The sequence below is a fragment of the Streptomyces sp. NBC_01445 genome (assembly GCF_035918235.1).
In the GTDB taxonomy this organism is placed as follows: Bacteria; Actinomycetota; Actinomycetes; order Streptomycetales; family Streptomycetaceae; genus Streptomyces.
On sequence record NZ_CP109485.1, the window covers coordinates 7194323 to 7250404 of the forward strand.

The 56082-nt window shown below is 71.0% G+C and carries 57 protein-coding genes and 2 riboswitches (2 of these 59 only partly in view); of the genes, 35 read left to right on the forward strand and 22 right to left on the reverse strand.

All coding sequences use genetic code 11. The annotated features are described in order from the left end of the window. Positions 1 to 370, reverse strand: partial view of a hypothetical protein gene (locus tag OG574_RS32685; protein ID WP_100592160.1) — the 5' portion only. Its footprint begins 32 nt before the window's first position; 370 of the gene's 402 nt are visible here — the first part of the coding sequence; its start codon is at positions 368 to 370; its stop codon lies beyond the left edge, outside the window. A 187-nt stretch (positions 371 to 557) separates the two neighbouring features. Between OG574_RS32685 and ctaE the strand changes: the two genes are divergently transcribed. The 6 genes from ctaE (at position 558) to OG574_RS32715 (ending at position 7709) form a co-directional block, all read left to right on the forward strand. Beyond that, the gene (gene ctaE, locus OG574_RS32690) at positions 558 to 1178 is read left to right on the forward strand and encodes an aa3-type cytochrome oxidase subunit III (RefSeq protein WP_100592161.1); all 621 of its coding nucleotides are present in this window, start codon (positions 558 to 560) and stop codon (positions 1176 to 1178) included. 73 nt (positions 1179 to 1251) lie between these two features. Beyond that, positions 1252 to 2061: a cytochrome bc1 complex diheme cytochrome c subunit gene (qcrC, locus tag OG574_RS32695; protein ID WP_100592162.1), complete on the forward strand. Its 810-nt coding sequence runs from the start codon at positions 1252 to 1254 to the stop codon at positions 2059 to 2061. Beyond that, on the forward strand, positions 2058 to 3113 hold the full coding sequence (gene qcrA / locus OG574_RS32700; RefSeq protein ID WP_326776137.1) for a cytochrome bc1 complex Rieske iron-sulfur subunit: 1056 nt from the start codon (positions 2058 to 2060) through the stop codon (positions 3111 to 3113). The genes qcrC and qcrA overlap by 4 nt, the downstream gene beginning before the upstream one ends. Then, a complete protein-coding gene (gene qcrB, locus OG574_RS32705; protein ID WP_326776138.1) occupies positions 3110 to 4747 on the forward strand; it encodes a cytochrome bc1 complex cytochrome b subunit in 1638 nt (545 codons plus the stop codon). Before qcrA ends, qcrB begins: the two co-directional genes overlap by 4 nt. 128 nt (positions 4748 to 4875) lie before the next feature. After that, on the forward strand, positions 4876 to 5940 hold the full coding sequence (gene trpD / locus OG574_RS32710; RefSeq protein WP_326776139.1) for an anthranilate phosphoribosyltransferase: 1065 nt from the start codon (positions 4876 to 4878) through the stop codon (positions 5938 to 5940). A gap of 113 nt (positions 5941 to 6053) precedes the next feature. Next, a riboswitch (SAM riboswitch) is annotated at positions 6054 to 6170 on the forward strand. A gap of 165 nt (positions 6171 to 6335) precedes the next feature. Further along, entirely contained in the window at positions 6336 to 7709 is a 1374-nt protein-coding gene (locus tag OG574_RS32715) for an aminotransferase class V-fold PLP-dependent enzyme (RefSeq protein ID WP_326776140.1), read from the forward strand. A gap of 69 nt (positions 7710 to 7778) precedes the next feature. Here the strand turns inward: OG574_RS32715 and OG574_RS32720 are convergent, their stop codons facing one another. Together OG574_RS32720 and OG574_RS32725 are read right to left on the reverse strand one after the other, a co-directional pair. Continuing rightward, positions 7779 to 8060 (reverse strand): Lrp/AsnC family transcriptional regulator, encoded by a 282-nt coding sequence (locus OG574_RS32720; protein ID WP_100592167.1) that lies wholly within the window; start codon positions 8058 to 8060, stop codon positions 7779 to 7781. A 40-nt stretch (positions 8061 to 8100) separates the two neighbouring features. After that, entirely contained in the window at positions 8101 to 8856 is a 756-nt protein-coding gene (locus tag OG574_RS32725; protein WP_326776141.1) for a rhomboid family intramembrane serine protease, read from the reverse strand. A gap of 156 nt (positions 8857 to 9012) precedes the next feature. Here OG574_RS32725 and OG574_RS32730 point away from each other — a divergent pair, with 156 nt between their 5' ends. The 5 genes from OG574_RS32730 to OG574_RS32750 all read left to right on the forward strand — a co-directional run bounded on the left by OG574_RS32730 (position 9013) and on the right by OG574_RS32750 (position 14721). After that, positions 9013 to 9252, forward strand: a complete 240-nt coding sequence (locus OG574_RS32730) for a hypothetical protein (protein WP_100592168.1) — start codon at positions 9013 to 9015, stop codon at positions 9250 to 9252. Positions 9253 to 9295: 43 nt separating this feature from the next. Beyond that, positions 9296 to 10645: an NYN domain-containing protein gene (locus OG574_RS32735; protein ID WP_100592169.1), complete on the forward strand. Its 1350-nt coding sequence runs from the start codon at positions 9296 to 9298 to the stop codon at positions 10643 to 10645. Positions 10646 to 10961: 316 nt separating this feature from the next. Next, on the forward strand, positions 10962 to 11993 hold the full coding sequence (locus OG574_RS32740) for a C40 family peptidase (RefSeq protein WP_100592584.1): 1032 nt from the start codon (positions 10962 to 10964) through the stop codon (positions 11991 to 11993). Between the two features lie 424 nt (positions 11994 to 12417). Continuing rightward, entirely contained in the window at positions 12418 to 13461 is a 1044-nt protein-coding gene (locus OG574_RS32745) for a C40 family peptidase (protein WP_326776142.1), read from the forward strand. Positions 13462 to 13512: 51 nt separating this feature from the next. Further along, the gene (locus OG574_RS32750) at positions 13513 to 14721 is read left to right on the forward strand and encodes a hypothetical protein (protein WP_326776143.1); all 1209 of its coding nucleotides are present in this window, start codon (positions 13513 to 13515) and stop codon (positions 14719 to 14721) included. Positions 14722 to 14734: 13 nt separating this feature from the next. Here the strand turns inward: OG574_RS32750 and OG574_RS32755 are convergent, their stop codons facing one another. Further along, positions 14735 to 15973 carry a glycosyltransferase family 87 protein gene (locus OG574_RS32755; protein WP_326776144.1) on the reverse strand — a complete coding sequence of 413 codons (1239 nt, stop codon included), beginning with the start codon at positions 15971 to 15973 and terminating at the stop codon, positions 14735 to 14737. Between the two features lie 78 nt (positions 15974 to 16051). Here OG574_RS32755 and OG574_RS32760 point away from each other — a divergent pair, with 78 nt between their 5' ends. After that, complete coding sequence (locus tag OG574_RS32760; RefSeq protein WP_326776145.1) at positions 16052 to 17194, forward strand: glycosyltransferase family 4 protein; 1143 nt, start codon at positions 16052 to 16054, stop codon at positions 17192 to 17194. Positions 17195 to 17287: 93 nt separating this feature from the next. Here the strand turns inward: OG574_RS32760 and OG574_RS32765 are convergent, their stop codons facing one another. After that, positions 17288 to 19084, reverse strand: coding sequence for an AMP-dependent synthetase/ligase (locus OG574_RS32765; protein WP_326776146.1), 1797 nt, complete (start codon positions 19082 to 19084; stop codon positions 17288 to 17290). A gap of 309 nt (positions 19085 to 19393) precedes the next feature. On the opposite strand from OG574_RS32765, the gene OG574_RS32770 reads away from it, so the two are divergent. The 6 genes from OG574_RS32770 (at position 19394) to OG574_RS32795 (ending at position 24343) form a co-directional block, all read left to right on the forward strand. Further along, positions 19394 to 20155 (forward strand): metallophosphoesterase family protein, encoded by a 762-nt coding sequence (locus OG574_RS32770; protein ID WP_326776147.1) that lies wholly within the window; start codon positions 19394 to 19396, stop codon positions 20153 to 20155. A gap of 80 nt (positions 20156 to 20235) precedes the next feature. Next, positions 20236 to 20670, forward strand: coding sequence for an SRPBCC family protein (locus OG574_RS32775; protein WP_100592176.1), 435 nt, complete (start codon positions 20236 to 20238; stop codon positions 20668 to 20670). Between the two features lie 85 nt (positions 20671 to 20755). Then, the gene (locus tag OG574_RS32780; RefSeq protein WP_326776148.1) at positions 20756 to 21922 is read left to right on the forward strand and encodes an ArsA family ATPase; all 1167 of its coding nucleotides are present in this window, start codon (positions 20756 to 20758) and stop codon (positions 21920 to 21922) included. Positions 21923 to 22010: 88 nt separating this feature from the next. Beyond that, positions 22011 to 22502, forward strand: a complete 492-nt coding sequence (locus tag OG574_RS32785; RefSeq protein ID WP_326776149.1) for a DUF5304 domain-containing protein — start codon at positions 22011 to 22013, stop codon at positions 22500 to 22502. A gap of 53 nt (positions 22503 to 22555) precedes the next feature. Continuing rightward, positions 22556 to 23509, forward strand: coding sequence for an ROK family glucokinase (locus OG574_RS32790; protein ID WP_100592179.1), 954 nt, complete (start codon positions 22556 to 22558; stop codon positions 23507 to 23509). 75 nt (positions 23510 to 23584) lie between these two features. Beyond that, positions 23585 to 24343 carry an endonuclease/exonuclease/phosphatase family protein gene (locus OG574_RS32795; protein WP_326776150.1) on the forward strand — a complete coding sequence of 253 codons (759 nt, stop codon included), beginning with the start codon at positions 23585 to 23587 and terminating at the stop codon, positions 24341 to 24343. Positions 24344 to 24349: 6 nt separating this feature from the next. Here OG574_RS32795 and OG574_RS32800 read toward each other — a convergent pair whose 3' ends face one another. Both OG574_RS32800 and OG574_RS32805 read right to left on the reverse strand, forming a co-directional pair. After that, entirely contained in the window at positions 24350 to 25042 is a 693-nt protein-coding gene (locus tag OG574_RS32800; RefSeq protein WP_398374380.1) for a hypothetical protein, read from the reverse strand. Beyond that, positions 25035 to 25814, reverse strand: coding sequence for an alpha/beta hydrolase (locus OG574_RS32805; protein ID WP_100592181.1), 780 nt, complete (start codon positions 25812 to 25814; stop codon positions 25035 to 25037). Before OG574_RS32805 ends, OG574_RS32800 begins: the two co-directional genes overlap by 8 nt. 164 nt (positions 25815 to 25978) lie before the next feature. On the opposite strand from OG574_RS32805, the gene OG574_RS32810 reads away from it, so the two are divergent. From OG574_RS32810 to OG574_RS32830, 5 genes are all read left to right on the forward strand, one after another. Further along, the gene (locus tag OG574_RS32810) at positions 25979 to 26755 is read left to right on the forward strand and encodes a lysophospholipid acyltransferase family protein (RefSeq protein WP_326778708.1); all 777 of its coding nucleotides are present in this window, start codon (positions 25979 to 25981) and stop codon (positions 26753 to 26755) included. 57 nt (positions 26756 to 26812) lie between these two features. Beyond that, complete coding sequence (gene macS / locus OG574_RS32815; protein ID WP_100592183.1) at positions 26813 to 28042, forward strand: MacS family sensor histidine kinase; 1230 nt, start codon at positions 26813 to 26815, stop codon at positions 28040 to 28042. Then, on the forward strand, positions 28039 to 28734 hold the full coding sequence (locus OG574_RS32820; protein ID WP_100592184.1) for a response regulator: 696 nt from the start codon (positions 28039 to 28041) through the stop codon (positions 28732 to 28734). The genes macS and OG574_RS32820 overlap by 4 nt, the downstream gene beginning before the upstream one ends. 151 nt (positions 28735 to 28885) lie before the next feature. Further along, positions 28886 to 29914 (forward strand): 6-phosphofructokinase, encoded by a 1029-nt coding sequence (locus OG574_RS32825; protein ID WP_326776151.1) that lies wholly within the window; start codon positions 28886 to 28888, stop codon positions 29912 to 29914. A 146-nt stretch (positions 29915 to 30060) separates the two neighbouring features. Next, positions 30061 to 31065 (forward strand): 2-hydroxyacid dehydrogenase, encoded by a 1005-nt coding sequence (locus OG574_RS32830; RefSeq protein ID WP_100592186.1) that lies wholly within the window; start codon positions 30061 to 30063, stop codon positions 31063 to 31065. On the opposite strand, the gene OG574_RS32835 is transcribed toward OG574_RS32830, so the two are convergent. Further along, complete coding sequence (locus OG574_RS32835) at positions 31008 to 32924, reverse strand: anthranilate synthase family protein (RefSeq protein ID WP_326776152.1); 1917 nt, start codon at positions 32922 to 32924, stop codon at positions 31008 to 31010. The two genes, OG574_RS32830 and OG574_RS32835, sit on opposite strands and share 58 nt — an antisense overlap. A 105-nt stretch (positions 32925 to 33029) precedes the next feature. After that, positions 33030 to 33116, reverse strand: a complete 87-nt coding sequence (locus tag OG574_RS52785; protein ID WP_100592188.1) for a trp operon leader peptide — start codon at positions 33114 to 33116, stop codon at positions 33030 to 33032. A 70-nt stretch (positions 33117 to 33186) separates the two neighbouring features. Between OG574_RS52785 and OG574_RS32840 the strand changes: the two genes are divergently transcribed. Beyond that, complete coding sequence (locus tag OG574_RS32840; RefSeq protein ID WP_326776153.1) at positions 33187 to 34539, forward strand: class II 3-deoxy-7-phosphoheptulonate synthase; 1353 nt, start codon at positions 33187 to 33189, stop codon at positions 34537 to 34539. 142 nt (positions 34540 to 34681) lie between these two features. Beyond that, entirely contained in the window at positions 34682 to 34936 is a 255-nt protein-coding gene (locus OG574_RS32845) for a (2Fe-2S)-binding protein (RefSeq protein WP_326776154.1), read from the forward strand. Positions 34937 to 34961: 25 nt separating this feature from the next. On the opposite strand, the gene bfr is transcribed toward OG574_RS32845, so the two are convergent. Then, positions 34962 to 35441 (reverse strand): bacterioferritin, encoded by a 480-nt coding sequence (bfr, locus tag OG574_RS32850; RefSeq protein ID WP_100592191.1) that lies wholly within the window; start codon positions 35439 to 35441, stop codon positions 34962 to 34964. 164 nt (positions 35442 to 35605) lie between these two features. Between bfr and OG574_RS32855 the strand changes: the two genes are divergently transcribed. Next, complete coding sequence (locus OG574_RS32855) at positions 35606 to 36238, forward strand: sulfite oxidase-like oxidoreductase (RefSeq protein WP_326776155.1); 633 nt, start codon at positions 35606 to 35608, stop codon at positions 36236 to 36238. 44 nt (positions 36239 to 36282) lie between these two features. Here OG574_RS32855 and OG574_RS32860 read toward each other — a convergent pair whose 3' ends face one another. From OG574_RS32860 to thiO, 6 genes are all read right to left on the reverse strand, one after another. Further along, on the reverse strand, positions 36283 to 36783 hold the full coding sequence (locus OG574_RS32860; protein ID WP_326776156.1) for a DUF4396 domain-containing protein: 501 nt from the start codon (positions 36781 to 36783) through the stop codon (positions 36283 to 36285). A 92-nt stretch (positions 36784 to 36875) separates the two neighbouring features. Further along, positions 36876 to 37751 carry a deoxyribonuclease IV gene (locus OG574_RS32865; protein ID WP_326776157.1) on the reverse strand — a complete coding sequence of 292 codons (876 nt, stop codon included), beginning with the start codon at positions 37749 to 37751 and terminating at the stop codon, positions 36876 to 36878. 34 nt (positions 37752 to 37785) lie between these two features. Beyond that, positions 37786 to 39723 (reverse strand): Stk1 family PASTA domain-containing Ser/Thr kinase, encoded by a 1938-nt coding sequence (gene pknB, locus OG574_RS32870; RefSeq protein WP_326776158.1) that lies wholly within the window; start codon positions 39721 to 39723, stop codon positions 37786 to 37788. A 94-nt stretch (positions 39724 to 39817) separates the two neighbouring features. Then, on the reverse strand, positions 39818 to 40612 hold the full coding sequence (locus tag OG574_RS32875; protein WP_100592196.1) for a thiazole synthase: 795 nt from the start codon (positions 40610 to 40612) through the stop codon (positions 39818 to 39820). Positions 40613 to 40616: 4 nt separating this feature from the next. Next, positions 40617 to 40832 (reverse strand): sulfur carrier protein ThiS, encoded by a 216-nt coding sequence (thiS, locus tag OG574_RS32880; RefSeq protein ID WP_326776159.1) that lies wholly within the window; start codon positions 40830 to 40832, stop codon positions 40617 to 40619. Continuing rightward, positions 40829 to 42013 (reverse strand): glycine oxidase ThiO, encoded by a 1185-nt coding sequence (gene thiO, locus OG574_RS32885; protein WP_326776160.1) that lies wholly within the window; start codon positions 42011 to 42013, stop codon positions 40829 to 40831. The genes thiS and thiO overlap by 4 nt, the downstream gene beginning before the upstream one ends. Beyond that, positions 42011 to 42124, reverse strand: a riboswitch (TPP riboswitch). (Overlaps the previous gene by 3 nt.) A gap of 52 nt (positions 42125 to 42176) precedes the next feature. On the opposite strand from thiO, the gene OG574_RS32890 reads away from it, so the two are divergent. From OG574_RS32890 to OG574_RS32915, 6 genes are all read left to right on the forward strand, one after another. After that, positions 42177 to 42521, forward strand: a complete 345-nt coding sequence (locus OG574_RS32890; protein WP_100592198.1) for a hypothetical protein — start codon at positions 42177 to 42179, stop codon at positions 42519 to 42521. Between the two features lie 116 nt (positions 42522 to 42637). Then, on the forward strand, positions 42638 to 43873 hold the full coding sequence (locus tag OG574_RS32895) for an NAD(P)/FAD-dependent oxidoreductase (protein WP_398374387.1): 1236 nt from the start codon (positions 42638 to 42640) through the stop codon (positions 43871 to 43873). Positions 43874 to 43948: 75 nt separating this feature from the next. Continuing rightward, a complete protein-coding gene (locus OG574_RS32900; RefSeq protein ID WP_100592200.1) occupies positions 43949 to 44314 on the forward strand; it encodes an Rv2175c family DNA-binding protein in 366 nt (121 codons plus the stop codon). A gap of 77 nt (positions 44315 to 44391) precedes the next feature. Then, positions 44392 to 45039 carry a thiamine phosphate synthase gene (thiE, locus tag OG574_RS32905; RefSeq protein ID WP_326778710.1) on the forward strand — a complete coding sequence of 216 codons (648 nt, stop codon included), beginning with the start codon at positions 44392 to 44394 and terminating at the stop codon, positions 45037 to 45039. Positions 45040 to 45125: 86 nt separating this feature from the next. Then, a complete protein-coding gene (gene metF, locus OG574_RS32910) occupies positions 45126 to 46046 on the forward strand; it encodes a methylenetetrahydrofolate reductase [NAD(P)H] (RefSeq protein WP_100592201.1) in 921 nt (306 codons plus the stop codon). A 47-nt stretch (positions 46047 to 46093) separates the two neighbouring features. After that, the gene (locus tag OG574_RS32915) at positions 46094 to 46921 is read left to right on the forward strand and encodes a hypothetical protein (protein WP_326776161.1); all 828 of its coding nucleotides are present in this window, start codon (positions 46094 to 46096) and stop codon (positions 46919 to 46921) included. A gap of 19 nt (positions 46922 to 46940) precedes the next feature. Here the strand turns inward: OG574_RS32915 and OG574_RS32920 are convergent, their stop codons facing one another. From OG574_RS32920 to OG574_RS32940, 5 genes are all read right to left on the reverse strand, one after another. Then, positions 46941 to 48440, reverse strand: a complete 1500-nt coding sequence (locus OG574_RS32920; protein ID WP_326776162.1) for a phytoene desaturase family protein — start codon at positions 48438 to 48440, stop codon at positions 46941 to 46943. A gap of 59 nt (positions 48441 to 48499) precedes the next feature. After that, a complete protein-coding gene (locus OG574_RS32925; RefSeq protein WP_326776163.1) occupies positions 48500 to 49114 on the reverse strand; it encodes a DUF4126 domain-containing protein in 615 nt (204 codons plus the stop codon). 370 nt (positions 49115 to 49484) lie between these two features. Then, complete coding sequence (locus OG574_RS32930; RefSeq protein ID WP_100592205.1) at positions 49485 to 50093, reverse strand: TetR/AcrR family transcriptional regulator; 609 nt, start codon at positions 50091 to 50093, stop codon at positions 49485 to 49487. A 35-nt stretch (positions 50094 to 50128) separates the two neighbouring features. Next, positions 50129 to 52213, reverse strand: a complete 2085-nt coding sequence (locus OG574_RS32935) for a YhgE/Pip domain-containing protein (protein ID WP_326776164.1) — start codon at positions 52211 to 52213, stop codon at positions 50129 to 50131. Further along, positions 52185 to 52967, reverse strand: a complete 783-nt coding sequence (locus OG574_RS32940) for an ATP-binding cassette domain-containing protein (protein ID WP_100592207.1) — start codon at positions 52965 to 52967, stop codon at positions 52185 to 52187. The genes OG574_RS32935 and OG574_RS32940 overlap by 29 nt, the downstream gene beginning before the upstream one ends. Positions 52968 to 53125: 158 nt before the next feature. Here OG574_RS32940 and OG574_RS32945 point away from each other — a divergent pair, with 158 nt between their 5' ends. The 3 genes from OG574_RS32945 to OG574_RS32955 all read left to right on the forward strand — a co-directional run bounded on the left by OG574_RS32945 (position 53126) and on the right by OG574_RS32955 (position 55264). Continuing rightward, positions 53126 to 53680: an SAV_6107 family HEPN domain-containing protein gene (locus OG574_RS32945; RefSeq protein ID WP_326776165.1), complete on the forward strand. Its 555-nt coding sequence runs from the start codon at positions 53126 to 53128 to the stop codon at positions 53678 to 53680. A 128-nt stretch (positions 53681 to 53808) separates the two neighbouring features. Beyond that, positions 53809 to 54579, forward strand: a complete 771-nt coding sequence (locus OG574_RS32950) for a methyltransferase (protein ID WP_100592209.1) — start codon at positions 53809 to 53811, stop codon at positions 54577 to 54579. 274 nt (positions 54580 to 54853) lie between these two features. Continuing rightward, positions 54854 to 55264 (forward strand): DUF3040 domain-containing protein, encoded by a 411-nt coding sequence (locus OG574_RS32955; protein WP_326776166.1) that lies wholly within the window; start codon positions 54854 to 54856, stop codon positions 55262 to 55264. Between the two features lie 149 nt (positions 55265 to 55413). On the opposite strand, the gene OG574_RS32960 is transcribed toward OG574_RS32955, so the two are convergent. Further along, positions 55414 to 56082, reverse strand: partial view of a transglutaminase TgpA family protein gene (locus tag OG574_RS32960; protein WP_326776167.1) — the 3' portion only. 1749 nt of this gene lie beyond the right edge of the window; only the last 669 of its 2418 coding nucleotides appear in the window; its start codon lies beyond the right edge, outside the window — the gene reads right to left on this strand; it ends in the stop codon at positions 55414 to 55416.

Sequence of the window (56082 nt, forward strand, 5' to 3'; positions counted from 1 at the left end):
GGGAGGCCAGTGCGCCCGCGAACTCCACCGGATCGACCGGCAGCGTCACGGCGGCCTCAGCGCGGCTCCAGGTGGCCAGCCAGGCGTCCTGCGGGCGCCCCATCAGGAGCAGCACCGGCGGGCAGTGGAAGATCTCGTCCTTGATCTGCCGGCAGACGCCCATGCCGCCCGCGGGAACGGCCTCGCCGTCCAGGACGCAGACGTCGATGCCGCCGCGGTCCAGCTCCTTGAGGACCGCCGGGAGCGTGGCGCACTCGACGAACTCGATCTCGGGGGCGTCGGCGGCGGGCCGGCGCCCGGTCGCGAGGCGGACCTGTTCGCGGGTGCTTGCGTTGTCGCTGTAGACCAGGACCGTCGCGGTCGACTGCATCGTTCCTCCGAGACTTCGGCGTCTTTGACTCATCAAGGTGGGGAAGCGTTGCGCGGAGCCTACTCCTCCCGACACCCCGTCAACACCGGTTCGGACACCGCCCCGATGGGCCATACGGGCTGGACACACCCCACAGACACTCCGAACGGCACCCCCCGGGGTGAGCGCGAGATAAGCGACCGACATAATGTCGGTCGTGGCGACAGCAACGACAGTAGAAACCGGGCACGCGCACCCGTCGGTCAATCGGCCGAACCTCACCAGCGTCGGAACCATCATCTGGCTGAGTTCCGAGCTGATGTTCTTCGCGGCCCTCTTCGCGATGTACTTCACCCTGCGATCGGTGACCGGGCCAGATCACTGGAAGGAAATGGCCGAGTCGCTGAACGTTCCGTTCTCAGCGACGAACACCACGATCCTGGTGCTCTCCTCACTGACCTGTCAGCTCGGCGTGTTCGCCGCCGAGCGCGGGGACGTGAAGAAGCTCAGGACATGGTTCATCGTCACCTTCATCATGGGTGCGATCTTCATCGGCGGTCAGATCTTCGAGTACACCGAGCTGGTCAAGAAGGACGGTCTCTCGCTGTCCTCCGACCCGTACGGTTCGGTGTTCTACCTGACGACTGGCTTCCATGGACTGCACGTGACAGGCGGCCTCATCGCCTTCCTGTTCGTCCTCGGCCGCACATACGCGGCCAGGAAGTTCACCCATGAGCAGGCGACCGCAGCCATCGTCGTGTCCTATTACTGGCACTTCGTCGATGTCGTCTGGATCGGCCTTTTCGCCACGATCTACTTGATCAAGTAGCCGGCACGTCGTCCCGACGTACCGACTCGTCCAGTAAGCACCGACGCAGAAGATCCTGACACCGGGGTAATCCGTGAAAAAGCTCTCCGCACGACGACGCCATCCGCTGGCGGCGGTCGTCGTCCTACTCCTCGCGCTGGCGGCCACCGGGGGGCTGTACGCCGCGTTCGCACCCGCGAGCAAGGCGCAGGCCGACGAAACCGCCCAGTCCCTCGCCATCGACGAGGGCAAGAAGCTCTACGCCGTTGGCTGCGCCAGCTGCCACGGCACCGGCGGTCAGGGATCCAGTGACGGTCCGCCGCTGACGGGCGTGGGCGCCGCGGCCGTCGACTTCCAGGTCGGCACCGGGCGCATGCCCGCGCAGCAGCCCGGCGCGCAGATCCCGAAGAAGAAGGTCATCTACTCGCAGGCCGAGATCGACCAGCTCGCGGCGTACGTCGCCTCGCTCGGTGCCGGTCCGACCGTCCCGACGAAGAACCAGGTCAGCCCGGAGGGTGCGGACATCGCCAACGGTGGCGAGCTGTTCCGTACCAACTGCGCGCAGTGCCACAACTTCACCGGTGAGGGCGGCGCGCTGACACACGGCAAGTTCGCGCCGAACCTGGAGGACGTGAGCCCGAAGCACATCTACGAGGCCATGCAGACGGGCCCGCAGAACATGCCGTCCTTCCCCGACACCACGATGCCGGAGAAGAGCAAGAAGGACATCATCGCGTACATCAACGCGGTCAACGGCAACGAGACCGAGAGCCCCGGCGGGCTGACGCTGGGCGGGCTCGGCCCGTTCACTGAAGGCCTGTTCGCCTGGGTCTTCGGTCTCGGCGCCCTGGTCGCCGTCGCCGTCTGGGTCGCCGCTCGGACCGCAAAGGCCAAGAAGTCATGAGTCAAGAGATTCCAGAAGAGAACCTGCCCAGCGCGCAGGACGCCGACCAGCCGCACGGCTCGGTCGCGGTGAAGGAAGACCCCTTCGCCAACCCGGGGCTGCCGCCCCACGAGCACCGGATCCAGGACATCGACGAGCGGGCCGCCAAGCGCTCCGAGCGCGTGGTCGCCTTCCTGTTCACGCTCTCGATGCTCTCCACGGTCGCCTTCATCGCCGCGTTCGTGACGATCAAGGCCGACAAGAGCGTCTTCATCTGGCCGATCGGGCACATCAGCGCGCTGAACTTCGCGCTCGGCATGACGCTCGGCCTGGCGCTGTTCTGCATCGGCGCGGGCGCGGTCCACTGGGCCCGCACCCTGATGTCCGACGTGGAGGTCGCCGACGACCGTCACGCGATCTCGGCCGAGCCCGAGGTCAAGGCGAAGGTCCTGGCGGACTTCAAGCAGGGCGCCAAGGAGTCGCAGTTCGGCCGGCGCAAGCTGATCCGCAACACGCTCTTCGGCGCGGTCGCGATGGTCCCGCTCTCCGGCATCGTCCTTCTCCGTGACCTCGGTCCGCTGCCGGAGGACAAGCTCCGGCACACCGCGTGGAAGAAGGGCAAGCTCCTCGTCAACATGAACACGAACGAGCCGCTGCGTCCTTCGGACATCGTGGTCGGCTCGCTCACCTTCGCCAAGCCCGAGGGCGTGGAGGAGCACGACGAGGACTTCCAGCAGGTCATGGGCAAGGCCGCCCTGATGCTGGTCCGGATCCAGCCGGACGAGATCAAGGACAAGCAAGAGCTCGCGTGGGGCCACGAGGGTGTCGTCGCGTACTCGAAGGTCTGCACCCACGTGGGCTGCCCGATCTCCCTGTACGAGCAGCAGACGCACCACGTGCTCTGCCCCTGTCACCAGTCCACCTTCGACCTCTCCGACGGCGCCCGCGTCATCTTCGGTCCCGCCGGCCACGCGCTCCCGCAGCTGCGTATCGGCGTGAACGACGAGGGTTACCTGCAGGCGCTCGGCGACTTCGCAGAGCCCGTCGGTCCTGCTTTCTGGGAGCGCGGATGAGCACTTCGACGACCAACGACGCGTCCTCGCGCGAGAAGGCGCCCGCCGGTGAGCGGGTGGCCGACTGGGCGGACGGCCGGCTCGGGATCTACTCCCTGGCCAAGGCCAACATGCGCAAGATCTTCCCGGACCACTGGTCCTTCATGCTCGGTGAGATCTGCCTGTACAGCTTCATCATCATCATCCTCACGGGTGTGTACCTGACGCTGTTCTTCCACCCGTCGATGAACGAGGTGGAGTACCACGGCAGCTACGTCCCGCTGCAGGGACAGCTGATGTCCGAGGCGTTCAACTCGACCATGCACATCTCCTTCGAGGTGCGCGGTGGTCTGCTGATCCGGCAGATCCACCACTGGGCGGCGCTGATCTTCCTCGCCGGCATGTTCGTGCACATGATGCGCGTGTTCTTCACGGGTGCTTTCCGCAAGCCGCGTGAGGTCAACTGGGTGTTCGGCTTCCTGCTGTTCGTCCTCGGCATGTTCACCGGCTTCACCGGTTACTCGCTCCCGGACGACCTGCTCTCCGGCACCGGTGTCCGCTTCATGGAGGGCGCGGTCCTGTCCGTGCCGATCGTCGGCACGTACCTGTCGTTCTTCCTCTTCGGCGGCGAGTTCCCGGGCGGCGACTTCGTCGCGCGGTTCTACTCGGTCCACATCCTGCTGCTGCCGGGCATCATGCTCGGTCTCGTGGTCGCTCACCTGATCCTGGTCTTCTACCACAAGCACACGCAGTTCGCGGGCCCCGGAAAGACGAACAAGAACGTCGTCGGCATGCCGCTGCTCCCGGTCTACATGGCCAAGGCGGGTGGCTTCTTCTTCCTGGTCTTCGGTGTCATCGCGGCCGTCGCCGCGATCGCGTCGGTCAACCCGATCTGGGCCATGGGCCCGTACCGGGTCGACCAGGTCTCCACCGGCGCGCAGCCCGACTGGTACATGGGCTTCTCCGAGGGACTGATCCGCTTCATGCCGGGCTGGGAGATCAACCTCTGGGGTCACACGCTCGTCCTGGGTGTGTTCATCCCGCTGATGATCTTCCCGCTGGTCCTGGTGGTGATCGCGGTCTACCCGTTCATCGAGTCCTGGATCACCGGCGACAAGCGCGAGCACCACATCCTGGACCGCCCGCGCAACGTCCCGACCCGGACCGCGTTCGGTGCCGCCTGGATCAGCTGGTACTTCGTCCTGCTTCTCGGTGGTGGTAACGACCTCTGGGCCACGCACTTCCACCTGTCGATCAACGCGATCACCTGGTTCGTGCGTATCGGGTTCTTCATCGTGCCCGTGCTGACCTTCCTCATCACCAAGCGGATCTGCCTCGGCCTCCAGCGCCGCGACAAGGACAAGGTGCTGCACGGACGCGAGTCCGGCCTCATCAAGCGCCTGCCGCACGGTGAGTTCATCGAGGTCCACGAGCCGCTCGGGCCCGACGCCCTGCACACCCTCACCGCGCACGAGCAGTACGCGCCGCTCGAGGTCGGCCCGACGGTCGACGAGAACGGTGTGGAGCGCAAGGTGTCCGGTACGGAGAAGCTGCGGGCCAGGCTCTCCGACGGGATGTACGGCGAGGAGAGCCAGATCCCCAAGCCGACTGTCGAGGAGTACAAGGAGATCACCAGCGGCCACGGCCACCACTGATCACCTGAACTGACCGCACGGTCGCCACGGTGAGAGCCCCGTCCAGGCACTGGACGGGGCTCTTTGCCGCTCTCCGGGCTGGATAGGGTGGCCTTGTTCCCATACACACTGAAAACCAGGAGCGGCAGATGAATGCTGTGACCCCCGCAGGAGGCAATACCGCGGCGGGCCGTTCCTGGCCCCAGCTCCTGAACGGCCTCCTCGAAGGGCGCGACCAGAGCGCCGACGACACCGCCTGGGCCATGGACCGCATCATGCGGGGCGAGGCCACGGACGTGCAGATCGCCGGGTTCGCGGTGGCCATGCGCGCCAAGGGCGAGACCGTGGAGGAGATCTCCGGCCTCGTACGGTCCATGTACGAGCACGCCAACGTGATCGAGGTCCCGGGCGACACGGTCGACATCGTCGGCACGGGCGGCGACGGCGCCAAGACGGTCAACATCTCCACGATGTCGGCGATCGTCATCGCGGGCACGGGCGCCAAGGTCGTCAAGCACGGCAACCGCGCCGCCTCGTCGGCGTCCGGCGCCTCGGACGTCCTGGAGAAGCTCGGCGTGAATCTGGAGCTGACGCCGAAGCGCGTGGCCGAGGTCGCGGACGAGGCCGGGATCACGTTCTGCTTCGCCGTGAAGTTCCACCCGGCGCTGCGGCACGTGGCGGCGGCGCGCGGCCAACTGGGCATCCGCACGACGTTCAACTTCCTCGGTCCGCTGACCAACCCTGCCAAGGTGCGGGCCCAGGCCGTCGGTGTCGCCGACGCGCGGATGGCGCCCATCGTGGCCGGTGTCTTCGCCGAGCGCGGCCACTCGTCCCTCGTCTTCCGCGGCGACGACGGCCTGGACGAGCTGACGACGACGGCGACCTCGCGGATCTGGGTGGTCCGGGACGGCACTGTGCGCGAGGAGGCCTTCGACCCGCGGGACGTCGGCATCGACCTGGTTCCGGTGTCCGCGCTGCGGGGCGCCGACGCGTCGTACAACGCGGAGGTGGCCCGCCGCCTGCTGGACGGTGAGAGGGGCCCGGTACGGGACGCGGTCCTCCTCAACTCGGCGGCGGCGCTCGTGGCTCTCACGCCCGGCGAGGGCCCCCTGACCGACCAGCTCCGGGCCGGCATGGCCCGCGCCGCGGAGTCGATCGACTCGGGCTCGGCGAAGCGGACGCTGGAGCGCTGGGTGGCGGCCAGCAACGCGTAAACGTGCAGGACAGAAGGGGTGGGGAGGTGCCGTCCGGTGCCTCCCCACCACGCTCCGTCCGGGATGCGGACACGCTGTTGCGACGAAGCGATCAGCTGGCATACTTCTCGGCAGGTCATGAGTGACAGCGATTAGGCCCCGGCTCGCTGTCCGGCAACCCTCCGTCCGTGGCGGGGTGCCCCGGGTGAAGACCAGGCAGTGCACAGCAAGGTGCTCTGCAAGCGCGGACCCCTGCACACCCTGGGGTCCTGGTCCTCAAGGGAGCAGTCTCGTGAGCAAGCGAATGCGATAGGGCATCTCCGCCCCACCTCCGCACACCTTTTCCCTTTTCAGCTGCGCCGTCGAGCCATCGGCTCCGGCGTGGTCAATTCGCTTGTCTCTCACGGGAGTTCGCCATGTCTGTCCCCACTGCTGCCGCCGACCAGTCGCTTTGTCATGAAATTCCCGGGGCTCTGCCGGTTCTGGGCCGGGATGTCACCGTTCCGCTCGTCACCGGGGGCGAGGTCAGCTACGCGGCCCTCGACTACGCGGCCAGCGCCCCGGCGCTCCAGCGGGTCTGGGACGACGTGGCGGCCTACGCGCCGTACTACGGCAGCGTGCACCGCGGCGCCGGGTACCTGTCGCAGCTGTCGACCGACCTCTTCGAGAACTCCCGCGTGACCGTCGCCGAGTTCCTCGGCTGCCGCGCGGACGACCAGGTGATCTTCACCCGGTCGACCACGGACTCGCTCAACCTGCTCGCCGCCGTGCTCCCCGCCGACTGCGAGGTCTTCGTCTTCGAGACCGAGCACCACGCCTCGCTCCTGCCCTGGCGCGACGCCCGGGTGACGTACCTGAACGCGCCGCGCACGCCCGGCGAGGCCGTCCAGACCCTGGAGCGCGCCCTCGCCGGCCGCGACCCCTACGGCCCCGCCCTGGTGTGCGTCACGGGTGCCTCGAACGTCACCGGCGAGCTGTGGCCCGTCCGTGAGCTCGCCGCCGCCGCCCACGCGCACGGCGCCCGCATCGTCCTCGACGCCGCGCAGCTCGCCCCGCACCACCCCGTCGACATCCAGGACCTCGACGTCGACTGGGTCGCCTTCTCCGGGCACAAGCTGTACGCGCCCTTCGGCTCCGGCGTCCTCGCGGGCCGCGCCGACTGGCTCCAGGACTCCGAGCCCTACCTCGCCGGCGGCGGCGCCTCCCGCAAGGTCGCGCGGCGCGCCGACGGCGGTGTGGACGTCGAGTGGCACGACAGCGCCGCCCGCCACGAGGCCGGTTCGCCGAACGTCATCGGCGTCTACTCCATCGCCTCCGCCTGCAAGGCGCTCACCGAGGCGGGCTTCGACTCGCTCGTCGCCCGCGAGCAGTTCCTGATCGGCAAGGTCCGCGACGGTCTCGCCGCCGTGCCCGAGGTGAAGGTGCTCTCGCTGTTCGGTGACGACGCCCCGCGCGTCGGCGTCATCTCGTTCGTCGTCGACGGCTGGAACAGCTCGCACTTCGCGGCCGCGCTCTCCGCCGAGTACGGCATCGGCGTGCGCGACGGCCTCTTCTGCGCCCACCCTCTCGTGCGCACCCTGCTGGGCAGCGACCCGCAGTCGCAGGGGGAGTGCGGGGCGCCCGAGGCCGCGCCCGGCGAGAAGTCCCTCAACGCGATCCGCGTCAGCTTCGGCGCCGGCACCCCGGACGAGCACGTCGAGCGCTTCGTGCGCGCCGTCACCGAGCTGGTCCGCGACGGTGCTCGCTGGAACTACCGCACGGAGGACGGGCGTTGCGTCCCGGCGGTGTGATCCGCCGACCGCACCGGACATGACGAAGGCCGCCCCTCGGGGCGGCCTTCGGTCGTCAAGCGGGCCGGATCAGGAGTCGAGTCCGATCGCGAACGCCGCCTCCAGGTCGTGCTGCGAGTACGTGCGGAACGCGACGTGCGTGTCCGTCGCTTCCACTCCCGGGATCTTGCTGATCTTCCCGGGGATGACGTCCGCCAGGTCGTCGTGGCGCGCGACGCGCACCATGGCGATCAGGTCGTACGTACCGGTCACGGAGAAGACCTCGCTGACGCTGTCGAGGGCGGCGATCGACTCGGCGATCTCGGGGATCCGGTCCACGCTGGTCTTGATGAGCACGATCGCGGTGATCACGGCTGGCTGTCTCCCTCGGTGGCCGTGGCTGGGGCTGCTTTCACTCTAGCTCTCCCGTCTCCCGCCCCCGCTCTTGCACTGAAGCGCTCCGGGCACCCCGCTTCCTTCCTCTGTAGCGCGCCCACGCGTAGAGGAACCCGACGGAGAACCCGACCAGGTGCGCCAGGTAGGCCACTCCCGGCCCCTGGCCGCTCTGCCGGGCCGCCGCCCACTGGAGCGCCACCCAGAACGGCAGCACCACCCACGCGGGAAACCGCAGCGGCAGGAAGAACAGGAACGGGAACAGGCTCGTCACGCGCGCCCGGGGGAAGAGATACAGGAACGCCCCGAGCACCGCGGAGATCGCCCCCGAGGCGCCCACCAGGGTCTGCTCCGAGCTCGCGTACGCAAGGGCGTAGCCGAGCAGCGCCGCGCAGCCGGAGAGCACGTAGAAGAGCGCGAACTGGAGGTGGCCCATTCCTTCTTCGACCATCGCGCCGAAGACGTACAGGAAGAGCATGTTGCCCAGCAGGTGCAGATAGCTGCCGTGGACGAAGAGGGCCGTGACGGTGGTGAGCGCGGCGCGCGGGGAGCCGGTGAGCAACTGGGCCGGGATCACGCCCCAGCGCTCGAAGTAGTCGCTCTGAGCCGCGAGCAGCCGGTCGCCCGTGCCGTACACGGGGTTGAACCCGGACGCCGGGGACAGCAGGAACACCACGCAGCACAGAGCGATCAGCCCGTACGTCACCGGTGCCGGGTGGTTCCTGACAGCCGATCTGACCGTCCTGCCCGCCGTCACACCCCGATTGTCGATCATGCAACAGATCATGACGTAACGGTGCACACCTGCCCAGACGGCCTGCCGGGATTCCCTACTGTGGACGCCCGCGCGGGGGGTACCCGGCAGGCCGTAGGGTTACGGGCACCACGCACCACGGAAAACGTACGACCCCGAAAGAAGGCGACAGCCCCGATGACGGTTCCCCTGCCGACCGCCGAGACCCGTTGGCGCTGCACTCTCTGCGGCAACCTCACGCGTTTCGACGTGACCCGATCGTCGAAGGTCGTCGAATACGTGCACCTCGACCTCGCTGGTGACCCGAAGGTCGAGGAGCGCGAGGTCGTCAGTGAGACCATCGAGTCGGTCCGCTGCCGCTGGTGCAACGCCGTGGATCAGGTCGAACTCGTGGACAGGCCGGGTGCCGGCTCCTGAGAGGGAGCCGAACCCCCAGAAAATTCGGACATTGGGGTGACGGATGGTGGAGAGCGCAGGCGGAGAGGCCGGGGACGGCGCCGCTGAGGTGCTCGACCGGCCGTTGCCCGAAGGTGTGCGGCGCCGGGTCGTGCAGATCGTCTCGGACGGTTTCGGCGGGCTGACGGTCGCCGAACTGCCGCCCCAGTTGCGGCAGTATGCGCGCTTCACCCCGACTCGGCGTGCCAAGTTCGCCGGCAATGCGATGGCCGCCGCTCTCGAGGGCGACACCCTCTTCCGCCAGCGCATCGGCGAACGTCTCAGAGAGGCCCAGCCGGAGCTCGCCGGCGCCCTGGACTCCGGGGCGCCGCCGCCCGCCGCCGACCCCCTCGACGTGGCCGCCGCGGCCTATGTGCTGCGGCCCACCGGCTGGGTGAAGCTCGTCGCGGCCGCCGGCGAGGAGGCCGTGCGGGCCGACGCCGAGCGCGCCGACGAGGAGGCGCGGGCCGAGCTGGAGCGGCTGCGCGCCGAGGTCGGGGCCGCCCGCGACCAGACCAGGTCCGAGACCGAACGGCTGCGCACGGAGCTGGAGTCGGCGAAGAAGGAGGCCGACTCCCTCCACCGCAAGCTGCGCAGCGCGCTCAGTGACGTCAAGCGCGGCGAGGCGGCCGTGCGCAAGATCCACGGCGAGACCGAGGCCGTGCGGGCCGAGATGCAGGCACAGCTGTCCGCCGCCGACAGCGAGACGCGGCGGCTCAAGGCGCGGCTCGGCGAGACGGAGGCGGCGCTCGAGGCCTCCCGCAAGGCGGCGCGCGAGGGCCGCAGCGTCGAGGACATGCGCGTACGGCTGCTGCTCGACACCGTCCTGGAGTCCGCGCAGGGGCTGCGCCGCGAGCTGGCGCTGCCGCCCGTGTCCGTGCGCCCCGCCGAGACCGTGGACGCCGTCGAGCCCGGGCGGATGTCGCCCAAGGACATCGCGGCCCGCGCCCTGTCCGAGCACGACCCCGCCATCCTGGACCAGTTGCTCGCCCTGCCGCAGGCCCATCTCGTGGTCGACGGCTACAACGTCACCAAGACCGGCTATCCGACGATGCCGCTGGAGAAGCAGCGGCTGAGGCTGCTCGGCTCGCTCTCCCAGCTCGCCGCGCAGACCGGCGCCGAGGTCACCTGTGTCTTCGACGGGGCCGAACTCGCCGCGCCCGTACTGCTCGCGCCGCCGCGCGGGGTGCGCGTGCTCTTCTCGAAGGCGGGTGTCACCGCCGACGAGCTGATCCGTCAGCTGGTGCGCGCCGAGCCCTCCGGACGGCCCGTGGTGGTCGTCTCCACGGACCGCGAGGTGGCCGACGGGGTCGCCAAGTCGGGTGCGCGTCCCGTCGCCTCCGTGATGCTTCTGAAGCGTCTCTCGCGCGGCTGACCGACCGCCGCGCAGTTCCGGCCCTTCGCCACATAGGCAACGTAGGTCTCATACGTAACCTCTGGGCCTGATGCCCGAATTGGCGGAACGTTTACGCAACGTAGTGTCAAACGAGCATTACCGCACGTGAGTTGAGTGTAAAGAATGCGCTCGGTGACCGACTTTTTTCTCGTCAGGATTTGAACTGATCACAAGAAGGTCACTAAGGTCTGGCCTCGAACCTCCGCTCGGGTGATCGCTCATCGGGAGTGACGGCAGAGGGTCACCGCCCACCGGCGTGTCGGTAGGCGGCTGGAGGAAGAAGGAGCTCGCCTTCGTGGCGTCCCACCGTCGACCCAAGCAGCCGAGCCGCACCCGTGTGACCGTGCTCACCGCAACCGCCGCCGCAGCCGTGGCCCTCACGTCGCAGGCCGCGCAGGCCGCGCCGAAGCCGAGCAAGAGCGAGGTCAAGGCCAAGGTCGACAAGCTCTACGAAGAGGCGGAGAAGGCCACCGACAAGTACAACGGGGCCAAGGAGAAGCAGAAGAAGCTCGAGAAGGAGATCGGCGACCTCCAGGACAAGGTCGCCCGCGGCCAGGAGGATCTCAACGAGATGCGCACCGGCCTCGGTTCGATGGCCAGCGCCCAGTACCGCTCCGGCGGCATCGACCCCTCCGTCCAGCTCTTCCTCTCCGCCGACCCGGACGACTTCCTGGACAAGGCCTCCACGCTCGACCAGCTCACCGGTCAGCAGGTCGAGGGCCTGAAGAAGATCCAGGAGAAGCAGCGTTCGCTGGCGCAGGAGCGCCAGGAAGCCGCCGACAAGCTCAAGGACCTCGCCGACACCCGCACGGAACTCGGCAAGAAGAAGCAGCAGGTCCAGAGCAAGCTCAGCGCCGCGCAGAAGCTCCTCAACACCCTCACCGCCGCCGAGCGGCAGAAGATGGCCGCCGACGACGCCCGCGCGAGCCGCTCCGCCGGCGCCCGCGTCGACCTCGGCAACGAGGTCCCGGCCTCCAAGCGCGGCGCCGCCGCCCTGAGCGCCGCCGCCACCCAGCTCGGCAAGCCGTACGTCTCCGGCGGCACGGGCCCCAACTCCTACGACTGCTCCGGGCTCACCCAGTGGTCGTACGGACAGGCCGGTGTGGGCATAACCCGGACCACGTACACGCAGCAGAACGACGGCACGAAGATCGGCATGAGCCAGCTCAAGCCGGGCGACCTGGTCTTCTTCAACAACCTCGCGCACGTGGGCCTGTACGCCGGCAACGGCCAGGTGCTGCACGCCCCGCACCCCGGTGCCGTCGTCCGCTACGAGTCGATGAGCACCGTCGGTTCCTTCCAGTTCGGCGTCCGCCTCTCCGGCTGAGGACCCGGCCCGGATCCGCCGGGCGAGTGCCACGCGAATACGCGCCCGTTCGGGCGAATATCGGCAGCTCCCACTGACTTTGCGCCCCGGCGTCGACCTGCATCGATGCCGGGGCGTCGGCATTTCCGGGCATCGCCGTCCACTGCGCTGCGTGATAGCTTCCGCGCTGTCCGTCAGCGAGAGCTGGCGTATCTACCGCCGGACGGGCGGGAAGTGACGCCTGTGGAGGCTCCCGGAAGACCGGAATCCAGATTTCGGCAGGGGCCTGTGAAGCAGGAACCCGCCGGAAGCGGGCCCGCGACGTGGGCTCGCAGGCCGGAGCCGGGCCTGTGCCGGGCGGACGTCAATGTCGCCCCGCATTCCGGAGTCCTGTCGCCCCTTGGGGTGGTGGGGGCGGGGGGACGGGAAAGGAGAGCGGCAACCCGTGGGGTCCCATCGCCGTCCCGCGCAGTCCGGCCTCGACCGGAGCGCGCGCGGCTCCACTGTGTACGTCCTGTCGGCCGTGGCGGCCACCGCCGCCGCCGGGCTCACCGCCGCCCCCGCGGGCGCCGCGCCACAGGACCGCCCGTCCGGCACCCGGGCCGAGGTCGACCGCCTCCTCGAACAGGCCGAGCAGGCCACCGAGGCGTTCAACAAGGCCGACGAGCGAGCCGACAAGCTCCGCGACGAACTGGGGGACCTTCAGGACAGCGTCGCCCGCGGGCAGGAGCGCATCAACACCATGCGCGGCGCCCTCGGTTCGCTCGCCGGCGCCCAGTACCGCTCGGGCGGCATCGACCCCGCCCTCGCCCTGCTCCTGTCGTCGGACCCCGACGGCTATCTCGACAAGGCGTCCGTCCTCAACCGCGTCACCGCCCGCCAGGCCGGCGAACTCACCGAACTGCAGCGGGCGCAGCGCGACCTGTCCCAGGAACGCGCCGAGGCCACCCGCAAGCTCGTCGACCTGGAGCGCTCCCGCAAGGCCGTCGCCCGGCACAAGCGGACCGTCGAGGACAAGCTCGCCAAGGCCCGCCGCCTGCTCGACTCCCTGCCCGCCTCGCAGCGTGAGGCCTACGAGCGCGCCTCGCGCGGTGGCGAACGCGACGGCGTCCCCGACCTGTCGGGCGCGGGCGTCCCGTCGTCCGGCCGGGCCGCCGCGGCGGTCGCCGCCGCGATGTCCGCGGTCGGCAAGCCGTACGTGTGGGGCGCCAACGGGCCCACCGGGTTCGACTGTTCGGGCCTGATGCAGTGGTCGTACGCGCGCGCGGGTGTCGGCCTCCCGCGCACCTCGCAGGCCCAGCGGTACGCGGGACGGCAGGTCCCCCTCTCCGAGGCGCGGCCGGGCGACCTCGTCGCCTACCGCTCGGACGCCAGCCACATCGGGATGTATGTGGGCAACGGCCAGGTCATCCACGCCCCCTATCCCGGCGCGCCCGTGCGATACGACCCGGTGGGCATGATGCCCGTGTCGTCCGTGACGCGGGTCTGAGCGGTCGCGGCAGGTGGGGCCCGGCGCGGGAGGCGCCGTACGATCGGGAGGATGTCTGGTCGTGGGCGTGGTGCGGGTGGAGCGGGGGCGTGCGTCGCCCTGCTGTCCGTGGCCGCCCTGCTCGCCGGGCTCGTCGGCTGCGGCGGGGGCGCGGCGCAGGACACGGTCCGGGGCGATGTGCAGCACACCCTCGACCGCAGGGCCGATGCCGTTCTCGTCCGGGATCCGGCCGCGTACCGGGCCACCGGCAGCGCGGACGCCGCGGTTCTGACGAACCTCGCCGACGTCCCGTTGTCCTCCTGGACGTACCGGCTCACCCGCCTGGACCGCTCGGGCAGCCACGCCACCGCAAGCGCGGAACTGCGCTACCGGATCGAGGGCTACGACAGCGCCCCCGTCGTCTCCGCGCGCTCCCTCGAGCTCGAACTGCGCGAGGGACGCTGGTACGTGACCTCCGACCGGCCCGCGCCGAAGGCCGGCGAGCAGCTCTGGGAACAGGGCAGGGTCGTCGTCGAGAGGGGAGCGCACAGTCTCGTCCTCGGCGTCGGCAGGTCCCACGGCGCGCTGCGCGACTACGCGGACCTCGCCGACGAGGCCGTGCCCGCCGTGAGCGACGCCTGGGGGACCGGCTGGGCCCAGCGGGTCGTCGTCCTCGTCCCGAAGTCCCTGGACGGCATGGGCGCGCTGCTCGGGACCCCCGCTGCCGGGTACCGGGGGATCGCCGCGGTGACCACCGGCGAGGCGGGCGCGCCGGGGCGGACGCCGGCCGACCGGATCATCGTGAACCCCGACGCCTACGGCGTGCTCGGCTCCTTCGGCAAGCAGGTCGTCCTCACGCACGAGACGACCCATGTCGCCAGCCGCGCGGCGACGTCGGGGGCCACTCCACTGTGGCTGTCCGAGGGGTACGCGGACTGGGTCGGCTACCGCGGCACCGGACGCTCCGCGGGGCAGGCCGCGCCGGAACTGCAGCGCGCGGTGCGGCTCGGCCGGCTGCCGGCCGCGCTCCCCACCGACCCCGACTTCGGGTTCACCGGCGACGCGGGGCGGCTCGCGCAGGCGTACGAGGGCGGGTGGCTGGCCTGCCGGATGATCGCCGACCGCTGGGGCGAGGCGAAGCTGAACGACTTCTATCGCGCGGTGGGGAAGCACAAGCGGCGGACCGGGGCGGTCGAGGAGGCGATGGCGAGCGTGCTCGGGACGACGGAGGAGAAGTTCACGGCGGAGTGGCGGGACTATCTGAGCGCACAGCTGGGCTGACCGACGAGCGGACCTATGACGCCAGCAGGGTCTCGTCGCGGGTCGGCTGTGGCGACGGCGGCTGTTCGCTCAGGTGCGGCTCCGTGACCGTCTGTCGCCACAGGCGCCGTGCGGCGGTCAGTGACGCGGTGACCAGCAGGCCGTTGCGTACGAGGATCAGGGCGAGGCCGAGTTCGTCGCCGCCCACGACGTGTGCGAACCCGAGCGGGAACTCCAGGAACGTCACGAGGGACGCCGCCAGGACCAGGCAGGCGGGCGGCGTCATCCGGCTCGCGGAGAACAGCGTCGACACCGCGGCCAGGCCGGTCAGCCACAGCATGTACTGAGGGCTGATCACCCGGCTCGTCGTCGTGAACAGCAGCACCGCTACGAACGCCGCGTCCGCGAGCGTGCCCGGCGCCCAGGCCCGCGCCCGCAGCCGCCACATCAGGAGCCAGCCGAACGCGAGCAGCGTCAGCCCTTGTGCGACCACGCTCACGACGTCCACGTAGGGGCCGAGGAACTCCATCGAGCCGTAGTGCAGCCCGACATAACCCGGCCAGCCGAACTGCCGCGCCACATGGAACACCAGCGCGCCGAGCGACTCGACCTCCGTGCCGCGGTCGCGCTGGGAGGTGACGAAGTCGAGCGCGCCCGGCATCGCCGCCGAGAAGGCGACGACCAGGGCGCCGGCCGTGAGGGCCGCGCTGCCCCAGGAGACCCGCGTGACGCGCCCGCGGCGGGTCCCGAGCAGCAGGAGCACGGGCCACACCTTCAGCAGCGCGCCGAGCCCCGTGAGCACCCCCATGACGCGCGGATGCCGGGCCCCGGCCAGCAGCGCCGCCACCGCGACCGCAGTGACCATGACGTCGTAGCGCGCATACGCGGTCGGACCGAGCAGTGGCACGCCCGCCACCCACACCCACGCCCCGCGCCACGACCTGCCGGGCCGCCCGCCCGCGTACACGAGGAGTCCGAAGGTGAGCGCGTCGGCGACGAGGGCGAGCACGAAGAACGCGGTGGCGTAGGACAGGAACGGCAGGAGGCCGGGGGAGAGGATCGCGCCCGCGGCGGCGGGCGGGTACTGCCAGGTGACGTCGTCCAGCGGGAACGTGCCCGTGCGCAGGACCCCGTACCAGTTGCGGTAGATGACGGAGACGTCGGTCGTCACGTCCGGCCCCGGGACCGTGATCACCTTCAGGACGCACAGGAGGAGCAGCGCCCGGGTCGCGGCCCACACCAGCGCCGCACGGACCGGGATTCTCGGCATCATTCGGGCCATGATGCCCGGCAGAACTGTGCAGGGGCCATGAAGCACGACCCACCGGCGCGTTAGGTACTGTCGGCGACGATGCACAAGACCCTGATCGTGACCAACGACTTCCCGCCCAGGCCCGGTGGCATCCAGGCCTTCCTGCACAACATGGCGCTCCGCCTGGACCCCGAGCAGCTCGTCGTCTACGCGTCCACCTGGAAGCGCACCCGCGAGGGCGTCGAGGCGACTGCCGCCTTCGACGCCGAGCAGCCCTTCACCGTCGTCCGCGACCGTACGACGATGCTGCTGCCCACGCCCCGCGTCACCCGGCGCGCGGTGGGCCTGCTCCGGGAGCACGGCTGTACGTCGGTGTGGTTCGGCGCGGCCGCCCCGCTCGGCCTGATGGCACCGGCGCTGCGCAAGGCCGGCGCCCAGCGCCTGGTGGCCACCACACACGGGCACGAGGCCGGCTGGGCGCAACTGCCCGCGTCCCGCCAACTCCTGCGCCGCATCGGTGAGTCGACGGACACGATCACGTATCTCGGCGAGTACACGCGGTCGCGGATCGCCGCCGCGCTGACGCCCGCCGCGGCGGGGCGGATGGTGCAGCTGCCGCCGGGCGTGGACGAGAAGACGTTCCACCCCGGCTCCGGCGGCGACCTCGTGCGGGCGCGGCTCGGACTGACGGACCGGCCCGTCGTCGTGTGCGTCTCGCGGCTCGTGCCGCGCAAGGGGCAGGACACGCTGATCCTCGCGATGCCGCGGATCCTGGCGGCCGTCCCGGACGCGGTACTGCTCGTCGTGGGCGGTGGCCCGTACGAGAAGGAGCTGCGCAAGCTCGCCGCGGAGACGGGTGTCACCGACTCGGTGCGCTTCACGGGGGCCGTGCCGTGGTCGGAGCTGCCCGCGCACTACGGGGCGGGCGACGTGTTCGCCATGCCGTGCCGGACCCGGCGCGGCGGCCTCGACGTCGAGGGCCTCGGCATCGTCTACCTGGAGGCGTCGGCTACGGGCCTGCCGGTCGTGGCGGGCGACTCCGGCGGGGCGCCGGACGCGGTGCTCGACGGGGAGACGGGCTGGGTCGTCAGGGGAGGTTCGGCGGAGGAGTCCGCGGACCGGATCGTGGCGCTGCTCGGCGACGCGGAGTTGCGGCGGCGCATGGGGGAGCGGGGGCGTGAGTGGGTCGAGGAGCGGTGGCGGTGGGATCTGCTGGCGGAGAAGCTGCGCGGACTGCTGTAACGCCGAACGCCGAACGCCGGACGGGCTGGATGAATCATCCAGCCCGTCCGGCGTTCGAGGACAAGGGACGCGGGGGCGGAGCCCTCGCAGAGCTCAGCCCTGGTAAAGCGCCTCGATTTCGTCCGCGTAGTCCTTCGCCACTACGTTGCGCTTCAGTTTGAGGGACGGCGTCAGGTGGCCCGACTCCTCCGTGAACTGGGTCGGCAGGATACGGAACTTGCGGACCGACTCCGCCTTGGAGACCGCCGCGTTGCCGTCGTCCACGGCCGCCTGGATCGCCGCGAGGAGATCCGCGTCGTCCCGCAGCGACACCGCCGTCGAGTCGGCCGGCTTGCCGTGCTCGGCGGCCCAGCGGCCGAGGAACTCGTCGTCGACCGTGACGAGCGCGCCGACGAAGGGGCGCCCGTCACCGACGACCATGCACTCGGCGACCAGGGCGTGCGCACGGATGCGGTCCTCGATGACGGCCGGGGCGACGTTCTTGCCGCCCGCCGTCACGATGATCTCCTTCTTGCGGCCGGTGATCCGGAGGTAGCCGTCCTCGTCGAGCGTGCCGATGTCGCCCGTGTGGAACCAGCCGTCGGCCAGCGCCTCCCCGGTCGCGGCCTCGTTGTTCCAGTAGCCCGAGAACAGGTGCTCGCCGTGCAGCAGCACCTCGCCGTCGTCGGCGATCCGGACCACGGAGCCGGGCAGCGGCTGGCCGACCGTGCCGATCTTCTGCCGGTCCCACGGGTTGAAGGCCGTGGCGGCGCAGGACTCGGTCAGGCCGTAGCCCTCCAGGACCGTGAAGCCGATGCCGCGGAAGAAGTGGCCGAGGCGCTCGCCGAGCGGAGCGCCGCCGGAGATCGCGTACTCGCCGCGGCCGCCGAGGACGGCGCGCAGCTTCGAGTAGACGAGCTTGTCGAACGTCTTGTACTTCAGCTTCAGACCGATGGACGGGCCCTTGGGGGTGTCCAGGGCGCGGCTGTACTCGATGGCCGTGTCGGCCGCCTTGTCGAAGATCTTGCCCTTGCCGTCGGCCTGCGCCTTGGCGCGCGCCGAGTTGTAGACCTTCTCGAAGACGCGCGGCACACCCAGGATCAACGTCGGCCGGAACGCGGCCAGTTCATCCGTGAGGTGCTTGATGTCGGGGGCGTGGCCCAGCTTGATCGGGGCCATCAGCGAGGCGACCTCGACCAGGCGGCCGAAGACGTGCGCGACGGGCAGGAAGAGCAGCACCGAGCACTCGCCCGTACGGAACAGGGGCTTGAGACGCTCGACCACGTTCCCGCACTCGGCGAAGAAGCTGCGGTGCGTGAGGACACAGCCCTTGGGGCGGCCCGTGGTGCCCGAGGTGTAGACGATCGTTGCCGGGTCGTCGGCCTTCGCGACCGCGCTGCGCTCGTCGACGGTCACGTCGGAGACATCGGCGCCCGCGCGGTCCAGTTCCTGGACACCGCCGGCGTCGATCTGCCAGACGTGGGTGAGGCCGGGGAGGCCGTCGCGCACGGACTCGACGGTGGCCGCGTGCGCGGCGCTCTCGACCACGCAGGCCACGGCGCCGGAGTCGCCGAGGATCCACTGGATCTGCTCGGCGGAGCTGGTCTCGTACACCGGGACGGTGATCGCGCCGGCGCTCCAGATCGCGAAGTCGAGGAGCGTCCACTCGTAACGGGTACGGGACATCAGGCCGACCCGGTCGCCCGGCTGCACGCCGGAGGCGATCAGGCCCTTGGCGGCGGACCGCACCTCCGCGAGGAAGGTGGTGGCAGTGACGTCCTGCCAGGTGCCGTTCACCTTGCGGGCGATGACGGCGACGTCGGGGTGCTGCGCGGCGTTTCTGCGGACTATGTCGGTCAGGTTGCCGTCCGCAGGGACCTCGTACAGGGCCGGAAGGCTGAACTCGCGCAAGACTGCTGCTCCTCATAGGGCACCGGCGCCACGGCATTGTGTGAGTCGACGATGCGGTCCAAGATCGGGCAGGTGCTCAGCTGCTGAAGCAGTGGTAGCCCCAGTGGTTGAAATGCTGAGCACTACTGGACTGCCCGGACGTTACCCACCGGTACTGCTCTTCCGGTAGGGGGTCCAGGCCAGATGTTCGCTGCGTCACACGCCGTGTAACTGCTCCGCCGACCCTAGTCCACCGAATCGGCCAATAGGAAGTAACCGCAGGTCCGGCCCCCTCTACCCACGATTCCCACACAGTTCTAGGGTGATCGCATGCGCGTACATGTGGTCAGCGATGTGCACGGAAACTCCACAGACCTCGCCCGGGCGGGAGACGGGGCGGACGCTCTCGTCTGCCTCGGTGACCTGGTGCTCTTCCTCGACTACGCAGATCATTCGCGCGGCATCTTCCCCGATCTGTTCGGTGTGGAGAACGCGCACCGCATCGTCGAGCTGCGCACCGCCCGCCGCTTCGAGGAGGCACGCGCGTTCGGAGCCGGGCTCTGGGCCGGGATCGATCGCGGGACCGCCATCGAGACGGCGGTCCGCAAGCAGTACGCCGAGCTCTTCGCGGCGTTGCCCACACCGACGTACGCCACCTACGGCAACGTCGACATCCCGCACCTGTGGTCCGAGTACGCCGGACCAGGCACGACCGTCCTCGACGGCGAGCGCGTCGAGATCGGCGGCCTCGTCTTCGGCTTCGTCGGCGGCGGACTGCGCAGCGCCATGCGTACCCCGTACGAGATCAGCGACGAGGAGTACGCCGCCAAGCTCGAGGCCGTCGGGGAGGTCGACGTGCTGTGCACCCACATCCCGCCGGACGTCCCCGAACTCGTCTACGACACCGTCGCCCGCCGCTTCGAGCGCGGCAGCCGCGCCCTCCTGGAGGCGATCCGGCGCACCCGACCCCGGTACTCCCTGTTCGGCCACGTTCACCAGCCGCTCGCCCGCCGTATGCGGATCGGGGCGACGGAGTGCGTCAATGTCGGCCACTTCGCCGGTTCGGGCAGGCCCTGGGCCCTGGAGTGGTGACAGGGCCGGCGCCGGTGCGCGGTAGCCTTCACGCGATACACACCACCCCTCAGCGGACCGCATCTGGAGGAGCCACCGCGATGGCGGAACACACCAGCTCGAGCATCACGATCGAGGCGGCACCGGCCGATGTCATGGGGGTGATCGCCGACTTCGCCCGCTACCCCGACTGGACGGGAGAGGTGAAGGAGGCCGAGGTCCTCGCCAAGGACGGCGCGGGCCGCGCCGAGCAGGTGCGACTCGTCATGGACGCCGGAGCGATCAAGGACGACCAGACCCTGGCCTACACCTGGACCGGGGACAACGAGGTCTCCTGGACCCTGGTCAAGTCCCAGATGCTGCGTTCCCTCGACGGCACGTACCTCCTCAAGCCGGCCGGCACGGGCACCGAGGTCACCTACCGCCTCACGGTCGACGTCAAGATCCCCATGCTCGGCATGATCAAGCGCAAGGCCGAGAAGGTCATCATCGACCGCGCCCTCGCCGGCCTGAAGAAGCGCGTGGAGACGAAGTAGCTTCCACCACCCGCGTCCGGCGGCCCGCCGTCTCCGTCCGGCGGCCTGCCGGGGGCGACCTGCGCCCCAGGTAGCCTCAGACCCCATGCGCACCGTTCTGGTAACCGGCCCCGGCGGCTCCGGCCGGACCACCGCCGCCGCGGCCACGGCCCTCTCCGCCGCCCGCCGCGGAGCCCGCACCCTCGTGCTCTCGGCGGACCCCACGGACACCCTCGGCGCCGCCCTCGCCACCCCTACGAGCGCGGCGCCGACGTCCGTCGAACCCGGTCTCACCGCGATACGTCTCGCCCCGGCGGACCGCTTCCGCGAGGACCTCGCCGGCCTCCAGGAAAAGGCCGCGTCCGCCCTCGACCTCCTGGGCGCCACCCGGCTCGACGCCGAGGAGTTCACCCCGCTGCCCGGCAGCCACGAACTCGCCCTGCTCCGCGCCCTGCGCGACAGCGCCCACGGTCCCTACGACCTCGTCGTCGTCGACCTTCCCCCGGCGCCGCAAGCTCTCGCCCTGCTCGCCCTGCCGGAACAGCTGCGCCGCTATCTGCGCCGGCTGCTCCCCCCGGAACGGCAGGCCGCCCGCGCCCTGCGCCCCCTCCTCGGCCGCCTCGCCGGCGTCCCCATGCCCGCGGAGTGGCTGTACGAGACGGCGGACCGCTGGGACACCGAACTCGCCGCCGCCCAGGCCGTGATCGAGGACCCGCACACGACCGTGCGCCTCGTCGCCGAACCCACGCCCGCCGCGGCCGACGCCCTGCTCACCACGACCACCGGCCTCGCCCTGCACGGCCTGCGCGCCGACGCGCTGCTCGCCTCCCGCCTGCTCCCCGACGGCTCCACCGACCCGTGGCTCACCGACGCCGCCGCCCGCCAGCGCAAGGTCGTCGCCGCCTGGCAGGGCACGTACGCCGTGCATGAACTGCCGCATCTGGGCCGTGACCCGCGCGGCGCCGACGACCTGGCCGCGCTCGGCGCACCGCCGGTTTCGCCCGCGCCGCCCGCCATCGCCTGGCCCGTCGAGGACCGCATCGCCGACGAGGGCGTCCTCGTGTGGCACCTGCCGCTGCCCGGCGCCGTCCGGGAGGACCTCGGTCTGGTGCGGCGCGGCGACGAACTCGTCGTCACCACCGGACCGCTCCGCCGCATCGTCGCCCTGCCGTCGGCGCTGCGCCGCTGCACCGTCGCCGGCGCCGGCCTGCGCGACGGCGTCCTGCGCATCCGGTTCACCCCCGACCCCGGCCTGTGGCCGCGGGGACGGTGAACCGACTACCGCCGTTCGGGTAACGTCGAAGGTACGCACCCACCTGGTACGCACCCACCCATATACGTTCTCGCAGGAGTCAGCCGTCATGAGCGACGCCACCGAGCAGCCCGCACCCGAGGCCGACGCCGACGCCGACGCCTGGGAGAAGGCGTGCGCCGAGGACCTCGCTGAGGAGAAGGCCCGCCGCCGTGCCCAGCACGGGCCCCCGCCCGGCTCGGCCGCCGAGGAGCTGCGCAAGCTCGTCGACGCCGTCGCCGAAAAGCTGTCGGGGCTCCAGACGCCCCTTCTCGGCGCGGTCGCCCAGGGCACCGCGCAGCAGGTCGTCAGCCAGGTCGTCAAGCAGGCGAAGGCGGCCGTCGAGCCGGTCGTCGAACGCAACCCCGAGGTCTTCGACCACCTCGCCGCCGCGGGCAACGAACTGCTCGCCGCCTACCGCTCCGCCGTGGAGCGCCAGGAGCAGCGCTGGACCCAGCGATCATCGGGCGCCCAGGCCGGACGGGCCTCCGGGGACGACACGGACCCCCGTGACGAGGGCCCCGAGGCGCCTCCGGCAGGCGAGCACATCGACCTCGACTGAGAGCCGCTCGGGTACGGTGGGCCGTAGCGGGGCTCGACCGAACTGAGGGATTCATGGGACTCACCATCGGCGTCGACATCGGCGGCACAAAGATCGCGGCCGGCGTGGTCGACGAGGAAGGCAACATCCTCTCGACGTTCAAGGTGCCGACTCCCAGCACGTCCGAGGCCATCGTTGACGCGATCGCCTCGGCCGTCGAGGGCGCACGGGCAGGACACGAGATCGTCGGCGTGGGCATCGGCGCCGCCGGATACGTCAACCGCCAGCGCTCCACGGTCTACTTCGCGCCCAACATCGACTGGCGCCAGGAACCGCTGAAGGAAGAGGTCGAGAAGCGGGTCGGCCTGCCGGTCGTCGTCGAGAACGACGCGAACGCGGCGGCCTGGGGCGAATACAAGTTCGGCGCGGGCAAGGGCCACCGGAACGTCATCTGCATCACGCTCGGCACCGGCCTCGGCGGCGGCATCATCATCGGCAACAAGCTGCGTCGCGGCCACTTCGGCGTGGCCGCCGAGTTCGGCCACATCCGGATGGTCCCGGACGGCCTCCTGTGCGGCTGCGGCAGCCAGGGCTGCTGGGAGCAGTACGCCTCCGGCCGCGCACTCGTCCGCTACGCCAAGCAGCGCGCCAACGCGACTCCGGAGAACGCGGAGTTCCTGCTCTCCCTGGGCGACGGCACCCCGGACGGCATCGAGGGCAAGCACATCTCCATGGCCGCCCGCCAGGGTGACGCCGTGGCCGTCGACTCGTACCGCGAGCTGGCCCGCTGGGCCGGCGCCGGCCTCGCCGACCTGGCCTCGCTCTTCGACCCGTCCGCGTTCATCGTCGGCGGCGGACTCTCGGACGAGGGCGAGCTCGTCCTCGACCCGATCCGCAAGTCCTACAAGCGCTGGCTGGTCGGCGGCAACTGGCGCCCCGTGGCGGACGTCATCGCGGCCCAGCTCGGCAACAAGGCGGGCATGGTCGGAGCGGCGGACCTGGCACGGGAGCCGGACCCGATCATGTGACACCGGCTGCTTCAGCCACCGGACGCCCGCCGTTTCCCCGGAGAAACGGCGGGCGTTCGTCGTATCTTGATCGTCATGGTCACCGGATCGCTCCCCAACTCCCGCACCGAACCCGACGGTTCGGCCGTCGTCCGGGTGCTCAGCTACAACATCCGCTCGATGCGCGACGACACCGCCGCGCTCGCCCGCGTCATCGCGGCCTGCGCCCCCGACCTGGTCCTGATCCAGGAGGCGCCCCGCTTCTTCCGCTGGCGCAAGAAGCTCGCCCGGCTCGCGGCCGCCTCGGACCTGGTGATCCTCTCGGGCGGCGCGAGTGCGGCGGGCCCGGCGCTGCTCTGCTCCCTGCGCGCCACCGTCGAACGCACCGAGGACGTCCTGCTGCCCCTCACCCCCGGTCTTCACCGGCGCGGCTTCGCGACCGCCGTCGTCCGCTTCGGCGGTGCCAGGATCGGCGTACTGAGCTGCCATCTGAGCCTGCAGAAGGACGAGCGGTACGCGCAGGGCGGGATGCTCCTCGACCGGCTCGCGGCGCTCGGTGTCGATCACGCCGTCGCGGGCGGTGACCTGAACGAACGCCCCAGTGGCCGCACGTTCCGGCGTCTTGCGGAGGCTCTTCAGGACGGCTGGACCACGAAGCCGTGGCTCGGCGAGTACACCTCGACGCCGTCCGACCCGCATCAGCGCATCGACGCGATCCTTGCGACAGAGGGCGTCGAGGTCCTCGGCTGCGGGGTCCCGGTGGGCATGCCGGGGGTGAGCGAGGACGACCTGAGGGCGGCCACAGACCATCTGCCGGTCCTGGCCGCCCTCAGGGTTCCTGCCGCCCGGGGCTGACGCGGGTCAGACGACCGCGCCGCGCCCCGGATCGTCGTCGTCATCGTCGCCCTGCATACGCATCACGAGCGTGCCGAAGCCGCCGAGGAAGCCACCGACGCAGACCGTCGTGAGCCACCACGTCATCTGCCAGCCGAGCAGCACGGCCAGCAGCATCAGGACCGGGCCGCCGATCACGGCAAGCCAGGCGAACTTGGCGGTGACATCTGCCTCGGGCAGCGGCGGGGGCTCCGGGGGCACGAAGTGGCCCTCTTCGTCGGCGTCGCTGTCCGACGGCTCGGACGGCGAGTAGTCGCGGGGGCCGCCGACGCCGGGTGCGAAGGAGACAGAGGAGCCGAGCGGCGTCGCGGGCTTGCCGGCGCCCGGCTCCGAGCTGTTCGTCTCCGAACCGTTCGTCTCGGAGCCGTCCGTATCCAGGTCGGGCAGGGCCAGGTCCTCGATCGGCTTGAACGGCCTGGCGCCCGGCGGGTCCGGCGGCTCCGTGCCGTACCCGGCGACGATGGCGGCCCAGACGGCGTCCTCGTCCACGGGCTCGCCGGCGTCCCCGGCTCCCGCGGCCGCTTCTGCGGGGAGCTGCTGTTCCTTGCCGAGCTGCGCCGGACCGGGCAGCGCCGTGCCCGACGCCGAGGTCTCGGTGGACGCGTCCTCCGGCTCGCGGCTCTCGTCGCCGGCGGGCTCACGTCGGTCCTGCTCAGCCACCGGTGGCCGTCCCTTCCTTACCGACACTGGGCGCGAGCCGGCCGATGAACGCAAAGCTCTCGTCGAAGATCCGGTCCGCGTCATGGTCCAACGTCGCGACGTGGTAGCTCTGTTCCAGCAGGATCTCCTCGACGTCCGTGGACGAGATCCTGCTGAGGACGCGCGCCGAGTCGACGGGCGGCACGACATGGTCCTGGGTGCTGTGCAGAACCACCAACGGCTGTGTCACCTGCGGCAGTTCACGGTCGACGATGCGGAAGAAGTTCCGCAGGGAGTGCGCGGCGTGCAGCGGCACCCGGTCGTACCCGATCTCCGTCGAGCCCTCCTTCGCGATGTCGCTGGCGATCCCCTTCGTCGTGCGCACGAGGTGCCGGGCCACCGGGAGGGCGTGCGCGGCGAGGCCGTGCACCTTGTTCCCCGGGTTCACCAGGACCAGGCCCGCCACCTCGTCCCCGTGCTTGGCCGCGAGCCGCAGCGCGAGGGCGGCGCCCATCGACAGACCGAAGACGAAGACCTGGGAGCACCGGTCCCGCAGCTCGCGCAGGGCGCGGTCCACCTCCGCGTACCAGTCCTGCCAGCCCGTGACCTGCATGTCCTCCCAGCGCGTGCCATGACCGGGCAGCAGGGGGAGCGAGACGGTGAGGCCGCGCTCGGCGAGGTACTCCGCCCAGGGGCGCAGCGACTGGGGGGAACCGGTGAAACCGTGACAGAGGAGGACGCCGACCTCGCCGCCCTCGTGGCGGTACGGCTCGGCTCCAGGAATGACCGGCACCTTCGGTCTCCTGTTCGTGAGAGGGGATTGCCCAGGACTGCGGGGTGTACTTCACCGTACGCGACCGCGCTGACACCGACCAGGGCCGTCGGGCCCCCGGCCTGCGGCGCGGGTTAAGGTCTGATCCACGCACAAGGGAAGGCAGTGGGTTGATCTACGGCGCAATGAAGGTGGCCATCGGAGGGCCGCTGAAGCTCGGCTTCAGGCCCTGGGTGGAGGGCCTCGAGAACATTCCCGCCGAGGGTCCCGCCATCCTGGCCAGCAACCACCTGTCCTTCTCGGACTCCTTCTTCCTCCCGGCGGTGCTCGACCGCAAGGTCACCTTCATCGCGAAGGCCGAGTACTTCACGACACCCGGTGTGAAGGGCAAGCTCACGGCCGCGTTCTTCAAGGGCGTCGGCCAGCTCCCCGTGGACCGCTCCGGTTCCCGCGGCGCGGGAGAGGCCGCCATCAAGAGCGGCATCGAGGTCCTGGAGCGAGGCGAGCTGTTCGGTATCTACCCGGAGGGCACCCGCTCGCCCGATGGTCGCCTGTACCGCGGCAAGCCCGGTGGCCTCGCGCGCGTGGCGCTCGCCACCGGCGCGCCCGTCATCCCGGTCGCGATGATCGACACCGAGAAGATCCAGCCCCCCGGCAAGGTATTGCCCAAGCTGATGCGTCCCGGCATCCGCATCGGCAAGCCCCTCGACTTCGGCCGCTACCAGGGCATGGAGCACGACCGGTTCGTGCTGCGGGCCCTGACCGACGAGGTCATGTACGAGATCATGAAACTCTCCGGCCAGGAGTACGTCGACATGTACGCGACCGCCGCCAAGCGGCAGATCGCGGACGCGGCGAAGGCCGAGGCCAAGGCGGAGAAGGAAGCCAGGGCCGAGAAAGAGGCCGCGGAGAAGGAAGCCAGGGAGAACAAGAGCGGCGGCACGGAACGGCCGGCCTCCTAGCAGCGTCGTCGTTCTGAGAGCGGTCGTTGCGGGAGCGGTGGTTCGGGGGGTGGGTGCGTGGCCAGGCGTGAGCGCGTGATGAGGATGTCCGTCGAGCAGCCGCTGTGGCGCGCGCTGACGGCGTACCGGCTGCTGACGATGCTCTACGCGATCGGCCTCTTCGCCACCGAGCAGGACAGGTTCGTACGCCCCTGGGTGGCGATCGGCTACTTCGCGGTGCTCGTCGTGTGGACCCTGGCCACCCTGCCGCGTGTCGCGAACGCCGCTAGCTGCACCAAGCGCTTCCTCACCGTCGACCTGATCGTCGCGCTCGTCGGCATCCTGCTCACCCCTCTCGCCGTCGGGCACAGCGGGATCGTTGCGGGCGGTCCGACCCTGCCGTCGATCTGGACGGCCGGCGCGGTCCTCGCGTACGCGGTCAAGGGCGGCTGGCGGTGGGCGGCGTTCGCCTCGCTGCTCGTCGGCGTCGCGAACGTGCTGCAGCGCGGCGCCTTCAGCCGCGACACGCTCCACAACGTCCTGCTCGTGTGCATCGCGTCGATCGCCATCGGCTACGTCGTCGAGGTGGCCCGCGCCTCCGAGCGCACCCTCGCCCGGGCCCTGGAGATCGAGGCGGCCACCCGCGAGCGGGAGCGGCTCGCCCGCGACATCCACGACGGAGTGCTCCAGGTCCTCGCCATGGTGCAGCGCCGCGGCACCGCCCTGGGCGGCGAGGCCGCCGAGCTCGGCAGGATGGCCGGCGAGCAGGAGGTGGCCCTGCGGACCCTGGTCGCCGGCGGTCTCGTGCCCGCCTCGCGCGCCTCCGAGGACGCCTCGCAGGGCGCGCTGGTACGGGCCGTGGAGGAGCCGGACGAGCTGCCCGACACCTCGGCGCCGAGCGATCTGAGGTCGCTGCTCGCGCCGCACGCCGGGGCGCGGGTGAGCTTCGCCGAGCCGGGCGCTCCGGTGTTCCTCGCGCCGGTCGCGGCGAAGGAACTCGCGGCGGCTGTCAGCGCCGCCCTGGACAATGTGCGCAGGCACGCGGGGACGGACGCCCGGGCCTGGATCCTCGTCGAGGACGAGCCCGACGCGGTGATCGTGACGGTGCGGGACGACGGACCCGGCATCCCGGAAGGGCGTCTCGCGCAGGCCGAGGGGGAGGGGCGGCTCGGCGTCGCCCAGTCCATCCGCGGCCGGCTGCGGGACATCGGCGGCACCGCCGAGCTGATCTCGGTCCCGGGACAGGGCACCGAGGTCGAACTGAGAGTTCCGAAGGTTTCACGGGGGAAGGCGGGATCGGGAAGATGACCGAGCAGCAGCGGGAAGGCGCCGCCGCAGGCGCGATCAGGGTCATGGTGGTCGACGACCATCCGATGTGGCGCGACGCCGTCGCGAGGGACCTCGCCGAGGCGGGCTTCGACGTGGTGGCCACCGCGGGCGACGGCGAGCAGGCGGTGCGCCGGGCCGGCGCCGCCGCACCCGACGTCCTCGTACTCGACCTGAACCTGCCGAAGAAGCCCGGCGTCCAGGTCTGCAAGGAACTCGTAGGCGCCAACCCCGCCCTGCGCGTCCTCGTCCTGTCGGCGAGCGGGGAACACGCCGATGTCCTGGAGGCGGTGAAGTCCGGCGCCACCGGCTATCTGCTGAAGTCGGCGTCCACCGAGGAGCTGACCGACGCGGTGCGCCGCACGGCGGCAGGCGACCCCGTCTTCACCCCGGGGCTCGCGGGCCTCGTCCTCGGCGAGTACCGCCGTCTGGCCTCCGAGCCCGCGCCCGCCGCGGGCGCCGGCGAGCCCAAGGCCCCGCAGCTCACCGAGCGCGAGACCGAGGTCCTGCGCCTGGTCGCCAAGGGGCTGAGCTACAAGCAGATCGCCGAGCGGCTCGTCATCTCGCACCGCACCGTGCAGAACCATGTGCAGAACACCCTGGGCAAGCTCCAGCTGCACAACCGCGTTGAGCTGGTCCGGTACGCCATCGAGCGCGGCCTCGACGAGGCGTGAGCGCCCCCGTGGTCTCCTGAACGATCACCATACAAAGGTCAACTCCCTCACTCTTCAACGGAATTCACCCTTCGCGTGCTGCCGAAGTGACATGGATCACTATTAGCGTGACCCGTGTCAGCTCACAGTGCTGTGGCGAAGGGACATTTCCATGCGGGTCGGAGTACTGACCGGAGGCGGCGACTGCCCCGGACTCAACGCCGTCATCCGGGGCATCGTCCGCAAGGGCGTGCAGGAGTACGGCTATGACTTCGTCGGCTTCCGGGACGGCTGGCGCGGGCCGGTCGAAGGCGACACCGTAAGGCTCGACATCCCGGCCGTCCGCGGCATCCTGCCCCGCGGCGGCACCATCCTCGGCTCCTCGCGCACCAACCCCCTCAAGGTCGAGAACGGCATCCGCCGCATCAAGGAGACCCTCGCCAAGGAGGAGGTCGAGGCGCTCATCGCGATCGGCGGCGAGGACACCCTCGGCGTCGCCGCGCGCCTCACCGACGAGTACGGCGTGCCCGTCGTCGGCGTGCCGAAGACCATCGACAACGACCTGTCCGCCACCGACTACACCTTCGGCTTCGACACCGCCGTCGGCATCGCGACCGAGGCCATCGACCGGCTGCACACCACCGCCGAGTCCCATATGCGGGTCCTGGTCTGCGAGGTCATGGGCCGCCACGCGGGCTGGATCGCGCTCCACTCCGGCCTCGCGGGCGGCGCCAACGTCATCCTCATCCCCGAGCAGCGCTTCGACGTCGATCAGGTCTGCGCCTGGGTGACCTCCCGCTTCAAGGCCTCGTACGCCCCGATCGTCGTCATCGCCGAGGGCGCCATGCCCAAGGACGGGCAGATGGTCCTCAAGGACGGGACGCTCGACTCCTTCGGGCACGTCCGCCTCTCCGGAGTCGGCGAATGGCTGGCCAAGGAGGTCGAGCGGCGCACCGGCAAGGAGGCGAGGACCACGGTCCTCGGCCACATCCAGCGCGGTGGCACCCCCAGCGCCTTCGACCGCTGGCTCGCCACCCGCTTCGGGCTGCACGCCATCGAGGCCGTGCGCGACCGCGACTTCGGGAAGATGGTCGCGCTGCGCGGCACGGACATCGTCCGGGTGCCGATCGCGGAGGCGACCGCCCGGCTGAAGACCGTCGATCCGGCGCTGTACGAGGAGGCCGGGGTCTTCTTCGGCTGAGGCGCGAGGCCGCGGCTGACGCCCTTAGTGACGCCGGGGGTGGGCGGGGCGAGGTCCTCCCACTCCCGGGTGTCGCGGGGTTACCCGGCCCGTATATTCGCCATGACCGGCACACACGACGCGATACGGAAGAAACGGGAGCAGTCGTGGAGATCCTCGCATTCGGCGTGCAGTCCGACGAGAAGCCCCTCATGGAGAAGGCGTTCGAGGGGCATCACGAGGTCCGCTGCCTGGGCGTCTTCCTCAACGAGGACACGGCCCCCATCGCGGCCGGCTACGAGATCATCTCCACCAGTGTCAACGCCACCCTCAACAACCGCGTCCTGCAGACCCTCGCCGCCGGCGGCACGCAGATGATCGCCCAGCGCTCCACGGGCTTCAACAACATCGACCTGGAGGTCGCCGAGCGCCTCGGCCTGACCGTCGCCCGCGTCTCGTACTACTCGCCGTACTCCGTCGCCGAGTTCGCCTGGACCCTCGCGATGGCCGTCAACCGCCGTGTCGTCCGCGCCTCCAACCGCACTCGTGACTTCGACTTCAGGCTCGACGGGCTGATGGGACGCGACCTGCGCGGCCGCACGGTCGGCGTCCTCGGCACCGGCAAGATCGGCGAGGCGTTCACCCGGATCGCCCACGGCTTCGGCATGAACCTCCTCGGCTGGGACATCGCCGAGAACCCCGCCTGCGTCGAACTCGGCATGAAGTACGTCGACAAAGAGCGCCTCTTCACCGATGCCGACCTGATCAGCCTGCACGTACCCCTGCTCCCCGCCACCGAGCACCTCGTCGGCAGCGCGGCCCTGCGCACCATGAAGGACGACGCCATCCTGGTGAACTCCAGCCGCGGCGGCCTCATCGACACCAAGGCGCTCGTCTCCGAGCTGCGCGAGGGCCGCTTCACGGGCGTCGGCCTCGACGTGTACGAGGCCGAGGCCGGGCTCTTCTTCCTCGACAAGTCGCTCGACGTCGTCGAGGACGACACCCTGGCCCGCCTCGTCACCTTCCCGAACGTCCTGGTCACGTCGCACCAGGCGTACTACACCGTGGACGCGGTGAACCAGATCATCGAGACCACGGTGGCCAACGTCCTCGACTACCGGGCGGGCCGGCGCTCCGAGAACGTCCTCGTGCCCTCCGCGCCCAAGAGCTGAGCCAGCAGCTCCCGCACGACGTCGGCCCCGCGCAGCGACAGCACCGACTCCGGGTGGAACTGAACGCCGGCAAAGCCCGGCCCGCGCAGAGCGTGCACCTCGCCGCTCGCCGCGTCCCGGCTCACCTCGACGCCGTGCGCGGCCAGCTCCACCGCCGCGTCGTCGTCGCAGCGCGCCACGAAGCTGTTGTAGAACCCGACGGTCTCGCTCCGCCCGAACAGATCGACGTCCGTCTGCGCGCCCTGGTACGGCACCTCCTTGCGGACGATCTCCAGGCCCAGCTCGGCCGCGATCAGCTCATGACCGAGGCACACGCCGAGCACGCCGTGCCCATGATCACGCAGCACGTCGGCGGTCAGCGCGCGCAGGAACCGCATCTTCGGGTCCGCCTCCTCGGAGGGGTTGCCCGGTCCGGGGCCCAGGACGACGGGTCCCTCGTGGGCGAGCACGGCCTCCCGCAGCCCCGGCTCGTCATAGCGCCGTACGGAGACCGTGAGCCCCGACGACCGCAGCAGATGCGCCAGCATCGCCGTGAACGTGTCCTCGGCGTCCACCACCAGCGCGTGCCCCTCCAGAGCCGCCGCCTTCTCCTGCATCCGCAGCCAGAACGGCGCCAGCGACGCCCGCCGCCCGTCGAGCGCCGCCTGCACCCGCGGATCGTCGGCGAGCGCGGGCCGCACGCCCTCGCCGCGCGGCCGCCCGGGCCGCACCCCCAGCGCGGCAAGGACCCCGGCCGCCTTCGCGTGCGTCTCCTGGACCTCGCTCGCCGGGTCGGAGCCGCGCACCAGCGTCGCCCCGACCGGCACCCGCAGTCTCCCGCCCGCGTCGATGTCGGCCGTACGGATCAAAATCGGCGAGTCCAGGGTCTGTGCCCCGCCCGCGTCGCGCCCGACCAGCGCGAGCGCCCCCGCGTAGTAGCCGCGCCCGCCGACTTCGTGTCGCTCGATGACCCGGCACGCGTTCTGCACCGGAGACCCCGTGACGGTCGCCGCGAACATCGTCTCCTTCAGCACGTCACGCACGTCGAGGGAGGACCGGCCCCTCAACTCGTACTCCGTGTGCGCGAGATGGGCCATCTCCTTCAGGCGCGGGCCGATCACGACCCCGCCCATGTCGCCGACGGTACACATCATCTTGAGCTCCTCGTCGACGACCATCGACAGCTCCTCGATCTCCTTCCCGTCGGCGAGGAAGTCCAGCAGGTGCTCGGGCGTCGGGCCCCCGGCCGGGTAGCGATAGGTTCCGCTGATCGGGTTCATCACGACCGTGCCGCCGCTCATCCGCACATGCACCTCGGGGCTCGCCCCGACCAGCGTCCGCCCGCCCGTCCCCTGCTGATCTCCGGTGTGCACGACGAACGTCCAGTACGCGCCCCGCTCCCCGGCGAGCAGCCGCCGGAACAGCGCGAGCGCGTCCGCCCGCCCGAACCCCCGGATCTCACCCTCGTACGTCCGCCGGATCACGAAGTTGGCGCCCTCGCCCTGTCCGATCTCCTCGCGCAGGACCCGTTCCACGATGTCCGCGTACTCGGCGTCGTCCACGTCGAAGCCGCCGTCCGACACGCGGACGTCATGGGCCGGGAGCTGCGCAAGGACCTCGGCCAGCGGCAGCTCGTACGTCTCCTCGGGGGTGAGCACCGCGAGCGGGGTGCCGTCGTCGCGGACGTCGAAGCCGCGCTCCCTGATCTGCCGGAACGGCACGAGGGCGAGGCCCTCGGGGATGTCGGCGAGTCGCTCGTACGTGTTCACCGGGCCGATCAGGAGTTCCACGGTGTCGGTGTTCCCGGCGGCACGGCCCGGCGCGCGGCGGCGCAGCAGGGCGAAGGGTCGGTCGTCGTGCAGCAGCTCGGACAGGTCCATGGCAGGTGATTCCTCTTCCAGACTCCGGTGACGGAGAGGAACGGCCAGGTCCCGGAAAACACTGAAGGCCGCCCTCGGGCGGCCTTCGCTTCGCTGTACGCGCAGTCAGTGGGCCGCCGGGTGAGCGGTCCACCACCAGTTACGGGTCGTGTGCGCGAACATGGGCGGAACCCTACCCGATGGGCAGCTCATCTGTGGACGACGCGTCTCAAAGGGTGAGCGGTCGGATGGACCACCGACATGACCCCGTAATGTTGAGGATGTGACCGTGAACGCTAAGACCAGCGCAAGCGCTGGCAACACCTGGCGAAACCTGCCCGCGGCGCAGCAGCCCGAGTACCCCGATGCCGAGGCTCTGCGCGATGTGATCGCGGACCTCGAGTCGTATCCGCCGCTCGTCTTCGCGGGCGAGTGCGACCAGCTGCGCGCCCGACTGGCGGCCGTCGCCAAGGGAGAGGCGTTCCTCCTCCAGGGCGGCGACTGCGCCGAAGCCTTCGACGCGGTGTCGGCCGACCACATCCGTAGCAAGCTCAAGACGCTCCTCCAGATGGGCGCCGTCCTCACCTACGCCGCCTCGGTGCCGGTCGTGAAGGTCGGCCGCATCGCCGGCCAGTACTCCAAGCCGCGCTCCAAGGGCACCGAGACCCGTGACGGCGTGACCCTGCCGACGTACCGCGGCGACTCGGTCAACGGCTTCGAGTTCAACGAGAAGGCCCGCATCCCGGACCCCGAGCGCCTGAAGCGGATGTACAACGCGTCCGCCTCCACGCTCAACCTGGTGCGCGCCTTCACCACCGGCGGCTACGCCGACCTGCGCCAGGTGCACGCCTGGAACCAGGACTTCGTGAAGTCGTCCCCGTCCGGCCAGCGCTACGAGCAGCTCGCCCGCGAGATCGACAACGCGCTGAACTTCATGCGCGCCTGCGGCACCGACCCGGCCGAGTTCCAGACGGTCGAGTTCTACTCCTCCCACGAGGCGCTGCTCCTCGACTACGAGTCGGCGCTGACCCGCGTGGACTCGCGTACGGGCACCCTGTACGACGTGTCGGGCCACATGGTGTGGATCGGTGAGCGCACCCGCCAGCTGGACGGCGCGCACATCGAGTTCGCCTCGAAGATCCGTAACCCGATCGGCATCAAGCTCGGCCCGACGACGACGCCCGAGGAAGCGCTGCAGTACATCGAGCGCCTCGACCCGGACGGCGAGCCCGGCCGCCTGACCTTCATCGTCCGCATGGGCGCCGACAAGGTCCGCGACAAGCTCCCCGAGCTGGTCGAGAAGGTCACCGCCTCCGGCGCGACCGTCGGCTGGATCACCGACCCGATGCACGGCAACACGTACGAGGCGGCCTCGGGCCACAAGACCCGCCGCTTCGACGACGTGCTCGACGAGGTCAAGGGCTTCTTCGAGGTCCACAAGGCGCTCGGCACGCACCCGGGCGGCATCCACGTCGAGCTCACCGGTGACGACGTCACCGAGTGCGTGGGCGGCGGCGACGAGATCTTCGTCGACGATCTGCACCAGCGCTACGAGACGGCCTGCGACCCGCGTCTGAACCGCAGCCAGTCCCTCGACCTGGCGTTCCTGGTGGCGGAGATGTACCGCGACCAGTGATCTTGCAGTACACGCCGTGGGGCGCGGATCACAGTGATCCGCGCCCCACGGCACTTTTGTGCTCCGGGCCCGGCGGGTAAGGTTAGGTTAGCCTCACCGTTCATTGGGGCGGCAGCAACGAACCGGTCCTGATCCCTGGGAGGTGAACCGCGTGTACGTCTGCAACTGCTTCGGTGTGACCGAGGACCAGGTCAAGAAGCACGCGGACGACGGTGCGTGCACCCCCCGCCAGATAGCGTCGGCCTGCAAGGCAGGCACGGACTGCGGTTCGTGCGTACGCCGCATTCAGGCGCTGCTCGGCCGCGGATCCTGCCCGCGCCGCGAGCTGGTGGAGCAGGGAAGGCCCGCCCTGACGGCCGACCCGAACGCCCTCGTGGACCTTCCGGACGCCGCCTGAGGCTCCGCCTGAGAGTTTGCGCCTGCTAGCTGTCCGGCTGCTCGATCTGCTGGGCCAGGTACAGCGCCTCACCGAGACTCTCGAGCAGCTCCAGCTGGGTGTCGAGGTAGTCGATGTGGTGCTCCTCGTCCTCCAGGATGTCCTCGAAGATCCGCGCCGACGTCACATCGCCCTTGGCCCGCATGACGTCGATGCCGCGCTTGAGGCGGTCGATCGCCTCGACCTCGACCTGTCGGTCGGCCTGGAACATCTCCGTGACGGTCTGACCGACCCGTACGTGGAAGAGCCGCTGATAGTTCGGCAGGGCATCGAGGAAGAGAATCCGTTCCGTCAGCCGGTCCGCGTGCTTCATCTCGTCGATGGACTCTGCACGGGTGTACTTCGCGAGCTTGGTCCAGCCGTTGTTGTCCTGGATCCGGTAGTGGAGCCAGTACTGGTTGATGGCCGTCAGCTCGCCCGTGAGCTGCTCGTTGAGGAATTCGATGACCTCGGGGTCGCCCTGCATCGCAGAGGCTCCTTCCGCGTGGTGGACTCGGCAGGTTTCGCGCATCCTCGCACCGGCACCGAAAACCGTCCAGTAAGTGCACGCTTAGTAGGAGTTGCCCGTTTCAAGGGCGGCCAGGCTCTCGCTGGTCACGTCCACTGCCCGGGGTCTGTCAGGATGGAGGCATGGGTCATCCGGTGGGTCGCGAGTCTGGGGGAGCAGTGCAGTCGGAGCTTCCACCGGGACAGCGTCTCCAGCGGGGCTGGCCGGTCACGCACTACGGCCCGGTGCCCAAGTTCCGCCCCGAACGCTGGGAGTTCAGGGTCTTCGGCGCCACCGCCGACGGGGACAAGCACTGCTGGACGCACGAGGAGTTCTCCGCTCTGCCGTACGGCACGGTCGTGGCCGATCTGCACTGCGTCACGAAGTTCAGCATGCTCGGAGCCGAGTGGGGCGGCGTGCCCGCCGCGACGATTCTCGAACTGGCGCCGCCCGCGCCCGCCGTCACCCATGTGATGGTCTGGGCCGAGTACGGCTTCAGCGCCAATCTCCGGCTTGAGGACTTCGCCGCCGACCGCACGATTTTCGCCACCCACAAGGACGGCGAACTCCTCACCGCCGAACACGGCTTCCCGCTCCGCCTCGTCGTGCCCCATCTGTACGCCTGGAAGGGCCCGAAGTGGGTCCGCGGCATCGAGTACATGACGGCCGACCGCCGCGGCTTCTGGGAGGAGCGCGGCTATCACAACGTCGGCGACCCCTGGCGGGAGCAGCGCTACTCGTACCAGGAAGAGCCCGGGGACGGTCCCGAGCTCTGAGTCCTGGCGATTCTCGTACGGTCTGTCGGTGGTCGTACGGTCCGTCAGTGGTGGTACTGGTGCACCACCGCGTGGCCCTTGCCGCGGCCGATCATCCACTTGTTGACCGGGGTGGTCACCACGAAAGCGATCGCCAGTGAGGCCGCGAGCGCGCCCCAGAAGAGGCCGTCCGCCAGATGGGCGTCCATCGCGTTCGGCCACAGCACGATCACGCCGTTGTCGATCAGCTCCATGACGGCGATGGACAGGGTGTCCGCGGCGAGCGCGACCCGGAACGCGGTCCTGAAGTCGACGCCGGCCTTCAGGATGCCGCGCAGTGTGAGCGCATAGCCGAAGAAGAACGCGAGCACGATCGCCAGAATCATCGTCGGCACGTTGCCCCAGCCGAACGCTGTGCCGATGACCATGCCGAGGACCTCGCCGATGGCGCACCCCGTGAGGCAGTGGAGCGTCGCCTGCGCGGCCATGGACCAGCTGACATTGCCGAGGCCGCCGTGACCGGCGTGGGCGTGCTGCTCGTGTCCGGCGTGCGTCTCGTGCTTCATGAGTTCCCCCAACGTCAGAGAGCGGTTCCTGTCGCCGACAAGAACCGTATACCCCCTGGGGGTATTCCTCAAGTGATCTCCGAGGCGATCTCCTAGCGCTTCCGGAGCTCCTTCAGGCGGGCCACGTCCGCCGCGTGCCCCTCCTTGCCGCCGGGCGTCTCGAGGATCAGCGGCACGTTCTCGGTCGCCGGGTGGGCCATCAGCGCGCGGAACGGCTCAGCGCCGATGTGGCCGGATCCGATGTTCTCGTGTCGGTCCTTGTGCGCCCCGACGACGTCCTTCGAGTCGTTGGCGTGGATCAGCTTGAGGCGGCCCTCGCCCACGGTGTCCACGAGCAGGTCCAGGGTCTGCCGCATGCCGTCGGGGCCGGTCAGGTCGTGGCCCGCCGCGAAGATGTGGCACGTGTCCAGGCAGACGCCCAGCTTCGGGTGCGCGTCCAGCGCGTCGAAGTACGGCCCGAAGTCCCAGGTCCGCGAGCACAGCGAGGAGCCCTGGCCCGCGGTCGACTCGAGCAGGAGATACGGGTCGTCGTCATGGGTCAGCTCGTCGAGGAGCGGCAGCATGCGCTCCCGCACCTGTGCGAGCGCCACGGCGCGCTCACGGCCGCCGGTCGCCGAACCCGTGTGCACGACGACGCCGAGCGCGCCTATCTCCCGGGCCCGGCGCAGCGAGTGCCGCAGCGACTCCACGGACTTCTCCACGGTCGCCACGGTGTGCGAGCCGAAATTGATCAGATAGGGCGCGTGGACGTACGCCGGAATCCCCTCGGCGGCGCAGGCCGCGCGGAACTCCTCGTCCTGCTTCGGGTTGCCGGGAGGCGTCGCCCAGCCTCGCGGGTTGGCGACGAAGACCTGGACGGTCTCGGCGTCCAGCTCGCGCGCGTACGAGAGCCCTACGGAGGCCAGGCCGCCGGCGACGGGGACGTGGCCGCCGACCGGGTTACGGGGGAGGGAATCGGTGCTGCTCACCGGTCAAGGGTGGCACGCGTGCGTGGGCGCTCCGTCAGCGGATCTGGATGGTGATCGTCGACCCCTTCGGGGCCTCGTCACCGCCCGCCACGGACTGCTTCTTCACGGTGTCGCCGAAAAAGCCGAGCAGGCCGCGGTCCTCCTCGACGTCGAACCCGCTGTCCTTGAGCTTCTGTGTGGCGTCGTCGACGCTCATGCCCACGACGTCGGGGACCTCGACCATGACCGGGCCCTTGGAGATCTTCAGCGTGACCGTGTCACCCTCGCCGAGCTGCTTGCCTTCGACGGGGGACTGCTGGGCGACGCTGCCCTTGTCCTCGTCCGAGTTCACCCGCTCCGTGGCGATCTCGGCCTTCAGGCCAGCGTCCTGAAGGTCGGCGATGGCGTCCTCCTCGGCCTCGCCCGTCACGTCCGGGACGTCCACCGCGCTGCCCCTGCTGACCCTGAGCGCGACGGCCGAACCGGCCTTGCGGGTCGTGCCGGACGCCGGGTCCGTGGCGATCACCGACCCCTTGGGGACGTCCTCGTCGAAGTCCCTGGTGACCATGCCGGGCTCCAGGCCCGCGTCCTTCAGCCGGCGCTCGGCCCTGGCGAGGGGCGTGCCCTCGAGATCGGGAACCCGCACGGTCTTTGGGCCCAGGGACACCGTCAGATCCACCGCCCCGTTGTCCCGGATGCGGGCGCCCGCCCTGGGGTCAGTGGCGATGACGGTGCCGCGCTTCACGGTGTCGCTGTACGCGCGCTTGACGTGCCCGAGGTCGAGGCCCGCGTCGCCGAGCCGCTCCTTCGCCTGCGTCTGCGTCTTGGCGAGCAGCGGCGGGACCTGCGTGAACTGGCCCGAGTTGATGTACCAGACACCCGCGCCGAGGCCGAGGGCGAGCAGGACGGCCGCGACGGCAGCGAGCACACCGCGCCGCGGACGACGCCTCCGGGAGGGGGCGGGCGGCGGGGGAGATGTCTCGAAGCGGCTCGTGCGGTTCAGCTCCGCCTGCGGGTCCTGGTCGTCGGCGGGCAGCGGGAGCTGTACGCCCCTGGTCCGCAGCGCCCGCGGGATCACGCTCGTACGGTCGTCCGAGATGTCACGGTCCTCGGGCCGTGCGGCCGGCGGCACCGCGTCGAGCTGTGCGTCGGTGAGGCCGGCCCTGGCCCCCCTGGCCTGGGCGAGCAGCGCCACCGCGTCGTACGGCCTGAGATCGGGCATGCGCGCGGTCGCGGACGCGACGAGCTCGTCCAGCTCCGCGGGCAGGCCGGGCACCGACGCGGACGGGGGCGGCACGTCCTCGTTCAGGTGCTGGTACAGGACCTGGGCGGGGGAGTCGCCCGAGTGCGGCTTGGCGCCCGTGAGCATCTCGTAGAGCACGACCCCGCACGCGTACACATCGACGCGGGGGTCGGCGGTGCCCGACTCGATCTGCTCGGGGGCGAGGTAGGAGACGGTGCCGAGGACGGCGCCCGTGGTGTTCGTGACGGTGTCCACGGCCCGTACGAGGCCGAAGTCCGCCACCTTCACGCGGCCGTCGTCCCCTATCAGGACGTTCTCCGGCTTCATGTCGCGGTGCACGAAGCCCGCGCGGTGCGCGGCGCCGAGCGCGGCGAGGACCGGCTCCAGGATGTCGAGCGCGGCACGCGGCCGCAGTGCCCCGCGGTCCCTCAGGACGTCTCGCAGAGTGCAGCCCGCGACGTACTCCATCGCCAGATAGACGTACTGGCCGTCCGCGCCCTGGTCGAAGACCCCGACCACATTCGGGTGGGAGAGCCGGGCGACGGACTTGGCCTCGCGGATGAAGCGCTCGACGAACGAGACGTCGGCGGCGAGGGCCGGGTGCATCACCTTGAGCGCGAGCACGCGGTCGAGGCGGGTGTCCACGGCCCTGTAGACCGTGGCCATCCCGCCGACCGCGATGCGTGCGTCGACGCGGTACCGGCCGTCGAGCACCTGCCCGACGAGAGGGTCCTGAAGGGTCGTGTCCACGCAGGTGAGTGTACGAGCCGTCGCCGACACCCGGCTCCGCAGTCGTCCACTGGCGGCCGTACTGCAGCAGAGCTGTAACCGTGCCGTACAGCCCTCAGAACGCGGGCCGCTCCGGGTCGAGCCTGGCCATCCCGGACACGGGCGACGAGGCCTCGGCGAAGTGCCTGCGGGGGATCCGGCCCGCCCGGAACGCCAGCCGCCCCGCCTCGACCGCGTGCCGCATGCCCTCCGCCATCAGGACCGGCTCCTGCGCGCGGGTCACGGCTGAGGCGAGCATCACACCGGCGCACCCCAGCTCCATCGCGAGCGCCGCGTCGGACGCGGTCCCGGCGCCCGCGTCCAGGATCACCGGCACGCGCGCGTGCTCGGTGATCAGCTGGAAGTTGTGCGGGTTGCGGATGCCGAGCCCGGAGCCGATGGGGGAGCCGAGCGGCATGACAGCGGCGCAGCCCACGTCCTCCAGCTTCCGCGCGAGCACCGGGTCGTCGTTCGTGTACGGCAGCACGGTGAAGCCGTCGTCGACGAGGATCTCGGCCGCGTCCAGGAGCTCGATCGGGTCGGGCAGCAGGGTGCGCTCGTCCGCGATGACCTCCAGCTTGACCAGGTCGGTGCCGAGCGCCTCGCGGGCGAGGCGGGCGGTCAGGACGGCCTCACCGGCGGTGAAACAGCCCGCCGTGTTGGGCAGCACCTGGATCCCCAGTTTCTCCAGGACGGAGAGCACGGAGCCCTGCACGCTCGCGTCCACGCGTCGCATCGCGACGGTCGTCAGCTCCGTGCCGGACGCGACGAGGGAACGTTCCAGGACGTCGAGGCTGGGCGCCCCGCCGGTGCCCATGATCAGGCGGGACGAGAAGGACGTACCACCGATGACCAAGGGGTCGTCAGCCATGGGTTCAGCCTCCCTGGACTGCGGTGAGGACCTCGACGCGGTCCCCGTCCGTGAGTGCGGTGACGGCCCACTGCGCGCGCGGGACGACGGTTTCGTTGAGTGCGGCGGCGACCCCGGACGGCGCGGTGGTCAGTGCCGAGACGAGGGCGTCGAGCGTGGTGCCCGGGGCGACCTGGCGGCCCTCGCCGTTCACGGACACGTGGGTGACGGACACGGTCATACGGGCTGCTCCACAGAGACGGGTGCGGGGACGGCACCGAAGCGCCGCGGGGTGAAGGGGCGGGCCGCTTCGGGGAGTTCGCCGGTGGCGAGAACGTGGGCCATGGAGTCGCCGGTGACCGGCGTGAGCAGCACGCCGTTGCGGTAGTGGCCCGTGGCGAGCAGCAGGCCCGGCAGGGCGGTCGGGCCGAGGATCGGGGCGTTGTCGGGGGAGCAGGGGCGCAGGCCCGCGCGGGTCTCCGTGAGCGGCAGCTCTGTGATGCCGGGCACCAGCTCGTGGGCGTCGCGCAGCAGCTCGTACACGCCGCCCGCCGTGACCGTCGTGTCCCAGCCGAGCTCCTCGCTGGTGGCCCCGACGACGAGTTCGCCGTTGACCCGGGGCACCAGATAGAGGTTGCCGCCGCGTACGACGGCGCGCACGGTGCGGCTCAGGAACGGCGCGTGCACCTTCGGCACGGTCAGGCGCAGGACCTGCCCCTTCACCGGGCGTACCGGCGGCAGCACGTCGTCCGGGACTCCGGCGAGGCGGCCGCTGAGGCTGCCGCCGGCGAGGACGACCTGGTCCGCGTTGAGACCGGTGCCGTCGGCGAGGACCACGCCGCGCGCGCCCTCGCGGACGACTGTCAGCCGCTCGGCCCACTGCCGGTGGAACCGCACCCCGGCCCGCTCGCAGGCCGCGACAAGGGCCTTCGCGAGGCGTCTCGGGTCGATCTGGTGATCACCGTCGACGCGCAGGCCGCCCCGCACGGACGGGGCCAGCATCGGTTCGAGGCGCCGGCACTCACGGCCCGACAGCCACTCCGACTCCAGGCCCGACTTGCGCTGGAGGGCGTGCAGTTCCCGAAGGTGCGCGCGGTCGTCCGCGTCGAGCGCGACGGCGAGGGTGCCGCACGCGCGGTAGCCGAGGTCGAGCCCGGTGGCCTCGGAGAGCTCGGCCGCGAACGCCGGATAGCGGCGCGCGGACTCCACGTTGAGCCCGAGGAGGGTCTGTTCGGCCTCTCCGTAGTGCAGTTCGGTGACGGCGGCGAGCATCCCGGCCGCCACCTGCGCGGCCCCGCCGCCCGGTTCGGGGTCCACGACCGCGGTGCGCAGCCCGCGCTGCGCGGCCCGCCACGCGGTGACGAGACCGATGATCCCCCCGCCCACGACCAGGACGTCGGAACCTTCTGAAGTACGCGACATGGGCGTCCAGCCCCTCCCTTCGCCGGCATGACCCGGATCAGGTTCGTACGGTCGGAGGCCGTCACAGCCTCCCTCTCAGCCCGGTACGTCCGGGCTCCCGCGAGTGCTTTACGGTGGCCAGCCTAAACCGTTGCCCCGACCTCCAGTAAGGGAGCCCGCCCGCATGGCCCGCTCGCTCGACGGACTCGTCCTCGCCCCGGTCGCCGACCAGGCCCCCGGACAGGTGGGTACGCGGACGCGGTTCACGTACCACGAGGAGGACGGCCGGATCTGGGCCGAGTACGCGGGCGGGGACGTCGTGCGCGGCCACCTCGTGGGCATCCGTGAGGGCGACCGGATCGACTTCAGGTACGTACAGCTGAAGACGGACGCGACGACCTCCTCCGGACACTGCGTCTCGCTCGTCGTGGACCTTCCCGACGGGCGGGTGCGGCTGGACGAGACGTGGGAGTGGGAGTCGCAGGCGGGCAGCGGGACGAGCGTCGTCGAAGAGGTCCCGGGCGCCTGACGGCGGGAGCGCGGACGGCCGGAGCGGTCAAACCGGCGTCCGGTGTGGAAGACGTCACGGGACCGGAGTGACGCGGCCCGCTGACTGACTGAACGTCAGGTGCATATGGTGATCCGGTGAGTGAGCAGACCCAGAACCAGGCCCCGGTGCCCCAGGCAGGGCGGCACGTCGTCATCGTCGGCGCCGGGATGGCGGGGGTCCAGACCGCCGTGGCCCTGCGCGAACAGGGCTTCACCGGCGCCGTCACGCTGATCGGCGCGGAACCCCACCAGCCGTACGACCGGCCTCCGCTGTCCAAGGCCGTCCTGCTCGGCAAGGCCGAGGGGTCCGCCTTCGACGTGGACTTCGAAGCCCTCGACATCACGCTCGAACTGGGCCGCGAGGTCACCGGCGTACGCCCCGCCGAGCACACCCTCGACACCGCCACCGGACCCGCCCCCTACGACGTCCTCGTCCTCGCGACCGGCGCCGAGCCCATCCGGCTGCCCGGCACGGAGGACATCCCCGGCGTCCATCTGCTGCGCACGCTCGACGACGCCGAACGCCTGCGCCCCGTCCTCGCCGCGCAGCGCGACATCGTCGTCGTCGGCGCGGGCTGGATCGGCGCCGAGTTCGCCACCGCGGCCCGTGAGGCCGGATGCGCGGTCACCGTCGTCGAGGCGGCCGAGCGGCCGCTCGCGGGAGCGCTGCCCGAGGAGGTCGCCGCCCCCATGGCCGCCTGGTACGCGGACGCCGGGGCGGAACTGCGCACCCACGCGCGCGTGGAGCACGTCGAGCCGGGATCCGTGGTCCTCGACGACGGCACCCGGGTGCCCGCAGGTGCCGTGGTCGTCGGCATCGGGGCCCGCCCCGCCACCGGCTGGCTCACCGGCTCCGGCATCACGCTCGGCGCCCACCGCGAGGTCGTGGCGGACAACCGCCTGCGCACCTCCGAGCCCGATGTGTACGCCGTAGGCGACTGCTCGTCCTTCCCCTCGGGCAGATACGGCGAGCGCCTGATGGTCCACCACTGGGACAACGCGCTCCAGGGCCCCCGCACGGTCGCCGCCAACATCATCGGCGAGAACCCGGCGACGTACGACCCCGTGCCGTACTTCTGGTCGGAGCAGTTCGGCCGCTTCGTGCAGTACGCCGGACATCACGCGGCCGCCGACGCCACCGTGTGGCGCGGGGACCCGCAGGGCGCGTCCTGGAGCGTGTGCTGGCTGCGCGAGAGCCGGCTCGTCGGCGTCCTCGCCGTGGGCCGCCCGCGCGACCTGGCCCAGGGACGCAAGCTCATCGAGTCGGGCGCCCCCCTGGACCCGCAGGTCGTCAGCGACCCGGCCCGCCCGCTGAAGGCCGCTGTCGTCTGACCGCCCCGCCGGGGCGACCGGGCCTTTTGCGTGGCCGCGTTTCCCACTGTCAGTCCGGGATGGCACGCTTGTCCTGTGACCGAGATTGACGCAAAGATCGATGCTCTCGTCCCCGAGTGGCTCACCCTCCCCGACATCGCCGAGCAGTTCGGCGTGGAGGTGACGCGCGTGCGGCAGCTGGTGAAGGAAGGCCAGGTGATCGCCGTACGCCGTGGGGAGAACAGGGCGCTGCACGTGCCCGCCGCCTTCATCGACGGCGACAAGGTCGTCAAGGGCCTCACCGGGACTCTGACCCTTCTCAGGGACGACGGCTACAACGACGAAGAGATGCTCGAGTGGCTCTTCACCCCCGACCCGACCCTGCCGGGCACTCCCGCTCAGGCGCTGAGCGAGAATCGCGGCACGGAGGTGAAGCGCCGCGCCCAGGCGCTCGCCGTCTGACCTGACAACCGTCCGGCGTGCGGGCCGCGCTCACCGCGGCCCGCACGCCACCGACCAGGGGGGACTCACCCATGGCCATGGCCGCAACGCAGCGCGCCCAGCTCGCCGACGCCCGGCTGTACCTGTGCACGGACGCCCGCAAGCGCCAGGGCGACCTCCCCGAGTTCCTCGATGCCGTCCTGGCGAACGGCGTGGACATCGTGCAGCTGCGCGACAAGGGCATGGAGGCGGGCGAGGAGCTGGAGCACCTGGCCGTCTTCGCCGACGCCGCCGCCCGCCACGGCAAGCTGTTCGCGGTCAACGACCGGGCGGACGTCGCCCACGCCGCCGGCGCCGACGTCCTGCACCTGGGCCAGGGCGACCTGCCGGTCGCGGCCGCCCGCGCCATCCTCGGCGAGGACGTCCTGATCGGCCGCTCCACGCACGCCGACACGGAGGCCGCCGCGGCCGCCGTCCAGGACGGCGTGGACTACTTCTGCACCGGCCCCTGCTGGCCGACCCCCACCAAGCCCGGCCGGTACGCGCCCGGCCTCGACCTGGTGCGCTACACGGCCTCGCTCGGCACGGACCGCCCCTGGTTCGCGATCGGCGGCATCGACGCGGGCAATCTGGACGAGGTGCTCGAAGCGGGCGCAAGCCGCGTCGTCGTGGTCCGCGCCATCACCGAGGCGGACGACCCGGGCGCAGCGGCGGCCGACTTCGCGAAGCGGCTGCGTACCGCCTGATCCGTTCGGTCGGGCCCCGCCAAGACGTGTGTCCGCAGGGTGGACGGGGATTAGGGACAGAGCCCTCCCGTGGCTAACCTGCCCATATGGCCCTTGGCACCGCTTCCACCAGGACTGATCGCGCACGCACCGTGCGCGACATGCTCGCGACCGGCAAGACGACCTTCTCGTTCGAGTTCTCGGCGCCGAAGACCCCGAAGGGTGAGCGGAACCTCTGGAACGCGCTGCGACGGGTCGAGGCCGTCGCGCCCGACTTCGTTTCCGTGACGTACGGCGCCGGTGGCTCCACCCGCGCGGGCACCGTCCGCGAGACCGAGCAGATCGTCGCCGACACGACCCTGACCCCGGTCGCCCACCTCACGGCCGTCGACCACTCCGTGGCCCAGCTGCGCAACATCATCGGCCAGTACGCGGACGCGGGCATCAGGAACATCCTCGCCGTGCGCGGAGACCCGCCCGGCGACCCCATGGCCGACTGGGTCGCGCACCCCGAGGGCCTGACCTACGCCGCCGAACTGGTCCGGCTCATCAAGGAGTCGGGCGACTTCTGCGTCGGCGTCGCGGCCTTCCCCGCGATGCACCCGCGCTCCGAGGACTGGGACTCCGACGTCCGCCACTTCGTGGACAAGTGCCGGGCGGGCGCCGACTACGCGATCACCCAGATGTTCTTCTACCCCGAGGAATACCTGCGGCTGCGCGACCGGGTCGAGGCAGCGGGTTGCGACACCCCCGTCATCCCGGAGATCATGCCGGTCACGAGCGTGCGCATGCTGGAGCGGCTGCCGCAGCTCAGCAACGCCACGTTCCCGCCCGCCCTGAAAGAGCGCATCCTCACAGCCAAAGACGATCCGGCGGCTGTACGCTCCATTGGCATCGAGTTCGCGACGGAGTTCTGCGCGAAGCTGCTGGACGAGGGCGTTCCGGGTCTGCACTTCATCACGCTCAACAACTCCACGGCGACACTGGAGATCTACGAGAATCTGGGCCTGCACGACCAGCGGGCCTGACCCGGCCGTATTCCACCAGGGGCGGCGGCCGTACGAGAGGGGCGTACATGGGCTGGACGGTCCTCTACATCGCGTTCGGAATCGTCGCGTTGTGGCTGCTCGGTGAGGTACTGCTCCAGTACAAGGCGAGGCTGCGCTTCCGGCTGCTCGCCTTCGTCGGCTTTGTCGGCGTCGTCTTCGGTGTGCTGATCCCGTCGGTGATCGTCATCGGGATCGGCGCCATCACGTTCGCGGTCGGCCAGACGTATGTGACGCTGTCGTTCCGCAGGGGCTTCTCCACGGGCTGGGCGCTCGGCGGGAACCCCGGCGCGAGCAAGCGGCGCAAGCTCAGGGAGCCGGTCCACCAGGACCCGGTCCTCGAGGTCTCCGACCTGGAGTACGAGTCGGACGCGCCCGAGCCCGAGTCCGCGGCCGAGGTGACGTCCGTCTACGCGCCGCAGCCGATGCCCGACGACACCGGCCAGTACGGCGTCTACACGCCGGCCGCCGCCCACACGGACGCTGCCGCACAGGGCTACGCCTACGACGCGTACGCGGGCTACGACCAGCAGCAGTACGGCTACGACAACGGCCAGCAGCAGTACGCCGCCTACTCCGACCCGTACATCGGGACGCAGACCTACCCGGCGCAGCCCCAGTACGACGACGCGTACGGCACGGGACAGCAGTACGGCGACCCGTATGCGAACGACGGCTACGGCATGGAGACGCCGTCCGGCGGGGTCTGGGTGCCCCAGCAGCGCACCGGCGACGACCAGCACCAGCAGTACGGCGGCGAACTTCCCCCGGAGCAGCCCTACCCGTACGAGCAGAACGGCCAGGGCGGCTACGACGGCGGCTCCGGCTACAACGAGCAGCAGCAGTACCGCTACTGAACCCGGCGGGCGTCGCCCGTCACTGCGAGCCGCGGAAGTCCGGGCCCTCCACGATCAGCCCGGCCGCCAGCGCGCCCGACATCCCCGCGTGCGGCAGCCCGCCGCCCGGGTGCGACCAGCCGCCGACGGCGAGCAGGCCCGGAACGAGCGTGCTGTTGGACGAGTGCAGAAGCCGGCCGGAGGCCGCTGCCAGGGCAGGTGCGGGCACCGAACCGCCGTCGGCTCCGGTCGCCTCGGCGACATCCGACGGCGTGCGGACCTCGTGCCACAGCAAGCGGTCGCGCAGCCCGGGGACCGCCTGCCCGGCGGCGTCGATGACCCGCTCCACGTCCGCGTCCGTCACGCGCGCGCCGCGCGCCACCGTGACCACCAGCGTGACCGCCTCATGGTCCGGGTCCGGCACCACGGAGGCGTCGTCGGGACGCAGGACCGTGACCGTCGGCCGCTCCGCCACCGCCGTGCCCCCGCCGAACAGCGAGGCCAGCTCGGCCTCCCGGTCCGCCGCGTGCACGACCGTCCGGTGCGGGACGTCGCCGGGACGCGCGCCGCGCAGCGCCAGGAACACCGTCAGCCGGCTCGGCAGCGCCGACTGCGGCGCCACGTCGTCCTCGCCCCTGAGCGCCCGCCCGGGCAGCAGTGCTTCGAGGACGCCGGGCGCCACACCCGCGACCACGAAGTCGGCCTCCACGACCCTGCCCCCGGCCAGCTCGACACCCGCCGCCCGGCCGTCCTTCTCCACGATCCGCGCCACCGGCGCGTCGAACTCGAACTCGACCTTCCGCTGAAGACACCGCTCGTACACGGCCCGCGCCAGCTCCCGCATCCCGCCGCGCACCGCCCAGGTACCGAACGTCTGCTCCATGTACGGCAGCACGGCCGCGCTCGCCGGAGCCGTACGCGGATCGAGGCCGGACGCGAGCGCGTACTGCTCGAGGAGCGCGACGAGCCGCGGGTCCCCGCCCAGCTCGAGAGCGGCGACCTCGGAGAGCGTCGTCGCCGACAGGTCCTTGCGCAGCATCCGGCGGCGGACCACCACGGGGTACGGCTCGCGGTCCGCGAGGATCCGCCAGTTCGGCCACAGGGGCTCTTCGAGGAGCGGGCGCCGGGTGCGGTCCCAGGCCTCGCGCGCCCGGTTCATGAACGCCGACCAGTGCGACCCCGAGCCCTTGCCGAGCGCCGCGTCCAGGGCGTCGGCGGTGCCCCCGCGCCGCGCGTTCGGCAGGTCCACCGCCGTGCCGTCCGCGAAGACATGCCGCACGGCGGGCTCGACCTGGGTCAGCCCGACCGCGTCCTCCAGGGGTTCCTTGCCCGTCTTGATGAACAAGTCCCGGTAGACCGCGGGCAGTTGGAGCAGCCCGGGGCCCGTGTCGAACGAGAAGCCGTCCCGAGCGAAGCCGCCGAGCGCCCCGCCGTACGTCGACGCGCGCTCGTACACCGCCACCCGGTGGCCTGCCACGGCCAGCCGGGCAGCGGCCGCCATCGCGCCCATCCCGGCGCCGATCACCGCAATCCGTGCCATGTCAGCGACTTTATCGGCCCCCACTGACACCCTCGCCGACAGCCCGGCCGGGGGCCGGATCAGCCCGGCGGCGCTCCGGTACGGTCCGCGATCCGCCGCTCCTCGCGCCGTTGCGCCCGGCGCCGCAGGAACCGCCGGATCCGCGAGATCAGGAAGTACAGCATGAACAGACCGAGGGCGAGCAGGACGGCGGCGATGATCGCGGCCGCCTCGGGATGGAATATGGCGAATGTGATGATCCCGGCGACCCCGAGGTCCTCGGCCGAGCTCATCGCGATGTTGCTGAACGGCTCGGGCGAGGTGTTGATCGCCATCCGCGTCCCGGCCTTCACGGCGTGGCTGGCCAGCGCCGTCGACCCGCCGACCGCGCCCGCCGCGAGGTCGGACAGCGACCCGCTCTGGCCGGCGAGCAGCGCGCCCACGACCGCACCCGACACCGGCCGGATCACCGTGTGCGCGGTGTCCCAGAGCGAGTCCACGTAAGGGATCTTGTCGGCAACGGCCTCGCACAGGAACAGCACTCCGGCGGCGATGAGCACGTCGGTGCGCTGGAGCGACTCGGGGACTTCGTCGGTCAGCCCGGTCGCGCCGAAGATGCCGAGGAGGAGGACCACCGCGTACGCGTTGATCCCGCTCGCCCAGCCGCTGGTGAAGACCAGGGGGAGTACGGACACGGACGTGATCGTAACCAGTCGCGAACTCCCCGTCCTGGGCATGAGCACCCAGGCCTGAGTATCCGTACCTAGTAGGTGAGATGAGTAGCTGCGCGGATGGGGTCCGACCTGCGCGGACGGGAGAGTGGAGGCACGGAAGGGGGCGCGGCGCCGGTACCGCCGACACGGGGCGGCGGAACAGCGCTTCGCCCCCTTGGCCGCTCCTCCCGCCACGGCGGGGCGAGGTACGGGGGCCCGCACGACCGACGGGCCCACGGGGGAACAGTGGGGGATACGGGGAACACGGGGGACGCGCCGGTCCGGTGAGGCCTGAGAATTCGGGCCACGCCGGACCGGCGCTCCGTTGTCTCCCCTTCGCGTTCGGGAGCGGTCAGCGGCCGCCCGTCACGCGTCCCTGGAGCAGCCGCGACAGCGCCGCGTGGACGTCGTCCAGGGAGCGCTCCGGCTGGAAGGCCTGCCAGTCGAGCGCGGCCACCAGGACCATGCCGACCAGCGCGGCCGCCGTCAGCGGGATGTCGATCTCCTCGCTCAGCTCACCGCCCTCGACAGCGTCCCGCAGCACGTCCTCCACGACGGCGACGGCCTCCTGCCTGACCACGGCGAGGGTGGACTGCCAGGCGCGGTTCGTGCGCCACAGCTCGGCCACGTACAGCTGAGTGAAGGCCGGATAGCGGTCGATGAAGACGAGGCCGGCCCGGATCATCGCGTCCAGGGCGTCGATCTTGCTGCCGCCGCTCGCGGCCGTCTTCTCCGACGCCTCCCGCAACGAGGCGGTGAGAAGCCCGACGCCGTGCCGGAGCAGCTCTTCGAAGAGCACCGACTTGCTGGCGAAGTTGTAGTAGACCGTGCCTTTCGCGACCCCGGCGCGCTCGGCGATCTCGTCGACCGTGGTGGCCGAGAACCCCTGCTCCGCGATGAGCGTGACCGCGGCCTCGTACAGCTTCTGCCGGGTGGCCTGGCGCCGTGTGCTGCTTTCCATACCCCTGATTCTCACAGGCGGCGGTGCGGGTGCGCTCACAGGCTGAGCTCGGGGTGCAGCCGGTCCAGTGTCCACACCTGCTTGCTGCGGGCGCTCAGCGCGGTCAGGGCCAGCGCGCCGGCCGTGAACGCGGCGAGCACGGCGCATGCCTGCCACACGGGTCCGAGGCCGCCGCCCGAGATCAGTCTCCGCAGAGCCTCGACGACGTATGTCATCGGCAGGAAGGGGTGGATCGCGTTGAAGAAGCCGGGGCTCGTCTGCACGGGATACGTGCCGCCCGCCGACGTCAACTGGAGCATCAGGACGGCGAGTACGAGGATCCGCCCCGCCGCTCCGAAGCGGGCGTTCAGCCACTGCACGATCGCCGCGAAGCACGCCGTGACGAGGAACAGGAAGCCGACCGTTCCGGCCGCCCTGACCATCTGGAGCCCCAGCGCCCAGTGCAGCACGGACATCAGGGCGGCCACCTGGAGCACCCCGAGCGCGGCCACGGGCAGCCAGCCGGCCAGCGCGATCCGCCAGGCGGAGGCGCCCGCGGCGAGTGCGCGCCGGTTGAGCGGCTGGATCAGCATGTAGGCCACCATCGCGCCGACCCACAGGGACAGCGGGATGAAGTAGGGGGCGAATCCGGTGCCGTAGTTGGGCGCCTTGTGCAGGGACTGCGAGGCGAGCTGGACCGGGTCGGACATGACGCCGGTGCGCTGGTCGCGGTCCTTCTTGTCGTAGTCGGGGATCTGCTTCACCCCGTCGTGGAGCCCGCCGGCCAGCTCTCCGGAGCCGTCGGCCAGCTGGAACATGCCGCCGTTGAGATCGCCGGCGCCCGTCTTCAGCTTGCCGACGCCCGTGTCGAGGTCCGCCGAGCCCGTCTTCGCCGTGCCGAGCCCGGTGTGGAGCTGCTTGGCTCCCTTGGCGACCTGGCCCGCGCCCTTGTTGAGGGCATTGATCTTCGAGACGGCGGTGGCCACGTCCTGGTCGAGTGTCGGGGCGTGCTCGGCCAGCGCCTCGGACTGCCGCTGGAGCGTGGCGAGACGGCGGTCGAGGGTGTCCAGGTCGCCGTGGTCGTCCTCGATCAGGACGTTCAGGTCGTCGGCGACCTTCGCCACGTCGGCCGCCGCCACCTTGGCCTTCTTGAGGTCGGGGCAGGCCGGGTCGGGCAGGGGCAGCGTCTCGCAGCGCGCCTTGTAGACCCCGTCCAGGACGTCGGACCCCGCGTGCGCGCCCTTGGCGGCCGTCGGCGCCGTCTTCACCAGGACGTCGAGGTTGTGCCGGATGCCCTTCGCCGAGTCGGCGACGAGCCGGGCGGTGTCGCCGATCGCCTTCTTGTTGTCCTTCAGGAACGGGCGCACCTGCCGGGCGACGCCGTTGACCTTGTCGGCGAGGAGCTGGGTGCCGTCGGAGACCTGCTTCGAGCCGGACTCCAGATCCCCCGCGCCCTTGTTCAGTTTCTTGATCCCGCCGGCCAGCTCACCGCTGCCCTTCTTGGCGTCCTTCAGACCGTCCGCCAGGTCCTTGGACCCCTTCTTCGCCTTGCCGATACCGCCCTTGAGCTGATCGGCCCCCTTCGCGGCCTTCTTGGTCGCGTCGTGGATGTCGGAGAACGAGATGAAGATCCGGTCGAGGAACGAGCGCGACGCGTTGGTGGACGCCGCCGAACGCACCTCGGAGAACACCGTCCGCGAGATCTGCCCGACGATGTAGTTGTTGGCGTCGTTCGTCCGCACCTGAAGAGCGCCGGTCTCCGGGGTGTCCCCGGAGCTGGACGCGATGCGCTCGCTGAAGTCCGCGGGCATCGTCAGCGACAGGTAGTACGTCCCGTCCTCGACGCCCTTGCGGGCCTGCGCCGCGCTCACCTCGTGCCACTCGAAGGTCCTGCTGTCGTGCAGCCCCTCGGTGATGTCGTCGCCGGCCACGATCTTCTGACCGGCGGCCCGCGCCCCCTTGTCGTCGTTGACGAGCGCGACGGGAATCCTGTCGAGACGCCCGTACGGGTCCCAGAACGACCACAGGTACAGGGCGCCGTACAGCAGGGGCAGCAGCAGGAGCGCGGCGAGCGCGGCGCGCGGCAGCTTCCCCCTGCCGAAGCGCCTGAGCTCAAGCGCGGCCAGCTTCGGCGAGCGCATCCGCCGTCTCCTTCTTGTCGGTCTCGGGATTCTCGGGGCTCTGCTCGTCCGCTTCGTCGCGGGGCGCCGTCGATACGACGACCGCGTCCTTCGGCGCCTCGCTGCACACCGCCACGACCGTCGTGCCGGACTCGGCGACGGACCTCAACAGGTCCCAGACCTGCGTCCGTTCGGCGTCCGAGAGCTTCAGGTCGGTGTCGTCGACGCCGAGCAGCCGCGGCCGCCCGATCAGCGCGAGGGCCACCGACAGCCGGAGCGCCTCGATCCGCTCAAGGTCGCGCACGGCGGTGCGGGTGCCCTTCGGCAGCGCCTCCCGGTCGAGGCCCGCGGCGGCCAGCGCGGTGTCGATCCGCAGCCGCGAGGCGGCCGCCCGCTCGGCCCGTGGCCGCAGCAGCGTCCGCAGGGAACCGTCGAACCGCCGCTGCAGCAGCGCCCGTTCGCGCAGATGCTCCTCGACCGTCAGCGCGGGATCGAGGTCGGTGACCCCGGGCACATGGGCGAGAGCGCTGATCCGCCGGACCGCGGACAACTGCTTCGGCAGCCGGAAGGGGCCGACGGACGCAGCGCCCTCGGTGGGCCGCATGCGTCCGGTGAGGGCGAGCAGCAGGCAGGTGCGGCCCGACCCGGACGGCCCTTCGACGGCGACGAGCGCCCCGGGCTCCGCGTCGATGTCCACCCCGCGGAACGCCCAGCCGCGCGGACCCTTGAGCCCGAACCTCTCGGCGCTGACGGCGACCGCGTTCGGACCGTCCATGGTCGGGCCCCCTACTTTTGAACTGACTGGTCAGTGCAAAAGTTAGCCCGAACTGTCGCTCGAAGCAAAAGTGCAGGCCAGGGCCGATTGTCAGTGGCGTACTCCACGATGGGCACATACGGCCACTGAGCCGTCACGCAGACGACAGGAGGTTCGTCATGGCTGGACATTCAGCAGCAGCCGCACGCCGGCCCCGCGCCACAGGCCCTGCACCCTCGCTGACCGGACCCGCCGCCGACGTCCACCCCGTACTCCGCCGGACAACTGCCCCTCCCGCCGCTCTTGACCTGCTCGCCCAGGCGCGCACGGGCCTCGACGAGGCGGCCCTCCTCGAAACGCCCAACGAGCGGTACGCCACGGCCCATCTCGCCGCGCTGCGCACCGCGGCCGCCGTACTCGCCGCCCGCGGCCGCCCCGAACCCACGCCCCGACGCCGCGCCCGGATACGGAGCGCCTGGGAAGTGCTCCCCGAGATCGCACCCGAACTGACCGAGTGGAGCGCCCTGTTCGCCTCCGGCGCCACCCGCAGGGCACGCGCCGAAGCGGGCATCCAGGGAGCGGCTAGCGTCCGCGACGCGGACGACCTGCTCCGCGACGTCGCGATGTTCCTGCGCCTCGTCGAACGGATGCTGGTCCTCCAGCCGTTACTGCCCCAGCCCAGGGCGCAGGACGAGGGCCCGGCGGCGGGCCGGGAGGTGCCCGACGTGGGGTGACCGGACAGCTCTCACGAGGCAATAGGGTGGAGGCGCCCGAAGCCTCCACCCATCGCCGTGCCGGTGGGGGAGGAATCCCCATCGCTCCGCAGCCCAAGAGCCGGAGCCGCGCCGAGGAGTCACCTGTCGTGTCGGACCCGATGCGCCCCCGCGCTTCTCTCCGTACCGCCGTGGTCTGGGACGTTCTCAAGGACGCCCTCGACCGACGCGTCAAGGCCACGGGGCGCGAGTCGCTCGACGTGCTCGACACCGGAGGCGGCAGCGGCAACTTCGCGGTGCCGGTGGCCGGCCTCGGTCACCGCGTCACCGTCGTCGACCCCAGCCCGAACGCGCTCTTCGCACTCGAGCGCCGCGCGGCCGAGGCCGGCGTGGCCGACCGCGTGCGCGGGGTGCAGGGCGACGTCTCCGGTCTCTTCGACGTCGTCGAGCGCGACGGATACGACGTGGTCCTGTGCCACGGCGTCCTGGAGTACGTCGACGACCCGGCCGAGGGCGTACGCAACGCGGTGGGCGCCCTCCGCTCCTCCGGCGTCCTCAGCCTGCTCGCCGCGGGACTCGGCGGTGCCGTGCTCGCCCGGGCACTCGCCGGGCACTTCAAGGAGGCCAGGCAGGCCCTCGGCGACCCGGCGGGCCGCTGGGGTGACGGCGACCCCGTGCCGCGCCGCTTCAGCGCCGAGCAGCTCACCCAGCTCGTCGGATCCGCGGGCGTCGAGGTCGGCGCGGTGCACGGCGTTCGGGTCTTCGCCGACCTCGTACCGGGCGTCCTCGTGGACACCGAACCGGGAGCCCTCCAGGAGCTCCTCAAGCTGGAGGCCGCCGCCGCCGAGGTGCCCGCCTTCCACTCCGTCGCCACGCAACTGCACGTCCTCGGCGAGAAGCAGGGGACCCCTGAGGCCTGACTGCCCCCGGTGACGCGCCGCTGATCAGCGGCGCAGCGGCGGATGGAGTACGCCACAGGCCCCCCGCTTCGGCGCCGGGCGCCGTATGATCGAGGGAACTGGTCCGGCATGACGGGACGGCCGCCGGGGCATTAACGCCTCAGCGAGCCGGAGCGGAGTGGTGGTCCTGGTTGGCGAAGTTGGCGTAGAGGGGCGGGTTTCACGGGGGCGATTCCCTGCCTATCCTGAAGGGGACCCCCGGTCGCCCCGGCGACTGCACGATGAGGAGGACTCCGTGCCGCTCTCGGAGCACGAGCAGCGAATGCTCGAGCAGATGGAGCGAGCGCTGTACGCCGAAGATCCCAAGTTCGCGACAGCGCTTGAGGGAAGCGGGCTGCGTACGTACACCCGACGTCGGGTCTACCAGGCAGTCGCCGGCTTCCTGGTGGGTATCGCGCTCCTCATGGCCGGAATGGTCGCACAGCAGATCTGGATCAGCGTGGTGGGGTTCCTCGTCATGCTGGGCTGCGCGGTCCTTGCCGTGACCGGATGGCGCAAAGCGCCCAAGCCCGGTGAACAGCCGGCTGCCGGAGCAGCGCCAGGAGCGCCGCCAACCGCGCGGCGTCAGGGCAAGCAGCGCCGCTCGATGATGAACCGGATCGAGCAGCGCTGGCAGCGGCGCCGAGACGAACAGGGCGGCCACTGAGCCCCCGCCGGACGAAGTCCTCACGGGAACACTAGTCCTCACAGGAACAGACGTAGCTGAGGGGTGACCACTCACGGGTGGTCACCCCTCAGGCGTATGCGCGCGCCGGCGCCGCAGCGTGGCCGCTTGCGCCCGAGCGGCCGCCCCCTTCAGCTCTCCTGGCCGGAAGGTCGCCGCGGACGCCGCAGGAGCGTCGACTTCAGTGCCGTCCAGCGGGAGCCCAGCGCCGCCCAGCGCCGCGAAAGACTCCACGCCACTCGAACGGTTGAGCGCGGTGCGAGCGTCGCCCGCAGCCGGGCCGAGCGGCTCGACTTGACGTGCAGGCCCTGCGCAAGGCGGCGCACGTCGTCCCCGAGGCCCGCCGTCGGCTGCGGCCTCGGTGCGTAGAGGACCTGCTCCACCGCGGCCGCCACCCGATGCACGGAGTCCGCCGCCACCTGGTCGAGCTGTCCGACGCGGACGATCCGCGCGGCCGCCTTCCGCGGCGTCTGCGACTCGTCCGGTGCGATGCCGTGGTCCCACGCCGTATCGGTCACTTCCAGCCACGCCGCGAGGGCGCGTGCCGCCGCGTCCCCGTCCGTACGGCCGGGGACGCCGAGCCGCATCGCCCGTACCCGCTGCCGCCACAGCATCGGGAGCAGCGGCACGAGCACCACCAGCAGTACGCCGAGCGCGATGAGGGCGATCGTGCCGAAGGGCGGGCCGTCGCCGCCGGACGAGCCGATCACCGCGGGCGCGGCGTTCGAGCAGCCGCCCAGCTTCCGCTCGGCCGCCGGGCAGTTGTCCGACGCGGAGGGCTGCCCCGCCGACGGCTCCGA

Excerpts from the sequence above, each read along its gene's own strand:
- OG574_RS32915 (WP_326776161.1), top strand. The coding sequence starts at position 46,094 with ATGGGCTGGACGGTCCTCTACATCGCGTTCGGAATCGTCGCGTTGTGG.
- OG574_RS32855 (WP_326776155.1), top strand. The coding sequence starts at position 35,606 with ATGGGTCATCCGGTGGGTCGCGAGTCTGGGGGAGCAGTGCAGTCGGAG.
- OG574_RS32890 (WP_100592198.1), top strand. The coding sequence starts at position 42,177 with ATGGCCCGCTCGCTCGACGGACTCGTCCTCGCCCCGGTCGCCGACCAG.
- trpD (WP_326776139.1), top strand. The coding sequence starts at position 4,876 with ATGAATGCTGTGACCCCCGCAGGAGGCAATACCGCGGCGGGCCGTTCC.
- OG574_RS32785 (WP_326776149.1), top strand. The coding sequence starts at position 22,011 with ATGAGCGACGCCACCGAGCAGCCCGCACCCGAGGCCGACGCCGACGCC.
- OG574_RS32715 (WP_326776140.1), top strand. The coding sequence starts at position 6,336 with ATGTCTGTCCCCACTGCTGCCGCCGACCAGTCGCTTTGTCATGAAATT.
- bfr (WP_100592191.1), bottom strand. The coding sequence starts at position 35,441 with ATGCAGGGCGACCCCGAGGTCATCGAATTCCTCAACGAGCAGCTCACG.
- OG574_RS32920 (WP_326776162.1), bottom strand. The coding sequence starts at position 48,440 with ATGGCACGGATTGCGGTGATCGGCGCCGGGATGGGCGCGATGGCGGCC.
- OG574_RS32940 (WP_100592207.1), bottom strand. The coding sequence starts at position 52,967 with ATGGACGGTCCGAACGCGGTCGCCGTCAGCGCCGAGAGGTTCGGGCTC.
- OG574_RS32770 (WP_326776147.1), top strand. The coding sequence starts at position 19,394 with ATGCGCGTACATGTGGTCAGCGATGTGCACGGAAACTCCACAGACCTC.
- qcrA (WP_326776137.1), top strand. The coding sequence starts at position 2,058 with ATGAGTCAAGAGATTCCAGAAGAGAACCTGCCCAGCGCGCAGGACGCC.
- OG574_RS52785 (WP_100592188.1), bottom strand. The coding sequence starts at position 33,116 with ATGAGCTGCCCATCGGGTAGGGTTCCGCCCATGTTCGCGCACACGACC.
- thiE (WP_326778710.1), top strand. The coding sequence starts at position 44,392 with ATGGCCGCAACGCAGCGCGCCCAGCTCGCCGACGCCCGGCTGTACCTG.
- OG574_RS32945 (WP_326776165.1), top strand. The coding sequence starts at position 53,126 with ATGGCTGGACATTCAGCAGCAGCCGCACGCCGGCCCCGCGCCACAGGC.
- thiS (WP_326776159.1), bottom strand. The coding sequence starts at position 40,832 with ATGACCGTGTCCGTCACCCACGTGTCCGTGAACGGCGAGGGCCGCCAG.
- OG574_RS32935 (WP_326776164.1), bottom strand. The coding sequence starts at position 52,213 with ATGCGCTCGCCGAAGCTGGCCGCGCTTGAGCTCAGGCGCTTCGGCAGG.
- OG574_RS32750 (WP_326776143.1), top strand. The coding sequence starts at position 13,513 with ATGTCTGGTCGTGGGCGTGGTGCGGGTGGAGCGGGGGCGTGCGTCGCC.
- metF (WP_100592201.1), top strand. The coding sequence starts at position 45,126 with ATGGCCCTTGGCACCGCTTCCACCAGGACTGATCGCGCACGCACCGTG.
- OG574_RS32795 (WP_326776150.1), top strand. The coding sequence starts at position 23,585 with ATGGTCACCGGATCGCTCCCCAACTCCCGCACCGAACCCGACGGTTCG.
- OG574_RS32810 (WP_326778708.1), top strand. The coding sequence starts at position 25,979 with ATGAAGGTGGCCATCGGAGGGCCGCTGAAGCTCGGCTTCAGGCCCTGG.
- OG574_RS32775 (WP_100592176.1), top strand. The coding sequence starts at position 20,236 with ATGGCGGAACACACCAGCTCGAGCATCACGATCGAGGCGGCACCGGCC.
- OG574_RS32755 (WP_326776144.1), bottom strand. The coding sequence starts at position 15,973 with ATGATGCCGAGAATCCCGGTCCGTGCGGCGCTGGTGTGGGCCGCGACC.
- OG574_RS32790 (WP_100592179.1), top strand. The coding sequence starts at position 22,556 with ATGGGACTCACCATCGGCGTCGACATCGGCGGCACAAAGATCGCGGCC.
- OG574_RS32730 (WP_100592168.1), top strand. The coding sequence starts at position 9,013 with ATGACGGTTCCCCTGCCGACCGCCGAGACCCGTTGGCGCTGCACTCTC.
- OG574_RS32780 (WP_326776148.1), top strand. The coding sequence starts at position 20,756 with ATGCGCACCGTTCTGGTAACCGGCCCCGGCGGCTCCGGCCGGACCACC.
- OG574_RS32825 (WP_326776151.1), top strand. The coding sequence starts at position 28,886 with ATGCGGGTCGGAGTACTGACCGGAGGCGGCGACTGCCCCGGACTCAAC.
- OG574_RS32860 (WP_326776156.1), bottom strand. The coding sequence starts at position 36,783 with ATGAAGCACGAGACGCACGCCGGACACGAGCAGCACGCCCACGCCGGT.
- OG574_RS32735 (WP_100592169.1), top strand. The coding sequence starts at position 9,296 with ATGGTGGAGAGCGCAGGCGGAGAGGCCGGGGACGGCGCCGCTGAGGTG.
- OG574_RS32725 (WP_326776141.1), bottom strand. The coding sequence starts at position 8,856 with ATGATCGACAATCGGGGTGTGACGGCGGGCAGGACGGTCAGATCGGCT.
- qcrB (WP_326776138.1), top strand. The coding sequence starts at position 3,110 with ATGAGCACTTCGACGACCAACGACGCGTCCTCGCGCGAGAAGGCGCCC.
- OG574_RS32820 (WP_100592184.1), top strand. The coding sequence starts at position 28,039 with ATGACCGAGCAGCAGCGGGAAGGCGCCGCCGCAGGCGCGATCAGGGTC.
- OG574_RS32760 (WP_326776145.1), top strand. The coding sequence starts at position 16,052 with ATGCACAAGACCCTGATCGTGACCAACGACTTCCCGCCCAGGCCCGGT.
- OG574_RS32930 (WP_100592205.1), bottom strand. The coding sequence starts at position 50,093 with ATGGAAAGCAGCACACGGCGCCAGGCCACCCGGCAGAAGCTGTACGAG.
- thiO (WP_326776160.1), bottom strand. The coding sequence starts at position 42,013 with ATGTCGCGTACTTCAGAAGGTTCCGACGTCCTGGTCGTGGGCGGGGGG.
- OG574_RS32875 (WP_100592196.1), bottom strand. The coding sequence starts at position 40,612 with ATGGCTGACGACCCCTTGGTCATCGGTGGTACGTCCTTCTCGTCCCGC.
- ctaE (WP_100592161.1), top strand. The coding sequence starts at position 558 with ATGTCGGTCGTGGCGACAGCAACGACAGTAGAAACCGGGCACGCGCAC.
- OG574_RS32835 (WP_326776152.1), bottom strand. The coding sequence starts at position 32,924 with ATGGACCTGTCCGAGCTGCTGCACGACGACCGACCCTTCGCCCTGCTG.